Genomic DNA, 56604 nt, shown 5'->3' with positions numbered 1-56604 from the left:
AGACCTGCGCGCCCGGCCCGGTGATGCCCAGGCGCTCGGCGGTGACGTGCCCGAGGACGACGGACGGGTAGCGGCCCGTGGCGTCGTTGAGCCAGCTCCCGCTGCCCATCCGGGCGCGGAGCGTCTCGAGGAGGTCGCCCTTGGCCGCCTTGAGGGCGATGCCGCTGGTCTCCTCCTTCGGGATGTTCTCGCTGCGGCGGACGGACTCCTTCACGTCCCCCGTCGCGCCGACCGATTCGACCCCGTCGATACGGGCGATCATGCCCGGGGCGTCCTCGGGCAGGCTGGTGTCCTGTCCCGAGAACATCGGCGGGCTGGCGGTCGCGACCATCATGTTCGTGCCGAGCTTGTCGAGTTCCTGGAGCAGCTTGGCCTGGCTGGACGAGGAGATGCCCACCACCGCGATCATCGTCGCGATGCCGATCGCGATCCCGAGCGCGGACAGGAACACGCGCATGGGCCGGGAGCGCAGGCCGGCGGATCCGACGTGGAACACGTCGCGGGGGCCCAGGCGCGGCGGGGACAGCTTGCGGGCCCGGCCGCGGGCCTGCTTGCCGGCCGCGCGGGACTTCGTACGGGAACCCACTACGCCCCCACCCCCAGCGCGTCGGCGTTCCACACGTCCGCCACGATCTCGCCGTCGCGGATGCGGATCTGCCGGGGCAGGCTCGCCGCGATCTCGTTGTCGTGGGTGATCACGGCGATGGTGGCCCCGTCCTGGTTGAGCTCGTGCAGCAGTTCCAGCACCGACTCGCCGGACGCCGTGTCCAGCGCGCCGGTCGGCTCGTCGGCGAGGAGCAGGTCCGGTTCGCCCGCGACCGCGCGGGCGATCGCCACGCGCTGCTTCTGCCCGCCGGACAGTTCGTGCGGCCGGTGGTCCATGCGGTCGCCGAGGCCGACGCGCGCGAGGGCCCGCTCCGCCCGCCGCCCGCGTTCGGCCCGCGAGAGGCCGGAGTACAGCAGTCCCTCGGCGACGTTGGCCCGGGCGCTGATGCCCGGGACCAGGTGGAAGGACTGGAAGACGAAGCCGACGTGGCGCGAGCGCAGGGCGGAGAGGGCGCGGTCGGAGAGGCTCGCGATGTCGTACCCGGCGATGGCGACGCGGCCGGCGGTCGGCCGGTCCAGGGTCCCCACGATGTGCAGCAGGGTGGACTTGCCCGAGCCCGACGGGCCGACGATGGCGAGGAGTTCGCCGTTCAGGATGGTGAGGTCGACCCCGCGCAGGGCCGCGACCCCGCCGGGGTACTCCTTGGTGACGCCGGCCAGCTCGACGACCGCGTGGGCGTGCTTGTTCATGACTTCGGGACCCCTACCCGCATGCCCTCCTTGAGGGCGTCCCCCTTCACCTCGACCCGGCCCTTGCCGAACATGCCGAGCTCGACCTTGACCTCGCGCACCGTGCCGTTCTCGACGACCTGGACCCCGAAGCCGCCGTCGGCGAGGGCGAGGAGGGAGTTGACCGGTACGGAGAGCACGCCCTTGCGGGTCTCGCCCGTCAGGTTCACCGAGACGGGGGACTGGTCGGGGCCCTTGGCCTCGGCGGCGTTGTCGAGGGTGACCTCGACCTGGAGCTTCGGCTTCTTGTCGCCGACGCCCGGGCCTCCCGGGCCGCCCGCGCCGCCCGAGGCCGGGTCGTCGGGGTTGGCGGTGCTGCCCACGGACTCGATCTTGCCGGTGGCGGTGGCGCCGCCCGGCAGGGTCACGGTCACCGGGTCGCCGACCTTGGCGGCGCCCGCCTTGGCCACGTCCAGCTGGAAGCGGACCAGCCGCTCGGTGCCGGTCAGGGTCAGCACGGGCTTGCCGGCGGCCGCCTCGTCGCCGACCGCCATGTCGTTCTTCTGGACCCGCTGCGGTCCGGAGGCGAAGGCGATGTCGTCCTTGCCGATCTCGCCCGTCTCCTTCAGGGAGTGCGACTTCTGCCAGCGCTTGACGCCGGTGGCGGTGCCCGCGGTGAAGGTGCCGTCCGAGGGGTCCAGGCCGGTCCCGAAGCCGAGGGCCTGGAGGTTGCGCTTGAGCTGCTTGACGTCCTCGCCCTTGTCCCCGGTCTTCATGGTCCGGTACACGGGCGTGGTGCCGTACATCAGGCGCACCGGCTTGCCGTTGACCTCGTAGAGCTTGCCGTCGCGCTCGATGGAGGAGCCGGCGGGCGCCACCCAGGTCAGGGTCGCGGAGCCGGAGCCCCGTCGGCGGCCGCGGCCAGTACCAGGCCCCCCTCGGCATACCCCTGCGCCAGCTGCTCGACATGAGCGGCGGCAACCGCCCCGGGCTCCGGCTGAAGTTCTGGACCCCCGGCGGGTCCTCCACCCCCGGCGGCTCGGGCAACGGGGGCGGGGGCTCGGCCAACGGCGGGTCCACCCCGCCGCAGGGCTGCGGAGGGGCGAGCTGGGGCGCCATCACCAACGTCGGCAACGGCCTCAAGATCGGCCTGGGCACCAGCAGCCCCCAGGGCGGCGCCAAAGTGGTCACGGGCGGCACCACGGCCTTCGGCTGGGTGCACGAGGAGGGCAACTACGACAGCATCAAGGCGTGCAGCTCGTCCGGCGCCGCGATGAGCCGGGCGCTGACGCAGTTCGGCGACACGGTGCGCGTCGAGCTCGCCGGCCAGTTCTCCGGGGACGTGTGGTGGAACCTGGAGAAGGCCCCGACCTCGGGCGCCTACTTCATCAAGGACATCAGTTTCCAGGGCGGCTGCCTGACGTCCAACGGCGCCGGCGCCCAGCTGACGGTGGTCGCCTGCGACTCCGGCAAGGCCCAGCAGTGGCGGATGCCGTAGCCGCGGCGGATCCCGTAGCCGCGACGGACCCCGCGGGCGCCCTGCCCGGCGATCACCGCCGGGACGGGCACCGGGTGGCGGGGTCAGTGGGCCGATCCGCCGAATTCGGCGTGCTGCGTGAGCAGGGCGAGCTCCGGCTCCCCCGTCGGCTCCGGCGGCGGGAAGGAGGCGCGCCGCGCCTCCGCCCGTGCTTCCGCGAGGAGCCTTTCGAACGCTTCGTCCGTCACGATGGGTCACCTCCTCCCGCCGTCGCGGGTCCCTCACCAGTGGTTCGTGGCGGCGGCCCGCCGGGATTGGCGTCGCGGGCCGCGGCCGGTCAGCCGAAGCGGCCCTGGACGTAGTCCGAGGTGCGGGGGTCGGCCGGGGTGGAGAACATGGCCTGCGTGGGGCCGTGCTCCACGATCTGGCCGGGCGTGCCCTGGGCCGCGAGGAAGAAGGCGCACTGGTCGGACACCCGGGCCGCCTGCTGCATGTTGTGCGTCACGATGACGATGGTCACCTCGTCGGCCAGCTCGCGGATGGTCTCCTCGATGCGGCGCGTGGAGGTCGGGTCCAGGGCCGAGCAGGGTTCGTCCATCAGGAGGATCCGCGGGCGCACCGCCAGGGACCGGGCGATGCACAGGCGCTGCTGCTGGCCGCCCGAGAGGGCTCCGCCCGGCTGGCGCAAGCGGTCGCGGACCTCCTTCCACAGGCCCGCCTTGGTGAGGCACTCCTCGACCAGGACGTCCTTCTCGGCTCCCGAGGCGCGGGTGCCCGTCAGTTTGAGGCCCGCCGTGACGTTGTCGTAGACCGACATCGCCGGGAAGGGGTTCGGCTTCTGGAAGACCATGCCGATCCGGCGGCGCGCGTCGGTGAGCCGGCGGCCCCGGGCGTACACGTCCTCGCCGTCGAGCAGGACCTCGCCCGCCAGCTCCGCGCCCGGGATCAGCTCGTGCATGCGGTTCAGGATCCGCAGGAAGGTGGACTTCCCGCAGCCCGAGGGGCCGATCAGGGCCGTGACCTGGCCGCCGGGCATCGTCAGGGAGACCCGGTTGAGGACCTTGCGACCGCCGAACCACGCCGAGACGTCACGGGCGTCGAGGGTGGAGGCACCGGTGGCGGGGAGCGTGGGGAGGGAGAGCGTCTGCGTCATCGCGGCCTCGTTCACAGGAGGTTGGGCAGGAGGAGGGCGGCCTGGTCGGCGACCGCCAGACCGAGCGCGGCCAGGACCGGGAAGCCGACCAGCCAGGTGTGCGCGCGGCCCCAGCGGAGCCGGGCCCAGGCCAGGGCGGCAGCGGCGAGCAGTAGTCCCTGGGCCCACAGGACCAGCGGGAACCAGGCCGAGGTCTGGCTGCCCAGCGGGGCCTCGTCCGCGGCGAGGCGCCCCGGGGTGCGGCCGCCGGACTGCTGGGCGGGCGTGGTGAGTTCGGCGTCCACCTGGACCACTCCGTCGGGCATGTACGGGGTGCCGTCGGCGGTCATGAGCGTGAGCCGGCCCGCGTCCCCGGCCGGCCGGGAGGGCACCGGGTCGCCCGCGCGCCGCACGCCCAGCACCTTGTACGTGTGCTCGCCCTGGCCGGTGACGACGAGGAAGGTCTCCCCGCGCGCCAGGTCCGCGATGTGGGCGAACGGGCCGCCGTAGCCCGCCTGTCGGCCCATGATGATGCTGGTGCCGGGCTGGCCGGGCAGCACGGTGTCGCGGCGGTGCCCCGGCCCGGCGGTCAGCACCTCGGAGGTGGTCGCCTCGCGGACGACCTCGCGCAGGCCGATCTGCGGGATCTCCAGCAGCGCGACCGGTGTGCCCGGGCTCGTCGGACCCAGCGGGGCGGTGGCGTTGGCGAGCCCCTCCCGCAGCTGCGCGTACCCCACCCGGCGGTCCCGCTCGTGGCGGAGGTGGCCGAGCGGGCCGACCTCGGCGACGAAGCCGAGGAGCAGGGCGCCCAGGATGGACAGGGCCGCGCCGGTGGCCCACAGGCCCGGTGAACCCGGACGCCCCGCCGGAGCCGTGACGGCTCCGGCGGGGTCGGGGCGCACGTCCACCGGCGGGGTGGAGGTGGCTGTCATGGTGTCTTCTCCGGAGGGGGATGTGCGGGTCAGTTGCCCGAGAAGGTCAGCAGGCCGCGGCGGCGGGCCCACCAGACGGCCGCGCCGCCGGTGGCGACGAGGCCGGCGCCGAGCAGACCCACCGTGCCGGCGTCCGCGCCGGTGTTGGCGAGGCCGCCTCCGGAACCGCCCGCGGAGCCGCCCGAGACGTTGGTGGAGACGCCCACGCTGTCACCGCCGGCGGAGCCGCCCGTGGTCCCCGCCGAGGCCGACGCGGAGGGCGAGGGCGAGGCCGACTCGGAGGCGGACGCCGAGGGGGTGGGGGACGCCGACTCCGAGGGCCACAGCCACAGCCCCCACGCGAAGGGGGGGAGGGGGGCGGCGGCCGTGGGCGGGGCGGGGGGGGGCCGGGGACGGCCCAAAGGAAGGGCAGGGGGAGGAGGAGGGGGATGGAAGGGGCGTTAGAGGTCGGGGGGGCGGGGGGGGAGTGGTTGGGGAGCGGGGGGAGGAGGGTGAGGTAGGGCAGGGGGGCGGGGAGCCGCGGTCCGGGTGTCCTCGGGCGCGGGGCCGCCGGTCGGCTGGGTGTTCTTGGCGCGCAGCTGGTCGGGGGTGACGACGGGCTTGCCCTCCGTGCCCTCGATGTCGGTACCGCCGAAGATCCACAGGTCGACGCTGCCGGGCTTGGGCTTGTAGAGCATCGCGCCGAGCTGGCTGTACTCCCAGGTGTTCTGGCCGGGGCCCGCGTGCCAGTACGACCAGTAGGCGGAGGCCGGCGGGGTCAGGACGCAGTCGTCCTGCTGCGCGGTCGGGTACTGCTTGCCGCCCCGGTGGCCGCTGTAGCCGATGCGGCAGATGAAGGCCGGGCCGTCGTGGCCGGTGCCGGTGGTGGCCCAGCCGCCCTGGTTGAGGAGCTCGTGGCCGGTGGTGGGCGTCGACCCGCAGGAGCGGTAGACGGGGCCGCCCCAGTGACCGAAGTCGACGGCGAGGACCACGCCCGAGCTGGTGGTGCACTGGCCCATCGGCTGCGGGGCGGCGGCGGCCGGGGCCGCGGTGGCGGCGAACGCCGCCACCGTCAGGTCGAGCGCGGCGGCCGTACGGGCGAGGGCCCGCAGGACGCGGTTGCCGCTCATGCCCGGCTCCCGGTGTTCTCGCGGCGGCGCTTCGCCGCGCGGGTGAGGCCCCAGCCGCCCAGGGCCAGGACCAGGGCCGCGGCCGCGAGGCCGCCGACCCGGGGGCCGGTGGAGGCGAGCGCGCCCCCGCCGCCCGAACCGCTGCCGCCGGAGGAGCCCGCGGCGCCCGCGTCCTCGCCCGGGGTCACGATGACGGGTGCGGTCGGCGAGGCGGAGGGCGAGGCCGAAGGCAGGACCGAGGTGCTGGGCAGGGGCTCCGGAGCGGTGCCCTCGAGGCTGCGCGCCAGAGTGCCGAAGGAGATGCCGGTGGTTCCGCCGAGGGCCTGGGTGGAGGCGCGGACGTCGGAGCCGGGCTGGCCGCCCTTGGCGATGTCGAAGCCGCCGTCACCGTTCTGCCGGGAGGCCAGGAACGCGCGGGCCCTGGCGATCTGGACCGCGTACTTCGAGGAGTCCAGGGACAGGCCCTGGACGGCGAGGGCCGCCGAGTTGACGGAGTTGCCGGAGGCGCCGGGGAATCCGCCGTCCTCCTTCTGCCGGCCGGCGAGCCAGGCGAGGCCCTTGTCCACGGCAGCCTGCGAGCCGGCGTCGGGCAGCAGGTCCAGGGTCATGGCGGCCATCGCGGTGGAGTCGACCTCGGTGCCGCTGGGTTCACCGATCAGGCTGACCCACCCGCCGGACGGGTCCTGGAGGCTCTTGAGGTAGGCGATCGGCTCGGCCGCCGCGGCCGTCTCCCCGGCGCGGACCTGGGCCATGACACCGAGCGACTGGGAGAAGACCGAGGTCGCGTAGGTGTAGTTGCCCTTGGCCGCGCACTGCCCGGCCGTCTCGGTCCTGGCCGTGCAGGTTCCCTTGGCGAGGGCCGCGATCAGGTCCTGGCCGCCGAAGGCGCGCGGGTCGCGGCCCACGGCCTCGGCGAGGAGGGCCGTCTTGCCGATGGAGCCGCCCGCCGCGTACTTGGTGCCGATGAGGGTCCAGTCGTGGATGCCGCGGCCCTTGCCGTCCTTGCCGCCCTTGTCGAGGAAGTCGACGATGCCCCGCAGCGCGGTGTTGTCCTTGCCGGTGGCGGCCAGCGCGTAGGCGCCGTCGATGGTCAGGCCGTAGTCGGCGAAGCCGGTGCCCGGGCCGCTCTCGTAGTAGCGGCCCTGGACCAGGCGGCCGCGGTCGGTGAGGTAGGCGGTGCCCTTCACGAGGTCAGGCGCCGCTCCGGCCGGAGGCGTGGGCGGGTCCACCTTCTTGGTGGTCAGCGTGACGAGGTCGCTCTTGGCGCCCGCGAGGGCGACCGTGGAGGTGGGGAACAGCCGCGATTCGGTGTCGTCCTCCTCGAAGCCGAAGCCGGCCCCGAGGAACTGGTGCCGCGAGAGCCAGGAGAGGCCGGCGTCCGCGAAGGCGTCGTCGCCGAGGGCGCGCAGCGCCTGGACGGCCCAGGCGGTGGAGGCCGGGCTGCCGGTCGTCATGGAGGAGGCGGAGGGCCAAGCGGCCGTCGGGAGCTGCGACTTCTTGAGGTAGGCCCGTGCCTTCTGGACGGCGGCGTCGTGGCCGCCGGCCCGCTTGAGGGCCAGGGTGATCAGGCCGGTGGAGTTCGCGTCGCTGTCGCACCAGCCGCCGGAGCGGATCAGGACGCCGGTGAAGCCGCCGTCCTCGCACTGGAGGGCCGTCAGCCGGTTCACGGCGTCGGCGGGGGGCGTCACGCCGCCGCCCAGCAGGGCGATGACGGCCATGGCCTGCGCGTCGGACTGGCCGGTGGTGCGGAAGTCGCCCTTGGTGAGGCAGCCTTCGACCGGATCGCCGACCCCGATGTCCCGGGGGCAGACGTACTTCACGAGGTCGCCGAGCAGGTCGCGCCCGCCGAAGGCGCGCGGGTCCTTGCCGGTCGCCTCGGCGACGAGGGCCAGGCGCGCGGCGGCGGTGGCGTCGGGTATCCCGTCCTTGCCCGCCGGGTAGGCGTACGCGTCCGTCTGCGCGGGCGTGGCCAGGAAGTCGGCCGCCTTGCGCGCCGCCGGGCTCTTGGCGTCGGCCGCGGCCAGGGCGAAGACGACCTCGGTCGTGAAGAAGTGGTTCGGGGCGGTGGCACCCTCGTCGACGACCCGTTCGCCGTCGGTGAGCCTGCCGGTGAGCCAGCGGACGGCGGCCGGGACGTCGACCGACCCGGCGGGCACGTTCGGCGGGGCGGTGGGGACGGCCGGGGGTGCGGGGGCCGAGGGCTGCCCTGCCGATCCCCGGGTGGCGGCCGGACCCGAGCAGGCGGCCGCCAGCGCGGCGACCCCGGCCGATCCGGCGGCCAGCAGAACCGTGCGGCGGCTGGTCCGGGAGCTTGCGTTCTCGGTCCTGCGAACGTTCTCGGTCATGCGAACCCCTCGCGCGCTCTTGGGGCCGTCGTGCCGGACGGCCACCGACCGCGCCCACCGTGCCGGACCGCGGGGACTGCGACCAGCACCGACACGCCCCGAACCGGCGGCGGGGCCGGGCGCACGACGCCTCCCGTACCGGGTGGTGCTCCGGGTGCGGGAGGCGGTTCGTGCGGGCGGGCGACCGTCGGGAAACCTGTCGCCCCGCGGCGGAGCGGTACGGCCGCTCGTCCGGGTCCGTGCCCGCGGCCGGCTGCTCAAGCGCCGGGGGCGGGGGAACACCGGCCTGCCCCGGGCCCGGTCCCGGAAGACGGCGGGCCGCGGCGGCCGGTTGCCGTGCGGGTCCGGAAGGCGACCACGTCGTGCTCATCGTGCGGACGGAGCCCCGGCCGCGTGATGGCGGGGGGATGCCACCACGCGGCTCGGGCCCGCTCGGGATCCCGCGCCGCTCACCGCCGCGGACTCCCTGTCCACTCGTATGGCCGGTCTCCGGCCGTCCAAACCAGTCGGATCGCCTTCTCTCTCGAAGGAGTGCCCGAGCGCAGCGGTCAGCCGGCTGGTGGTGCCGGTGTCCGCGGTGCCTCGGGCGCGGGTTCGGTGAGTTCCGGTTCCAGGCCCTCGGTCACCGCCGTCCTGCGTCGGCCGGTGTCGGCGCGCCAGGCCTCGAAGGCCAGCGCCGTCGCGGTGACCACCGCGAGGCCGAGCAGCCAGCCGCCCACGACGTCGCTGACCCAGTGGACGCCCAGCGCGACGCGCGTGTAGCCGACGCCCGCCACCGTGACCAGCGCGAGCGCCCAGGGCAGTGGGCGCCACGCACGCGGTACCAGGGGCATCAGCACCAGCAGCAGGACGGCGCACGAGGTGGTCGCCGTCATCGCGTGGCCGGAGGGGAAGGAGAACCCGGGCGCGTGGGCGACGGGGTCCGGCAGATGGGGCCGCGCCCTTTCGACCACGCTCTTGGCGAGGAAGCCGATCAGACCGCCCGCGACGGCGGTGACGGCCGCCCAGGCCGCGAGCCGCCAGGCGCGACGGGTCAGGAGCCAGACCACGAGGACCGCCACCAGCAGGCGCATGGTCACGGGATCCCACACGAAGCCCGTGAGCACGTCGAGGAAGCGCACCCACCCCGGGTGTCCGAGGGCGTCGGCGTGCAGGCGCTCGGCCACGGCCCGGTCCACCCGGTGGAGCGGAGCCCACCGGGACTCCACCAGGACCAGGGCCAGCGCGAAGGGCACGGAAGCCACCGCCGTCGCGGCGGCGGCGAGTACGAGCCGTGCGCCGAAGGTGGCGTCGGATCCGAAGTGCCGTGAGGTCAGGCGCCGGAGCGTGCCGTGCGGTCCGGGCCCCTCCCGTCGTGAACGCTGCGTGTGCCGTGCCATGGTGGCGCTAGCCTCTCGTGTGCGGTGAAGGTGTGCGGGGCGGTGGCGGTGTGCGGGCCGGTCGGTCAGACCCCGGGATCGGCCGTGACCGGCTCTCTCGCCCCCGCCCGTACGGCTTCCAGCTGGGCGGCGAAGGACAGTCCCAGGAAGAGCGCGATCGAGGTGAGGTAGGACCAGATCAGCAGCGACACGATCGCGCTGAGGGGTCCGTAGACGCTGGTGAACGAGCCGCTCGCGCCCACGTACAGGCTCAGGCCCCACGTCGCCAGGTTCCACAGCACCAGGTACACGACGGCTCCGAACGCCAGCCAGGTGTAGCCGGGCTGGCGCCGGCGCGGGGAGAGCCGGAAGATCGCGCTGGCGGCCAGGACCGCGAGCAGGACGCCGACGGGCCAGCGCAAGAGGTCCCACGCCCGGACCGTGGCGGGAGCGAGCCCGTACACCTCGGCCAGCGCGTGGGTCAGGTGCGTGCCGAGGACGGTGAGGATGAAGCTGAGCCCCAGGGGGAAGCCCGCGAGGGCCGCCATCACCAGGCCCCGGGTGTACTTGGCGAGGAAGGGCCGGTCGCGTTCGTTGCCGTAGATGCGGTTGGCACCCCGTTCGACCTGGCACAGGCTCGTGGTGACATTCACGAGGGAGAAGAGCAGGCCCAGCCAGAGGGCTGCCTGGCCGCCGTCGCCCGCATGGCGTCTGCTCTCGCGGAGCGCGTCGTCGACCACCGCCTGGCCGGGGCCGCTGGTGAGCCCCCGGATGGTGAGCTCGGCCACGCGGCCCGCCTCCTCGCTGTGCATGACGCCGGACAGGCCGATGGCCGCGATGGCCAGCGGGACGATGGACAGGACGGTCTGCAGGGCGAGCGCGCGGGCGTGGCTGAATCCGTCGGCGTAGCGGAAGCGGACGAAGGAGTCGCGCGCCAGGCTCCAGCCTCCGTAGCGGCGCAGCGCGGTCCACGCCTCGTCGGCGGACAGTTCCTCGCCGCGCACGTCGTGTTGTTGCGGTACCCGTCGTGCGGTGCCCATCGTCGTGCCGCCTTCCCGTGGAGCGTACGGAGCTTGCGGTCGGTCGGTGCGGCTGCCGGGGAGCCGTGGGCGCGGGGAGCGGCACGGGCCCCAGCCTCAGCGCGGCGCACCGGGGGAAGCCGGGGAGGCGGTGGGAACGTGGTCGGCACGGTCGGCATGGTCCGTGTGCTCCTCGTCGTGTGGTGCGGCGGCGGGAACGCCGAAGGCTCGGGGCAGGTAAACGCGCAGAGCGCCCGGTTCGATCTCGGCGGTGAGGCGGACCCCGTCGCGCACGGCATCGCCGTCGAGCTCGCGCGGCTGCGGGACGGCGCAGCGGATGTCGATCCGGGTGGCGCTGAAGTACTCCAGCGCTCCCCCGGCTTCCCTGTGCCCGGAGTCGGGGCCGGAGTCGGGGCCGGAGTCGGGGCACTCGCCCGGCTGCTTGTAGGCGTAGGAGGAGAAGCGGCCGTCGGTGCTGTGCGCGGTGGTGCCGTCACCGAAGTCCACGTCCGCGCTCGTCACCGGCCACGGCGCCGTGGTGCCCGCGGTGTCGACCGAGACGCTCAGCGGCAGGACACCGCTGAGGGGGCTCTGGTTGGTGGGCAGTTCCGGCTTGACCGTGAAGGCCGTGGCCAGCGAACCGGCCGGGGTCACCTTGGTCAGGATGTCGAAGGAGGAGACCTCCGCTCCGACGCCGTTGACGGCCTTCACCTTGGCCGCGTAGTCGCCCGGCACGGCGTAGGCGTGCTCGGCGGTGGTCTGCTCGGTGACCACCGGAGCCGTGCCGTCACCGAAGTCGAAGTGGTACGTCACGCCGGCGGGCCACTTGCTGTCCACGGAGGCCGTCGCCTTCACGCGCGTACCGACCGGCGCCCAGCTCTCGCTCAGCGAGAGGTTCACGCTCCGCAGGTCGTCCTGCGCCTCGTAGGCGCCGCGGTCGATGTACCCGCCGTCCTTGCCCGTGTTGGGCACCCTCGGGTCGTCCGCGACCGGCTTCCCGTAGAGGTCCAGGGGAATCACCCCCGGGGCCGTGGAATCGCCCGAATCGATGGTGGGGGATCCGTCCCACGTGCCGACGCCTTCGGGGGACACGTTCACGATGTCGTGCGCACCCTGGCCGCTGGCTGCCAGGAACGCCACCACCGTCTGGTGGTCCGTGCCGGCCCAGTTGTAAGGGGATGCCACGCCCGCGGACTGGGCCGCGATGAGGTTGTAGTCGACGCGGGTACCGGACGTGGCGCTCTGCGCCACCGCGATGCCGACGCGCGGCTCGGCGACCGCGCACGTCTTGGGGGTGCTCCTGGTGAAGATCGCGTTGTTGAACAGCGCCGAGCCGGTCGAGGTCCCGCCGACCGAGACGGCCGCCCCGCAGTCGCCGCCGATGCTGTTGTTGGTGAGGACGGTGCCGGGCGCGTCCAGCACCGTCGCCCCCGGCCGCCGGTTGTCCTCGATCACGTTGCGGCTGAGGACGGTGCGCTGCGCCCCGCCCTCGATCCGGACGGCGCCGAGCGTGCTCCGCACGACGCGTACGTCCGTGCTCGCCTCGCCGACCACGACGGCGGCGGCTTGGGGTCCGTAGGCGTAGAGCTTCTCCAGCGTGACGTCGCGGGAACCGCCGACGCGCACCCCGCCCCTGACCTGGAGTCCGCGGACCACGACGTGGGAGGCCCCGCTGACGGTCAGGCCCTTGTCGAGGTAGGACCGGAAGACGCCGCCGCCGTCCTCGCCGACGGCGAAGGTGATCGGCTTGCCCGGCTCTCCCGAGCGGTCGATCGTGACCGCGTCGGGGTAGCTGGTGTCCGGGGCGATCCGCACGGTCTGGCCCGGCTTGACCACCTTGGCCGCGGCGCCGATCGAGCAGAACGGGACGGACTTCGAGCCGGTCCCGGCGTCGGAACAGGCGTCCGAAGCGCTGTTCACGGACAGGTCGGCCGGGGTCTCGGCAGCGGCGACAGCCGGTATCCCGAGAAGGGTGACGAGGCCCGCGGTGAGCAGGACCGTCGCACGGGTAGGACGCACAGGCAGGGTTCCTTCGGTGGTAAGGGCGGCGGGGATCGACCAAGGACAGGAAGCGGCGCCGCACGACGGTGCCCGGCCGTTCCCCCCAGCAACGGTCGGGCGCACGCGAACCCTGAAGTCTCGGATCATCATCCCCTGCCGGGAACTGCCTGTCACCCCGGGATAATTCACCTGCATTGTTGCGAACAGCTGATCGGAGAGGGGAACGCCCTCCTCCGCCACCGGCTGTCAGAGCACCGTCACCCGAGCCTGCGCCCACGAGGTGTGATCGAAGGCCGAGTTCGCATTGGCATCCGCCACGACGAGGTGGAGCAGCTTGACCCCCCGTACGTCCACGTCGAGCGCGGTCGGCCCCGAGGCGCCGGTCAGCACCCCGGTGGTCGCCAGCACGCGCCCGTCGCCGCGGACGGTCGCGCGGGTGGCTCCGGCCGCGGACTGCTTCTTCGAGAAGTCGTCGATGCCGACCAGGGCCGTGAAGCGGTTCCCGCGTCCGCCCAGGTGGTAGACGATCTCCGACGGGGCGTGCACGCCGAGCCCCTTCGCGTACGTGACCCCGCCGAAGGCGATCGGGGTGCCGTCGCCCGCCGGCTGCTTGCCGTTGGAGCGGTCGAGCTCGACCGGGCCCCAGCCGTTGGCGGCCGAGACCCACGTCAGGTCGCTGAGGTAGCTGTCCTTGGCGGGCGGGGCCGGCAGCGGGGCGTGGCGGGTGGGCGCCGTGAAGTGCAGGCCGGACGAGGTGGCGGCCTGTGGGACGAGCAGCGCGGGCGCGGTCCCGGGCGCGGTCACCCGCCAGGTCGTGGTCAGGGCCGCGCCCGGGGCCAGGGAGGGCGCGGTGGTCGCGCCCACCGGGGCGGCGGTCCAGCCCGCGGGGACGGGGAGGGTGACGCGCACGTCCGGCCAGGGGCGGCTGGTGCCGTTCGAGACGGTCGTGGTGAGGGTGGCGGCCGAAGCGTCGGCGACCGCCGTGAGGCCCCACGGGCGGCGGGTGTACGTATCGGCCCAGGAGGAGCGGAGCAGGGCCGTCAGGGAGGTGACCACGGAGGGGTTCGCCGCCGCCACGTCGTACTTCTCGGCGAGGTCCGTGGTCAGGTTGTAGAGCTCGAACCGCCACTGCGCGTCCGGTACGGTCCGGTCGCGCGCCGGGGCGAACCGTACGGCCTTCCACTGGTCCTTGCGGACGGCCTCCGCCACCTGCTTCGCCCGGCCGCCGTCCTGGGTGTTGGCCCGGCTGGTGACGCCCTGCTCGTCGCGGTACCAGTACAGGTGGCCGTGGACCGGGGCGAGGGCGGGTGCGCCGTTCAGCACCGGGGCCGCCGAGAGCCCGTCGATGTCCGAGGGGGCCGGGGCGCCGCCCGCCAGTTCGGCGAGGGTGGGCAGGAGGTCGTACAGGGCCGGGGGCGGGGCTCTCCGACGGCCTGCCGGGTCAGGCCGCGCGGTAGGCCCGCAGGAACGCGGCGACCCCTCCCGTGACCAGGCGGTCCACCTGCTCCTGGGGCAGCGGGAGGACTCCGTAGTGGGTGAGTTGCACGAGCGAGTGGGAGACCAGCGCCATGAAGTGGGCGCCCGCCATGGCCGGGTCTCCGTGCACGTCGAGCAGGCCGGCGGCGGCCAGGCCCGCCATCGCGTCGCCGAGCGCGCGCCCGACCGGGCCCGGGCCGGCGTTCGTCCACGCCTCCAGCAGCTCGGGCGGTACGTGGTCGGCTTCGGCGTGGATGTGGCGGACGAGCGCGAAGTGGTCCGGGTAGTCGGACATGAGGCCGACGAAGGCGTGGGCCAGGGCGCCCAGATCGCGTTCCAGGTCGTCGGGGTGGGGCGGGCGCTCCGGGTCGAGGAGGGCGTCGATGCGGGCGATCTGCGCGTCGCGGACGCGGGTCGAGGTCCAGGTGACGACGGTGCGGAAGAGCTCCGCCTTGCCGCCCGGGAAGTGGTTGTAGAGCGTGCGGGTCGACACGCCGGCCGCGGCGGCCAGGGTGTCGACGGAGGCGCGCGCGTAGCCCTCGCGGCCGAAGACGCCACAGGAGGCGCTCGCCATGGCGATCTGCTTCTCCAGCTTCCTGCTGCTGCCGCCGCCGCTGGCACTGGCGCTGCTGGCGCTGGCGCTGGCACTGGTGCTGCTGGCACTGCTGGCGCTGCCGGTCATCTCGACTCCTCGCCCACATAAGTACAACGGTCGTTGCAATTCTTACAACGCACGTTGTACTTTACCGGAGGAGCGGCCGCACCGAGCGACCGCCCCGCCAACGAGGGGACACCGCCATGCCTGCCACCGCCTCCACTCCCACCTCCCCCACCTCCCCCGTCTCCGATGAGGACGCACCGCTGCGCGTCACGGTGATCGTCGCCAGCGTCCGCGAGGGCCGCCAGGGCCCCGCCGTCACCGAGTGGTTCCTCGGCGCCGCCCGGGCACACGGCGGCCTGGAGCTCGACGTCATCGACCTCGCCGACGTCGATCTGCCGCTGGCCATGCCCGCCTGGGGCAGCTCCCCGAGCCCCCGGGCGGCGGCCGCCCTGGCGGAGGTGACCCCGCGGCTGGCCGCCGCCGACGCCTTCGTCATCGTCACCCCCGAGTACAACCACAGCTTCCCGGCCGCCCTGAAGAACCTCATCGACTGGCACCACGGGCAGTGGCACGCGAAGCCCGCCGGCTTCGTCTCCTACGGCGGCCTCGGCGGCGGCCTGCGCGCCGTCGAGCAGCTGCGGCTGGTCTTCGCCGAGCTGCACGCCATGACCGTCCGCGACTCCGTGAGCCTGCACGGGCCGTGGTCGGGGCTCGGCGAGGACGGGGTGCCGCGCGACACCGCCGTGTCCGAGGGCGCCGTCAAGGGAATGCTCGGCCAGCTGACCTGGTGGGGCCGGGCGCTGCGCGCCGCCCGCACGAGCCGTCCGTACCAGGGCTGAGGGGGGCGGAAGGAGATGAGCACACGGCACAAGACCCGCCCGATACCGGAATCCACGGAACCCACGCCCGCCTCCCCTCTCACGACACGCCAACTCCGCCGCACCGCGGGCGTCGTGATCGTCGGCTCGGTCATGTCCGTACTCGACATGACGATCGTCAACGTCGCCCTGCACCGCCTCTCCGACGCCTTCCACTCACCGCTGGCGACGATCCAGTGGACGGCCGGCGCGTACACGCTCGCGCTCGCCGCCGTCATCCCGGTCGCGCCCTGGGCCATCGGGCGGATCGGCGCCAAGCGCACCTACCTGACCGCCCTCGCCCTGTTCACGCTCGGGTCACTGCTCGCCGCGTGCGCCTGGGACGCCGGCAGCCTCATCGCCTTCCGGGCGGTACAGGGCCTCGGCGGCGGGCTGCTCATGCCCGTCGGGATGGCCATGGTGATGCGCGGCGCGGACCCGGCCCGGCTCGGGCGGGTGATGGCGCTGCTCGGGCTCCCGATCATCGTCGGGCCCGTGATCGGCCCGGTCCTGGGCGGCTGGCTGATCGACGTGGCGTCCTGGCAGTGGATCTTCCTGGTCAACCTGCCCGTCGGGGCGGTGGCGCTGGCGCTCGCCGCGAAGCTGCTGCGCCCCGACGCCCCGCGCGGCGGGTCTTCGGCCCAGGACCCGGCCGAGGCCGAGGCCGCGGCCCGGGCCCCCGGGCTGGACGTGCCCGGCCTGCTGATGCTCTCGCCGGGCCTCGCCCTCCTCCTCTTCGGCCTCGCCCGAGGCGCCGAGCAGGGCACCCTCACCGCCCCCGGCGCGTTCCTGCCCGCCCTCATCGGCGCCACGCTCGTGGCCGCCTTCGGCCGCCGCGCGCTGACGGCCCGCGAGCCGCTGCTCGACCTGAGGCTGCTGCGCGACCCCACCTTCGGCGTCGGGGTCGCCACCCTCGCCCTGTTCACCTGCGGCTACTTCGGCTCGATGCTGCTCGGCCCGATGTACTGGCAGCAGGCGCGCGGCACGACCGCGACGGCGGCGGGGATGCTGGGTGCGCCGGTCGGCCTCGTCGTCGGCCTGACCATGCAGATCGCCTCGCGGCGCATCGACAAGGTCTCGCCGCGCCGGCTGATCCGGGCCGGGATCGCGACGGGCGCGCTGGGCATGGCCCTGACCGCGCTCCAGACGGGTACCGCCGACGTGGCGGCCTGGCGGGTCGTCGCCGCCTCGATGGTCATGGGCGTCGGCGCCGGCATGGTCCTGATGCCGACGATGGCCACCGCGAGCCGCGACCTCCCGAAGGACCGCATGACCGCGGCGAGCACGATCCTGAGCATCAACGCGCAGATCTGGGCCTCGGTGGGAACCGCGCTCACCTCCGTGACCCTGAGCTCGGTGGGCACGACCCCGGCCGGCTTCCGGACCACGTACGCGATCGCCGCCGTCCTGCTGGCCCTCGCCCTCCTGCCGGCGACCCGCCTCCCCACCCGCCACCCCGCAGCGGGACACGGCACCCGCGTGCAGCGATCACCGGGACTGCCCCCGCCCCCGCCCGAGTGACGCGGCCACCATCGCCAGGAATGGCGTCGGGTCCTCGGCGGCGAACACGGCCGCCGCCACCCGCCCGCGCTCCACCCGCGGCGCCGTCCGCACGGGCCCCGCCTGCCCGGCCCGCTCGGCGGCCGGTCCCGTCCCCGCCTTGCGGCCCCCGGGCACCACCGGCCGCTGCGCACCGGCCGGCCCGCGTCCCGCCGGCAGCACCGGCCGGCGGGCGCCCTTCCGCGGCGCCGGGGGCGCCGGGGTCGCGGCCTGCGCGGGCTGCACGGCCTGCCCGGTCTGCGCGGGCTGCCCGGTCTGCGCGGGCTGCCCGGTCTGCGCGGGCTGCCCTGTCGGCCCGGCCCGCCCGGCCCGCGCGGCCCGCCGCGGCCGCCATCCGCCGCGCACCGCCGCCAGCAGCGCGTAGTTCTCCGCCACGAAGACCCGGCCCGGACCGCCGGACGGCTCCGGGACCCGTTGCCCCGTCAGGTCCAGGTACATCGCCCGGACCACGTCCAGGCCGCCCGCGTCCGTGAAGAGCCGGAACTGCGCCCCCGGCCGGGGGTTGAAGTCCACCAGCCGGAAGACGCCCCGCTCGTCCCGGCGGAAGTCGAGGTCCAGGATCCCCTGGTAGCCGAGCCGTTCGGCGAGGCGCAGCCCGGCCTCCTCCACCGCCGGATCCGGCAGCCACCGCCCGACCGCCGTCAGTCCCGTCCGTACCGGCCAGGACAGCTCCTTGCGCCCCGACCCGGTGATCAGCGGGCGCCCGCCCCGGGCGAAGGCGCCGTGGAAGAACCAGTCGGTGTCCGGCCCGGCCGGCAGGAACCGCTGGAGCAGCAGCCGGCTCCCCGCCTCCTCCGAACGCTCGTACAGCCGCCGCGCCTCGGCGGCCGTGTGGATCAGGGTGGTGCTGCGCAGGCCCGTGCCCGAGGGCAGCAGCCACGGCCGGCTCCATTTGGCGATCACCGGCAGGCCCAGCCGCCACGCGGCCTCCGCCGCCTCGGCCCCGCCCGCCGGGATCACGGTCTCCGGGTGCGGGACGTCCCACCGGGCGCACAGCCGCGACAGCTCGGCCTTGTCCGCCACCCGGGCGGGCAGGTTGTCGGGCTGATGCGGGATCCGGAAGCGGTCCGTCAGCATCGGCGCCACCCGGGACACCGCGATCGCGCTCAGATCGTCCATCGCGATGAGCACCGCCGGGCGCCCGATCCGCTCGGAGACTCCGGTCAGGCACTCCAGCAGCGCTTCGGGCGCCTCGGGGTCGAGTCCGCCGGACGGCCCGGGGTGGACGGCCCGCAAATAGCGCGAACGCCCCATGGGACCTCCCCCGGCATCGACGACGGCATGGACCTCCACGCCCTCCCGCCCAAGGGATCTGACGGCGCCGAGGGTTCCGTGGTGGAACGGATTCCGATCGAGTCTGAGCAGAACTGCGGGCACTTGGCTGGGATGCGCGTACATGGAAACGGTGTCTTTCACCTAGTCGGACCAAGCAAGGAGGGTGCGCACCTGCGAATGGCCTATGTGGAGATCCCCGGACAGGCCATTCGTCAGATCTGATGTCTAACGTCTTTGGTAAGCACACCGATTCAGGAAAGCTCGGGAGACGCCATGCCCAGACCACGCCGCCGACTGGCGAGCACCTGCATCGGTACGGTCACGGCCGGACTGCTCGCCACCGGGGCCGCCCTCGCGGCCCCCGAGGAACAGGGCGCGGGCTCCGACATCGCCATGGGCGCCTATCTCGACTACGGGCCGCCGGGGGTGGCCCGGATCCCGTTCCTGTCGCACTGGCTGGGCGGCAAGGAGATCCGGGTCGGGCACACCTATCTGCCCGGTGACCAGTGGGCCGGCATCGAAGGCAACGTCAGCTTCCTGGAGGACTGGGCCGAATGGCGCCAGGCCCGGGACGACCGGATGTTCGTCCTCAACGTGCCCATGCAGGAGCGCAACGAGGCCCGCGTCCCCGACTACCAGGTGGCCCAGCTCATCCGGGCGGGCGCGGACGGCCAGTACGACCGGCACTTCAAGAGGCTCGCCGAGCGGCTGGTCGCGCTGGGCGTCCCGGACACGGTGATCGTGCTCGGCTGGGAGATGAACGGCACCACCTACACCCACCGCTGCGGGCCGGACCCGGAGAACTGGAAGGCGTACTGGAAGCGCGTCGTCAACACGATGCGCGCCGTGCCCGGCCAGAAGTTCAAGTTCGATTTCACCCCGAACCGCGGCACGGACGCGATCGGCTGGACCAAGTGCTACCCGGGTGACGACGTGGTCGACATCGTCGGGATGGACTCGTACGACCAGGGCCCCGGCCGGACGTTCGACGACCAGATCTCCCAGCCGTACGGGCTCCAGCAGCACGTCGACTTCGCGAAGGCACACGGCAAGGAGATCTCGTACCCGGAGTGGGGGCTGTTCCGCAACGGGGACAACCCGGAGTACATGCGGCGCATGCTGAAGTGGATCGAGCAGCAGAAGCCGCTCTACCACACCATCACCGACTACTGCCCGCACGGCGTGTGGCAGTGCAAGCAGAACCCGGAGTCGTCCAAGGCCTTCCGCGACGCGCTGACGCCGCAGAAGCCCGGCCCGGTGATCCCGACGCCGGTGATCCCGACGCCCGTGGTCCCGACGCCGGTGGTGCCGACCCCGCAGATCCCCACGCCGCAGATCCCGACGCCGGTGGTCACGCCGCCGCCGCTCGTCACGCCGAGCCCGCTGGTGCCGAGCCCGGAGGTCCCCGGCCCGGTGGCCCCCAGCCTGAGGGCCCTGCGCGAGGAGGTGGAGAGCGAGAGGGCGGGAGAGATAGCCAAGCCCCTTCGCGGGATCGGGCCGACCGCCGTCCGCGTACAGGACTTCGCGATGCAGTGCACCCAGCAGGCCCTCACGCTGTCGACCAGCCAGTACGCCGCCATGAAGGACGGCCACGAGAACCTCGCCGAACTCGTCGAACGCTGATCCTCTACACCTCCGGGACCACCGGGCCGCCCAAGGGCGTCGTCCTCACCGCCGAGGCCGTCGCCGCCGACCTCGACGCCCTCGCCGAGGCCTGGCAGTGGAGCGCCGAGGACACCCTCGTACACGGGCTGCCGCTGTTCCACGTGCACGGGCTCGTCCTCGGGGTGCTCGGCGCCCTGCGCACCGGCAGCCGCCTGGTGCACACCGGCCGGCCCACTCCCGAGGCGTACGCGGGGGCCGGAGGGAGCCTGTACTTCGGGGTGCCGACCGTGTGGTCCCGTATCGCGGGCGCACCGAAGGCCGCCGCCGCGCTGGGCGGGGCGCGGCTGCTCGTGTCCGGCAGCGCCGCCCTGCCCGCGCCCGTCGTCCGGGACCTGGAGCGGCTGACCGGGCTGCGGCCCGTGGAGCGGTACGGGATGACCGAGACGCTGATCACCGTCAGCGGGCGCGCGGGGGCTGACGTGCGGCCCGGTACGGTCGGCACCCCGTTGCCCGGCATCCGTACGCGCATCGTGGCGGAGGCGGGCGCGGAGATCGGCGAACTCCAGCTCACCGGGCCGACGCTGTTCTCCGGGTACCTGGGCCGGCCCGAGGCGACGGCCGCCGCGTACACGCAGGACGGGTGGTTCCGCACCGGAGACATCGCGGCCGTCGACGCCGACGGCGTCCACCGGATCGTGGGCCGGGCCTCCATCGACATGATCAAGTCGGGGGGCTACCGGATCGGCGCGGGCGAGATCGAGAACGCGCTGCTGGACCACCCGCGCGTGAGCGAGGCGGCCGTGGTCGGGCTGCCGGACGTGGATCTGGGGCAGCGGATCGTGGCCTTCGTGGTGGCCGAGGGGGTCACGGGGGCCGAGCTCACCGACTTCGTCGCCGCGAACCTGTCGGTGCACAAGCGGCCGCGCGAGGTGCGGTTCGTGGCGGAGATCCCGCGCAACGCGATGGGCAAGCCGCAGAAGAAGCTGTTGCTGACGGACGGTTGACCGCTGCGGAATTTACTCACGGCGGCATTCCGTCCGTGAGAGGTAGCTTGCGCGCATGGACATCACGGCTGAGGAGAACAGAACCGATCGGCGTGCCTTGGTCGCGGCCGGGGTGACCGTCTTGTTGTGGGCCTCCGCGTTCGTCTCCATCCGGTCCGCGGCCGCCCACTTCGGGCCTGGGGCGCTCGCGTTCGGGCGGTTGCTCACGGCTTCGGTCGCGCTCGGGCTGGTCCTGCTCGTCAAGCGGGTCCCGCCGCCGCCGAAGCAGGCGTGGCCCGGGATCCTGGGGTCCGGGGTGCTGTGGTTCGGGCTGTACATGGTGACGCTCAACTGGGGCGAGCAGCTCGTGGACGCCGGCACCGCGGCCATGGTCGTCAACATCGGCCCGATCGTGATCGCCCTGCTCAGCGGCTGGCTGCTGAAGGAGGGGTTCCCGTCGATGCTGCTGGCGGGGATGGCCGTGTCCTTCGCCGGGGCCGTGGTCGTCGGGCTGTCCACCTCCCACGGCGGATCCGCCTCGCTGGGCGGGGTCCTGCTCTGCCTGGTCGCCGCGCTGACGTACGGAGCCGGGGTGGTCTTGCAGAAGCCGGCGCTGCAGTACGCGAGTCCGCTCCAGGTGACCACGTACGGCTGCTTCATCGGGACGGCCGTCACGCTGCCGTTCGCCTGGCAGCTCGTCGACCAGCTTCCGCGGGCGCCGATGTCCGCCGTGCTCAACATGCTCTACCTGGGGCTCTTCCCGACCGCGCTGGCCTTCACGACCTGGTCGTTCGCCCTGTCGCGGACCACCGCCGGGAAGATGGGAGCGACGACCTACGCGGTGCCGGCCGTGGTCGTGCTCATCGCGTGGATCGCCCTCGACGAGATCCCGGCCGGGCTGACCCTGCTCGGCGGTGCGATCTGCCTGGCCGGTGTCGCCGTCTCCCGCATGCGGCGCCGCGGGGTCAGGTGAGGCGCAGGTCGACGTAGGGCACCGTGTCGCCGGGCAGGACGTAGCGGTCGAACTCGACGAAGCCGAGGGATCGGGCGAAGCGCAGCCCCTCCGGGTTGGACGCGAGCACGACCGTCTCGATGACCTGGGCCCCGAGCTCCCGGGCGTGCGCGAGCCCGTACGCGTACAGCTCGCCGCCCAGTCCCCGGCCGCGGTGCTCGGGCAGGACCCGGGCGATCACGGTGGCGGTCGCGGTGGTGGCGGGCGGGGAGTCCGCCGCCGGTGGCCGGACCGTCGTGCAGCCGACGAGGGTGTCGCCGAGGTAGGCCACGTGCAGGGAGTTCCGGCCGGAGCGCTCCCGTACGTCGGCGAGCGACAGTTCGTGGGTCGGGATGATCAGGTTGTGGACGTACCGCCAGTCGGCCGCCACCACTCCGGCGGAGTCGCCGTGCACGCGCTCCATACGAAGATCAGTCACGCGGCCCAGGAAACCCCGCGCCGGCGGGCTCCGTCAACCGGCTTGTCCGGTGAACCTTCCCGGTCACAGCACTAGCTAGCGCTGTGGCCGAACCGTATGACAGCGGAGACGGGCAGATGATCGCTGTGCGTGGCGGGGAGCGTACGGATGCGGGTGACGGTCCCGGCGCGGGCCAGGATCTGGTCGATCCGGGCCAGGGGGAAGGTCGCGGGCCAGCTGAACGCGAACCCGCCGGAGGAGGGGGCGTTCATCCGCGCCGCGAGGATCGGGGCGAGACCGCGGTCGTCGGTGGTGCTGTTGAGGTCACCGAGCAGGACGACGCGGTCCGCGGGCTCCGCGGCGAGCACGGCGCCGAGGAGGCGCGCGCTCTCGTCGCGGCGGGCGGAGCCGAAGCCGGTCACGCCCAGGCGGAGGGAGGGGAGATGGACGACGTAGACGGCGACGGGGCCGTGCGGGGTGGCGGCGGTCGCGCGCAGGGCACGGTTCCAGTCCGCGCCGAGGCCGGCCGGGCGGATGTCGACCGGGCGGACGTCCGTGAGCGGGTACTTCGACCAGAGGCCGACCGTGCCGTGGGTGGCGTGGTGGGGGTAGTCGGGGGCGAGCCATGAGGTCGGGGAAGACTCTGTGAAAGCGCAACTACCCATACTTACAAGGTGATATACGACCCGGACAGCGGTATCACATCGACATGAGCCTGGTCGTTTTCGAGTCGATGAAGCAGACCCACTGCGCGGAGTGCAGGCAGGGACCGCTACGGCACCTCGTCCGCGCGGCCGGAGTGCCCCGCTGCCTGGACCGCGCCGACCCCGGACACCTCGTCTACCGGCCGCGCGGCGACACGTCCCTACCGCCCCGCCCCCACGAACCCCGTTGCCCCCGCATGCACTTCACCCGCAAGGGTGGCCGCGGGCACACCGCGCGGGCACACCGCGCGGCCGTCACGCGCTCAGCGGCGGCGGCAGCGCCCGCTCACCCGCACGTCACGCTGTCCCTCGGTGTGTAGCGGGTCTTCATGGTCTCCCGCTTGACCTCTTGCCCGCCCCGCACGAACACGCGGTCCACGGCGACGTCGAAGCCCTCCAGCGGGGACTGCGGTTCGCACTTCGCGCCGTCGTCCGTCCGCGTGGCCGGCGGTTTGACGTTCGTGCGCGGGCCCTTGACCGCGCGCACCTCGTCGAACTTCTTCGTTCCCAGGAAGGTGATGGTGATCGAGGTGTCGGTCGCCTCGGCCTGGATGTAGAGGGCCTTGCCCGAGTCGTTGGCGAAGCGCAGGTCCAGGCTGCCCCAGGCGACGGTGGCCTCGCGGCCCTCCGGGTAGCGCTCGATGTAGAAGGAGTGCGCCCCGTACTCGACCGGTTTGACGCCCGCGAAGAACATTGCGTTGAACACGGTGGTGGCGACCGCCGACACCCCGCCGCCCGAAGCCTTCTCGTACTGGCCGTTGTTGATGATGAGGCCGTCGACGAAGCCGTTCTCCTTCGTGCGCTCGCCGACGCGGCGGTTGAAGCTCCACGTCTCGTCGGGCAGCACGACCGAGCCGTTGATCAGCTCGGCGGCCCGCCCGATGTTCGTGGTCCGGTACGGGGCCTTCTCGAAGTCGACCTTGAAGGAGGACACCTTCTCCTTGATGCCCAGCTGCTCGACCGTGTTCGCGGCCAGCGTCGGCCGGACCTCCTCGGTGGCGACCTCACCCGTACGCGCGGCCGCGCCCGACCCGGTCAGCAGCGGCAGCACCGCCGTGCCGAGGCCCTGCTCGCTCACCCGGCGCCCGGGGCGGCCCTCCTCGGCCACGGACACCCGCCCGGCCGCGTCGGTGCGCAATCGGGCCTCCACCGGTCCGGGCGTCGCCTGGCGCAGCGGACCGGCCAGCTCCGGGTCGGCGAGCAGCGCCTTGCCGTCGAGCACGGGGGCGAGGCGGCCCGCGCCGTCGTCCTTGACGGTGAGGTGCTTGGACAGGACGGCGGGGCCGACGGGTATGCGCTTGCCGTCGACGGTGAGGGTGACCGGGGCGGACATCGCGGGCTCGGCGAACTCCTTGAGCGCCCGCTCCGTCTCCTGCCCGCCGATGCGGGGTTCCGTGCGCCGCACGGGCAGCGTGACGGGCTCGGCCGCCGCGGCCCGGGCCCGGGGGTAGCCGGAGCGCAGCGCTCCGAGGGAGCCGTCGACGTCGAGGGCGGTGCCGGTGACCGGGGCCACCTGCTTGGCCTTGCCCTTCTCGAAGGCGACCGAGCCCTCCCGGACCTCCTGCGCGGCCTTGGCTCCGATCCCGTCGAGGGCGGCGCGGGCGGTCTTCTCGTCGAGCCGGACCACCGGCTCCACATCGGGATCGCCGGAGGAGAACAGCCGGCCGATCACGCGCACGGGGCTCGATCCGGAGCGCGCGGCCCGCTCGGCGGTGGCGCCGGTGTCCAGGGACAGCCCGAGCGTGCCGGGCTGGGCCCGCTCGGCGTGTTCCCCGATCCGCAGCTCCAGCGGGGCCGCGGCGGCCGGGCCCAGCTCCCGGTCCAGGGCCTGGCGGGCCTCGGTGCGGCTCATCCCGCCTATGTCGACACCGCGGACCTTGGTGCCGACGGCGACGTCCTCGCCGGCCAGCAGCAGGCCGGCGGCGTACAGCCCACCGAATCCGAGGACCGCCGCGCCGCCGGCCACGCCCGCGACGCCCGGCACGGTCCACCGCTTGCCGGTGGCCGCCCGGGTGCCCGTACGTGGTGCGCGTCGCATGTCGGGGTCTCTCCTCGTTCCGGTGACGTGGTCGGACCGGCGGTTTTCATGCCGCCAGTCCGCACCCCGGAACGTAGCAAGATCCGTGTAACCAGGTAATAAGGAGGTATAGGGGTGGCAAAGTCGGTGGGCGTGGTCTCCGTAACCCGGGAGGAGTCCCGGCTGTTGCACAGGCGGCGGGTCCCCACGGTGAACGCCCCCCTACGGTGAATGGAGTCCGATGCCGCAGCTGACCGACGAGGCCGTGACCGAGGACGCGGGCGGCGGGCCCGCGGGGCCGGGCACGTGGATGACCCCGGAGGAGTACGGGGCCTCGCGCGCCGCGCTGTGGACCGGGGCGGTCGTCCTGGTCACCGACGCCGACGGGCGCGTCCTCGTGCAGAGCGTGGACTACCGCCGCGACCGGCTGCTGCCGGGCGGCGCGGTGGACGCGGGCGAGTCGCCGGCCGCGGCGGCCGCCCGCGAGATGTACGAGGAGCTCGGCATCGAGGGCCGCTACCCGCGCGGCCTCGCCGTCGACTGGATCCCCGCCGACACCCCCGGGATGCCGCCCGGGATGGGGTTCCCCGGCGAGATCCTGCACGTCTTCGACGGCGGCACCTGGTCCCGCGGGCGGATCGAGTCCATCCGCCTCCCCGCCCAGGAGATCACCGGCATCCACTTCGCCGAGCCGGCCGAGCTGACCGACCTGATGGACCCGGGCGACGCCCGCCGGGCCCTCTCCGCCCTGCGGGCCCGGATCAACGGCGGCGGCGCCGCCCTGCTGGAGGACGGCCGCCCCACCAGCCCCACGGCCCTGGACCGGCTCGGCGCCCTGCGCGGCCGGCGCGTCAGGCAGCACGGCACCTGGCACCGCGGCCCCGTCCCCGCCGAGCTGCCCCCGAGGGACCCCGCCGGCTGTGTTCGTGGTGGGGTCGAAGACCGGCGGGTTGGGGTCCGGGGCCGCGTCAGGGCCCTGGTCCGGGTCCGGGCGCCGGCCGGACATCCGCTCCACGTCCCGGGCCGACGCGAGGACCCGGCGGTGCTGCCGGCCCCGGCTGAGCTGGCCCGGGGCCTTGCCTCCGATGACGCGGGCGACCACGAACAGCAGCAGCACCAGCGCCATCAGCAGGGCGGCGCAGCCGAAGCCCCGGGCGATCATGGACTTCTCGGGGGACACGACCAGGCTGAAGGTGGCGAGCGGCAGCGACAGTTGCGGCCCGTCGGTGGGGTCGAGGTTGATCCCCGTGGCGATGCCGGAGGTGAGCAGGACCGGCGAGGTCTCGCCGATGCCGCGGGCGGTGCCCAGGATGACGGCGGTGGTCAGTCCGGAGCGCGACGTGGGCAGGACCACCGTCCACACGGTGCGCCACTGGCCGGCCCCCAGCGCGTAGGAGGCCTCCTTCAGCGAGCCCGGCACCAGGCGGATCACCACGTCCGAGGCCCTGATGACGATCGGCAGCATCATCACGGACAGGGCGAGGGCGGCGGCGAAGCCCGACTTGTCGAAGTGGAGCAGCAGGATCCAGGTGGCGTAGACGAACAGGCCGGCCACGATGGAGGGCAGCGCGGTCATGGCTTCGACGATGGTGCGGACGAACCGCGCGTAGCGGCCCGGGACTTCGCTGAGGAACACCGCGCACGCCAGCCCCAGCGGCACCGTCACCGCCAGCGCGATGCCGATCTGCTCCAGGGTGCCGATGATGGCGTGCAGCGCCCCGCCCTGGGTCAGCGGTTCGAGCGGACCGGTGGCCGACATGTCCTCGGTGAAGAAGTTGAGGTGGGCGAGCGCGGACCAGCCGCGCATCAGCACGTAGCCGACGACGAACACCAGGGCCACCAGCAGCAGGGCGGCGACGCTGTGCACGAGCACCTGGGCGAGGCGGGCCCGCACGGTGGCGCCCGGTTCGTCGAGGGAGACGAGGACGGCGTAGAGCGCCATGAAGGCCAGGTAGAGGACGACGGTGAAGCCGAGGGGCGCGTTGAAGGGCAGCACCCGCCCGAAGAGCAGGGCGGTGACGGCGAGCGCGGCGAGGGCCGCGCCCACCATGGCGAGGACGTCGCGGACGTGCAGGGTCGCGGTGTCGCGCCGGTGCTCGGGGGGAACGCCTGCGCCGTCGTGGCGGACGGGCGGGCGGACAGTGGCGGCACAGGCTCCGGCGGCCGCGCCCGCTGGCTCCGACACACGGGTCGCGTCCGTCGCGTCCGTCGTGTGCGTCGTGTGCGTCGTGTGCGTCGTGGCGCTCACGCGTCGGCCCCCGCTCCGGAGCGGCTGCGGGCCACGACCGAGGAGGCGATGAAGTTGACCACCAGGGTCATCAGGAAGAGGGTGAGGCCGGCCGCCATCAGGGCGGACATCCCGAGGGGGCTGGCCGAGCCGTAGCGCAGGGCGATCAGGGCGGACACGGAGATGGCGCCGTTCTGGAGGATGTGCGGCTGGATGACGAAGACCGGGGAGATGATCAGGAAGACGGCGATGGTCTCCCCCAGCGCGCGGCCGAGCCCGAGCATGGTGCCGCCGATGATCCCGCCCCTGCCGAAGGGCAGGACGACGGCGCGGATGACGCCCCACTGGGTGGCCCCGAGCGCGAACGCGCCCTCGCGCTCGCCGGACGGCGCCTGGGCGAAGGCCTCGCGCATCACCGAGCAGGCGATCGGCGTGACCATCAGCGCGACGACCATGCCGGCGATGAAGGTGGAGGAGGTGTAGTAGGTGTTCGGGCTGAGCGGGTCGCGCGGGTCGTCCCCGTCGACCGCGAAGAGCGGGAACCAGCCCAGGTAGGTGGTGAGCCAGCGGGACAGGCCGACCACGTGCGGCTGGAAGAAGAACAGCCCCCACAGGCCGTAGACCACGCTGGGCACCGCCGCCATCAGGTCGACGAGGGTGATCAGGGTCTGCTTGAGGCGGCGCGGCGCGTACTCGGTGATGTAGAGGGCCGTGCCCGTCGCGAGCGGCAGCGCGAAGACGATCGCGACGGCTCCGATGAGCAGGGTCCCGGTCAGGATGGCCGCGACACCGAAGTTGTGGGAGTCCGGCTCCCAGGCGGAGGTGGTGAAGAAGCCCCAGCCCGCGTCCTCCAGGGCCGCCGCGGCGTTGCCTGCGAGGAAGACGCCGACCAGGGTCATGACGAGCAGGACGACGGCGCCGGCGGTGCGGGCCGAGCCGCGGAAGATCCGGTCGGCCGGGTCCGCGTTCTTGGCGAGCGCGCGCGGGGTGACGTGGTCGTCCTCCGGGGCGGCGGGCGGGATCACCGTGGTCGCGGTCATCTCAGGCCTCCCCCGCGCAGGGCCAGCCCCGGCGCGTCGTCGGCGCCGGGCAGCCGCAGTCCGCGCAGCCGCCGGGTGTAGGTGACTCCGGAGGCCACCTGCGCCTCGGCGGCGGCGGACAGGAACAGTTGGAGGCTGTGGCGGCATTCGCGCTGGCGGCGGAAGGTCCGGACGGCGACCGCGACGCAGCTCTCGTCGAGGGCGAGCTGCCAGGTCCAGGCGCCGATGCCGGGGCCGGAGCCCGCGGCCGAGCCGGAGCCCGCGGCCGAGCCGGAGCCGGCGGCCTTGGCGGAGCCGGCGGCCGAGCCGGAGCCCGCGGCCGAGCCGGAGCCGGCGGCCGGGGCCGCGGACGGGCTCGTTCCCGTGGACATGGCCACGAGCGTGGTGACCTCCTCGAGCCGGCCCTGGCGCTCGTCCACGGCGGCGCCGCCCCCGGTGGCCCCCGGTGGGGCGGGCGCCGCGGAGCTCACATGCCGCGGGCAGCGCCGCGGGTCGGCCGAGGCGGGGGCCCCGGCCCGGCGCCGGCGACGGCTTCGTCCGGCACGGCCCCGGCGCGCCGCGGGGCGACACCCGCCCGACCCGCGGCCCCGTGCACGCGCGCCGCCACCCGCCACGGTCCGCTGGTCAGCTGCTCCCCGGCGGCCCCCGCCGACCCACTCCGCGGCGCGCGCCCCCCCCCGTCCACCAGAACCTGAACGGCGGCGGTCGTCGGCAGCGTCAAATGTGTATAAGCGACAGGGACGGGGCGGGCGTGCCAGACGTAGCCATTGCGATCCTTGGCCGCCCGGGAGCGCTACGCCACATGCTCTGGTGTGGGCGTCCACGCTCGCCGTTCGCCCGGTGGCGGAGCCCGGGGTGCAGCATGTCGTCGGTGACCACGGGCTGCCGTGGTCGCTCTTGCCGGCCGCGGAGTTCCTGCGGATCGCAGGACGGTCTAGGTGTACCGACCCGTGGTGTCGTTCACCCGGTCGGCACACGGCCGCCCAGGAGCAGCGTGTGGATGTGCGGCCGCCCGGCCTGCGCGCCCGCGGTGGACAGGGAGGCGGTCACCACCGTCATCGGGCGGTCGCAGGGCAGTGCCTCCGCGATCAGCTGGGGAGTGAAGCCCCCGTCGATGAACACGGTCTCCGCCTCACCCAGGAGCCCCGCCGCGGCCGCCGCGATCCGGGTCTTCTGCGGCAGATGGCGCGTGGAGCGCTGGGCCAGCGTCGTCTCGCACCCGGCGCTCTCCACAGGATGGGCCCCGCCATGGGTGCGGCGTATCAGGCCGTGCTCCTCGAGCGCCCGTAAGTCACGCCTTACGGTTTCCAATGAGACGTTCAACTCCACGGAGAGCGAGGGGACTTCGACGGAGCCGCTGCCGCGGGTCATCGCGAGGATCACGCGGCGGCGTTCATCGGTGTCCACGGGGCAGCCTCCTCGTCAGCGGCGGACGGGCGGGTCCCGGTTGCGTCCGGTCGGGATTCTCCCGGGTGTCCACCTGCATGAACAGCCCAGCATCAGACAGGTTCATGATGGGAGGCCCGTCGCTTGCTGTGAACAAGAGACCTGGTCAGGGCTGCCGGATCGCGGAGACCTCGAACTCCAGCACCACTTTGTCGCCCACCAGGACGCCGCCGCCCTCCAGCGCGGCGTTCCAGGTGATGCCGTACTCCTTGCGGCTGATGGGCGCCGAGCCTTCGAACCCGACGCGCAGGTTCCCGTACGGGTCCGTGGCGCTGCCCTGGAACTCGAAGTCAATGCTGAGCGGCCGGGTGGCGTCCTTGATGGTGAGGTCGCCGGTCAGCCGGAAGTTGCTGCCGTCGAGCTGCTGCACGCCGGTGGAGGCGAAGGTGATGTCGGGGTAGTTCGGTGCGTCGAGGAAGTCGTTGGTGCGCAGGTGGCCGTCGCGCTGCTCGTTGCGGGTGTCGATGCTCGCGGCCTTGATGGTGACGGACACGGTGGACTTGGCGGGGTCCTCGCCGTCGAAGTACCCGGTGCCTTCGAACTCGTTGAACGCGCCGCGGACCTTGGTGACCATGGCGTGCCGGGCCACGAACCCGATCTGGGTGTGCGCCGGGTCGATGGTGTAGTTCCCGGTCAGGGAGGTGAGGGGGGTGGTGGTCATGGACCTGCTCCGCGGGGGCTCGGGGACGGGAAGGGGAGGTGCTCGTCCACGCTAGCCAGGCCCGCCGTGGCGGGTGTTCGGCCGCGCCCGTACGTCACCCGATCGGCTAAGCGGACCCGCGGATCCGTGACATTGCCCAGCGGGCCGGGGTCAGCCTCTCGGCCCTGTACTCCTACTACAAGGGCAAGCAGGAGCTGCTCGTCGCCATCCTCGACGAGGGGCTGGACGCCTACTTCGATGCGTGTGGCGCAGCCTTGGCGGAGGTCGGGGATGACCCGGCGGAACGTCTGGAGGCTCTCGTCTCCGCGACCGTGCGGTTCCGTACGAACCACCCCGTCCAGAGCACCATCGTCCTGAACGAGGGGCGCAGCCTGGAGCCCGAGCACATCGAGCGCTCCGCACCGCCACCCCCGCACGAGGCGAAGGCAGTGGACTCGGCCTCACCATCGCCGCGGGGCACGCCCGGCTCAGCTTCACCAACCCGCTCGAGAGGGGCGCCCAGGCCACTCTCACCCTCCCGCTGGACTCGGGTACCACGGGCTGAGCCTCTCACGACCACTCGCGGAGGCATGAGCAGCCCCACGTCCTGGACGAACGGGCCGACCCGGTACGCCGGCGAGCGGAGTCCGCGTGGAGTGCCGGCCTCCTACCACGTACGGGGCCATGGGTCAGGCGCGGGCCCCGTCCAGGACCAGGGCGACCAGACGCGGGGCCAAGGTCTCCTCCACCGGTTCGCCGGTGAGGAGTACCCGTGCGAGCAAGGGGCCGGTGATGGCCTCCACCAGCAGGTGCGGGTCGGTGCCGGGAGCCAGTTCTTGCAGGCGGGCGAGGTCCGCGACGGCGTCCTCCTGACCCGCGGGGTCGACTACGACGGCGGTTGGGCCGAGTACGCACTGGCCGCCGTGGAGACCCTCTTCGTGCTGCCCGACTCGATACCGTTCGAGCAGGGCGCGATCATCCCGGACGCGGTCTCCACCCCCTGGGGAGCCGTCACTACCACCGCGGACGTCCGCCCCGCCCAGGCCATAGGCGTCTGGGGCATCGGTGGGCGCGGAGTCCACGCCGTCCAGCTGCTGCGCGCCGTGGGCGCCTACCCGGTCATCGCCGTCGACCCCGTCCCGGCCGCCCGCCGGCGAGCCCTGGACTTCGGCGCGGACCTGGCGCTGGACCCGGCCGACCCCCGGCTGCGCGAGCGGGTCCTGGCCGCCACTGGGGGCCGGGCCCTGGAGGTCGGGTTCGACTTCGCTGGCGTCGCCGCCGTCCGCGAACAAGCCCTGAGCGTCCTCGCACCCAGGGGACGGCTGGTCCTGGTCGGACTGACCGACAAACCCCTGACCGTCACCAACGGCACGCTGTTCAGCTATCACCAGCACCAGATCCTCGGCCACTACGGCTCCGAGGAGAACGCCGTCCCGCAGCTGATCGGCCTGGCCGAAGGCGGCCGACTGGACTTCTCGCGCTCGATCACCGACGTGCTGCCCCTCGCCGACGCCGCGAAGGCCGTCGCGCGCCTCTACACCAAGGGCGGCGACCCGATCCGGCTGATCCTGCGCCCCTGAGCCCGTATCCCGCCCGCGTGGGCACAGGCGGCTCGGACACCGCCGGTTCGGGTTCGGGGGCCCCGGGCCAGGGGTCCCGTCCACCGGCAGGCCAGGCCATATCGCTCACGACGCTCGCTCCACTGGTCCGTCCGGCTGCTTCGGGCACGGCACCCTAGCCGAGCCGTCGTCACAGGACAAAGCCGGACGGTCACGGAACGTGGCGAACGGGTGAGGCGGCGGGACCGGTAAGCGGAGCGGGGCGGACAGGGCGGGCAGGGCGGAGCGGCCGCTCAGTAGTCGAAGGCGCGGGCCGTGTTGGCGGCCAGCGCCGTCGCCATCGCGTCCTCGTCGAGGCCGCGGACGGCGGCCATCGCCCGGACGGTCAGCGGGATGAGGTAGGGCGCGTTGGGCCGCCCGCGGTAGGGGGCCGGGGTCAGGTACGGGGCGTCGGTCTCCACGAGGACCAGCTCCAGCGGGGCCACCGCCAGCGCGTCGCGCAGCGGCTGGGCGTTCTTGAAGGTCACGGTTCCGGCGAAGGACATGTAGTACCCGGCGGCAGCGCATTCGCGGGCCATCTCCGCGTCGCCGGAGTAGCAGTGGAAGACGGTCCGCTCGGGCGCGCCCTCCTCGCGCAGCACGCGCAGGACGTCCGCGTGCGCCTCGCGGTCGTGGATGACCAGGGCCTTGCCCTGCCGCTTGGCGATCTCGATGTGGGCGCGGAAGGAGCGCTCCTGCGCGGCCATCCCCTCCGGCCCGGTGCGGAAGAAGTCGAGCCCGGTCTCGCCCACCGCCTTCACGTGGGCGAGCGCCGCCAGGGCCTCGATCTCGGCGAGCGCGTCGTCGAGGGCGGCCTCGCCGCCGCCCGTCCGGGCGCCCTGCCGCGACCAACCTCCCCCAGCCCCAGGGGGCTGGGAGGTGCCCCCTGGGTCCCCGTGCACGATGCGGGGGGCTTCGTTGGGGTGCAGGGCCACGGCCGCGTGGACGTTCTCGTACGCGGCGGCGGTCTCGGCCGCCCAGCGGGATCCCTTGACGTCGCAGCCGACCTGGACGACGGTGCTGACGCCGACGGAGGCCGCCTTCGCCAGGCCTTCCTCCACGGTGCCGGACTGCATGTCCAGGTGGGTGTGGGAGTCGGCGACCGCCACCCGGAGCGGTTCGGGCAGCGGGGGCGGCGCGTCGTTCGACGTACTACGGCTCATACGGCCGATCTTATGACCGGCGGAAGAGCGCCATCAGCCGGGCGAGCAGTCCGGGGGGTTCCACGGCGACCGGTCCGGGGGCGTCGTGCAGGGGGGCGGCCTTGCGGGGCTTGGGCGCCCGCGCGGTGTATCCGGCCGGCACCGGTCCGGCGATCCCGGGGGCCGCGCGGTGGTGGTAGAGCTGGTCGAGCATGCCCACGACCGACTTGACCTGGCCCTCGCGCATGATCCGCACCACGTGGCCGCCGCAGTTCATGCAGGTCGGGTTGGACAGGGGTGAGGGGACCCGCTCGCCGTCCGCCGTGTAGATGATGAAGGGGTGGCCCTGGCCGTCGGCGTGGTGCTCTATCTCGTACCCCTGCTCCCAGCCGTATCCGCACTTCATGCAGGCGAAGGAGTACGCCTCGTGCACGGTCGGCACGGTCGGCCCGGCGGGGGCCGGGGTGGCGGGGGCGGCGACGACGGGTCCTGCGGCCGGTGCTGCGACCGGACGGGGTTCAGCGATCTCACTCATGCCAGCTCCTCTTGTTCCACTGGTGCCATTGCCAGTGGACGCCTCTTCGGGCGGGAGCGCATCAGGCCCTGTCTAGTGTTGGACGGACTTTGGGCGAGTCATGCCCAAAGCGCCCGGTGCGCGGTCTGAGCTTTGCCTTTCAGGTTAGCTCTTTACCGACTCGCGGCACCTTTTGTGCCGCATTCTTTGCCGCGACGACCGCGTCGAAGACCTCGCGCTTGGGTACCCCGACCTCCAGCGCGACCGCGGCGATGGCCTCCTTGCGCCGCTCCCCCGCCTCCTCGCGCACCCGTACCCGGTTGACGAGCTCCTCGGCGTCCACGTCTCCGGGGGTCGCCGCCGGGGCTCCCTCGACGACCACGGTGATCTCGCCGCGCACGCCCTCGGCGGCCCAGGCGGCCAGCTCGCCGAGCCCGCCGCGCTTGATCTCCTCGTAGGTCTTGGTCAGCTCGCGGCAGACGGCGGCACGGCGGTCCGCGCCGAAGACCTCGGCCATCGCGGCCAGGGTGTCGTCGAGCCGGTGCGGGGCCTCGAAGTAGACGAGGGTGCGGCGCTCGCCCTCGACCTCGCGGAGCTTGCCGAGGCGCTCGCCGGCCTTGCGCGGCAGGAAGCCCTCGAAGCAGAAGCGGTCGACGGGCAGCCCGGAGAGGGCGAGCGCGGTCAGCACGGCGGAGGGCCCGGGCACGGCCGTGACCTTGATGTCCTTCTCCACGGCGGCGGCGACCAGCCGGTATCCGGGGTCGGAGACCGAGGGCATGCCGGCGTCGGTCACCAGCAGGACGCGCTTGCCGGCCGCCAGGGCCTCGACCAGCTCGGGGGTGCGCGCGGACTCGTTGCCCTCGAAGTACGACAGGACGCGCCCGGTGGTGTGGACGCCGAGCCCCTGGGTCAGCCGGCGCAGCCGCCGGGTGTCCTCGGCGGCGATCACGTCGGCCCGTTCCAGCTCGGACGCGAGGCGCGGCGGGGCGTCCGAGAGGTCGCCGATGGGCGTCCCGGCGAGGACGAGGACGCCTGCCGCATGTGCGTCGGAGGCGGCCGGGGAGGGGGCTTCGGCGGAGCGGGGCTGGTCAGTGGTCACCGCCCCATCCTCTCAGCCGTCCCACCCGGCACGCCCCAACGCTCCCGTCCCCCTGGGTTTGGCACAGCCTCGTTCCCTACGATGTGCCGGTGACCAGTACCGCGACGCCGCCGCCCAGCCCCGCGGGGGCCCCGCCCGCCCCCTCGGCCAGGGCCCCCGCCACCGCCTCGGGGCTGCCCTGGCCGCCGGCGAGCCAGAACGGCAGCCCGAGCGCCGCCATTTTGGCGAGATCCGGGGTGTCGCGCGGCCCGTAGACCGGCTCGCCTTCCTCGTCGAGCTTCATCGGGCCGCGCGGCGGGGCGCTTCAAGACGACATAAGATATTGCTGCCGCTCTCGTGGACACGGAGGTATGTATAAGAGACAGGCTGGCCGAGGTCCAGTCGACCCGCATCCGGTCCATGCTGGCGGCGACGGCCCGCACCCTGGTCCCGCACCAGCGCTCGCCGCGCGTGGGCGCGTTCCTGACGCGCCACGCCTCGGCCTGAGCGCGGCCCGGTCCGGCCAACCCCGGTATGAGGTACGGCAGTTCGCGCCGCGGAGCGGGCTGCCCGACCGCGACGGCTACCCGTCCAGGTGGCCCGTGTCGTTCCAGCGCTCCAGCGCGGGGGCGCCGTACGCCCAGCCCAGGACCGACAGGGAGGTCGGATCGAGGCGGATGCGGGCCCCGAAGGAGGCCTCGAAGCCGAGCCAGCGGGCGGCCAGGGTGCGCAGGACGTGGCCGTGGGCGAAGACGAGGACGTCGCGCTCGGCCGAACGGGCCCAGGTGACGACCTCGTCCGCGCGGGCCGAGACGTCCGCGACGGACTCGCCGCCCGGGACCCCGTCGCGCCAGATCAGCCAGCCGGGCCGGACCGCCTGGATCTCGGCCGGGGTCATGCCCTCGTAGTCGCCGTAGTCCCACTCCATCAGCGCGTCCCACGGCTCCGCCTGGATGCCGAAGCCGGCCAGTTCGCAGCTCTCGCTCGCGCGCACCAGCGGGCTGGTGCGCACCTCGAGGCCGCGCAGGCTCGCCCACGGATCGCGGGCGAGGCGCTCGCCGAGCAGCTTCGCGCCGCGCCTGCCCTCCTCCAGCAGCGGCACGTCGGTGCGGCCGGTGTGCTTGCCGAGCTGGGACCACGCCGTCTGGCCGTGACGGGCCAAGAGGATGCGGGGGGCCATATGAGTTCTCCCGGTCGAGAGGGCGGAGCAACGGAACGAGGGACGGAACAGGGGACGGAACGAGGGGCGGAGCGGAGGACGGAACGAGGGGCGGAGCGGAGGACGGAACGAGGGGCGGAGCGGAGGACGGAACAGGGGACGGCACCGGCGGAACCATTCGCACGGCTTTGCGGGGATTCCGTCATCTGACCATCATCCATCACGTGAACGGCGCGCAACCTCCGTCCCTCCCCACACGTCATACGCCGTATGACTAATAGGCGGCAGCCCCCTCGATGGTGGGCAGAACTGCTGCTCCTGGGACTCGTCTACGGCGCGTACTCCGGCGGCAGGCTCCTCGCTCGGGGCGACGTACGGCTCGCCGTCGACCACGGGCTCGCGATCCTGCGGCTGGAAGAACTGCTGGGGATGGACTTCGAGCGGCCGCTCAACCGGATCTTCACCCACCACGCGGCGCTCGGCATACCCGCCGACTTCGTCTACGCCTCCCTGCACTACCTCGTCACCCCGGCCGTGCTGGTGTGGCTCTACCGGCGGCGCCCCCAGCAGTATCGATTCGCCCGGTCCTGGCTGATGATCTCCACCCTGCTCGGGCTGATCGGCTTCGCCCTGGTGCCCACCTGCCCGCCCCGGCTGCTCGAAGGCTCGTACGGGTTCGTCGACACGATGGCCCGGTACAGCGGCTACGGCTGGTGGGGCGGCGAGGCGAGCGCCCCGCGCGGTCTGGGCTCCTTCACCAACCAGTTCGCCGCCATGCCCAGTCTGCACGTGGGGTGGGCCCTGTGGTGCGGGATCCTGCTGTGGCGGCTCGGGCGCGGGCCGCTGGTGCGGGCGCTGGGCGCCGCGTACCCCGCCGTGACCACCGTCGTGGTCATGGGCACGGCCAACCACTACTTCCTCGACGCCGTCGCCGGGGCCGCGGTCATGGGCATCGGCTTCCTCGCGGCCCGGTCCCTGCCCGGCGGATCCGCCGCGGACACCGACCTGGACTCCGGTTTCCGCCGTAAGTCCACGATTGTCAGTGGCGGATGGGACACTTCCGCGGGTGAGCTCCTACCCGTCCAGCGCCTCGCCGCCACAGACCTCGCAGCCGACGACCCGGCCCCCGAGGACACTGCGGCAGCGGCTCGCTGACCTGCGCGGCCCCGCTGTCCCGCCCCGCCCGCTCGACGCCCGCGCGCTGGCGGCGCCCGCCGCCAACCCGGGCTGTGGCAGACGCGCCCTGCTCGACGGCGCCGGTGTGGACAAGACCGCCCTCGCGGCGGCCCTCGGCTCGCCCGCCGCGTTCGGGCAGTCGCAGTTCGCCATCGTGCGCGGCAACTCCTTCGAGGCCAAGGTCAAGCGCGACGGCGGGGCCGAGCTCCTGCGCCTGGTGTACGAGCACATCGGCGCGGGCCGGGGCGCCGCGCCCGAGCCTCCCCAGCCGCCCGGGCCGGACGCCCTCGTGCCCGACCTCACCGCCGCCGGGCCCCAGGGCCGCGCCGCCCGCACCGCGCTCGCGCTGCGGGACGCCACCGCCGCCGGGGCCTGGACCCTGCTCGACCATCCGATGCTCGCCCTGGAGGTGGCCGGCTCCCCCGCCTACCTGGAGCCGGACGCCGTCGTCGTGCACCCCGACGGCCGCTGGACCGTCGTGGAGATCAAGTCCTTCCCGATGATCGACGGGGCCGCCGACGCCGCCAAGGTGGGCGCCGCCGCCCGCCAGGCCGCCGTCTACGTGCTGGCCCTGGAGACGACCGCCGCGAAGCTGGCCGGCGCCGAGGTCGGGCACACCGTGCTGCTCGTCTGCCCGAAGGACTTCTCGAACCTGCCGACCGCCGCCGCCGTCGACGTCCGCCGCGAGCGCTCCGTGACCCGGCGCCAGCTCGAGCGCCTCACCCGGGTCGAGGAGCTGGCCGCAGCCCTGCCCGAGGGGCTCAGCTTCGATCCGGCGCGCTCCGCCGAGGAACTGACCGAGGCCGTCTCGGCCGTGTCCGCGGCCTACGCCCCCGAGTGCCTGGCCGCCTGCGAGCTGGCCTTCCACTGCCGGGAGCGGGCGCGCGGGGCCGATGAGGTGACCGCCCTGGGCCGTTCGGTACGGGGCGAGCTGGGTGCGCTGACCACCGTCGAGGCGGCCCTCGCGGCGGCCGCCGGCCGCACGTGCCCAGGCGCCACCGCCACCGCCACCACCTCCGGCGCGGATGTCCGAGTGGAACTCCATGTGCTCCGGGCTCAGGTTGTTGAAGACGGCGACGTCGAAGACGCATCCGTCGACCCGGCCGAGCACCAGGGCGTGGCTGGAGACCTCCATGGCGACGTCCTCGACGCCGCGTTCGCGCATGACCGCGAAGAGCGCCTGCAGGTCGGTGGCCGCGGGGGTGGTGCGCTCGGACTTGAAGCGCTCGTCCCCGATGCCCGTCTCGGCGGTGCCGATGAGCCCCGACGTACCTCCGACCCCCCCCCAGCCCCCTTCCACCAGGGAAGCCGCCCAAGCCTTCCCCGACGTGCCGGGTGACCGTAACCGGCGAAGCGGCTCGGGCAGCGGCCCGTCGGGCAGGGGCACGTACTTGCCGATGACCTCGCGGAACGCGTGGAACTTCGGGGTCAGTTCGCCGGCCTCGCCGATGGGGGCGTCGTAGTCGTAGCTGGTGACGGTGGGCTGGTAGCCGGGGTCGCCGGGGCGGGAGCCGGAGTGGTTGGCCCCGGCCCAGAAGCCGAAGTTGGTGCCGCCGTGGGCCATGTACAAGTTGACGGAGGCGCCGGAGGCGAGGAGTTCGTCGAGCGACTGCGCCGCCTCCTCGGCGACGCGGATGTGGTGCTCCTCGCCCCAGTGGTCGAACCAGCCGATCCAGAACTCCATCGCGGTGAGCGGGCCGGTCCGCTGGTAGCGGCGCAGGACGGCGAGGCGTTCGTCGGGCTTGGCCCCGAAGGTGGCGGTGGCGAGACGGCCCGGGACCGTACCGCCCTGCAGCATGGCGTCCTCGGGGCCGTCCGCGGTGAACAGCAGGCAGTCGACGCCGCGTTCGAGGAGGCCGCGCTCCACGTGGGCGCGGTAGGCGGTGTCATTTCCGTACGAGCCGTACTCGTTCTCGATCTGGACGGCGACGACGGGGCCGCCGCGGCTCGCGAGGTGGGGCAGCAGTTCGGGGACGACCAGGTCGAACCAGCCGTCCACCTCCGCCTCGAAGCGGGGATCGGAGCAGCGCAGCCGCAGGCCGTCGACGGCGAGGAGGCGGGCGGGCAGGCCGCCGAAGTCCCATTCGGCGCAGATGTAGGGGCCGGGGCGGACGATGACGTCGAGGTCGAGGTCCTGGGCGATGCGCAGGAACCGGCCGAGGTCGCGCCAGCCGGTGAAATCGGCCTTGCCCGGGGCGGTCTCGTGGAAGTTCCAGGGGACGTAGGTGTCCACGGTGTTTGCGCCCATGGCCCGCAGCCGGGTGAGGCGGTCCTCCCACAGGTCGGGATGGACCCGGAAGTAGTGCAGGGCCCCCGAAACGATCCGGTGGGGGCGGTCTGCGCGCCGGAAGCCGTCCTGGTCGTGCGTGAGCATGCGCTGACTCCCGGGAGAGGTCGAGATGCTGCGGTGAGGTGCGGGACGTGGCCGAATATATGAACGCGCGGTCTGTGCCGTCAATGACCGGTTGATCGGAATCGATCGAATCGATCGTTTCGGCTCACTATGATGGATCCGAGCACCTCACGCACACGCACCTCACTCACACGCACCGCGCAGACCGCACTACTCAGACCGCAGACCGCAGACCGCAGGGGGAACCTTGAGACCGCATGTAGACCAGCGCCGGGCCCGGGTACGCGCACTCGTCCAGGCCCGGGGCAGTGTGCGCGTGGCGGACCTGGCCCGGGAGCTCGGCGTCTCCCCGGTGACCCTGCGGCGGGACATCGAGGCGATGGCGGCGCGGGGCGAGATCCAGCGGATGCACGGGGTGGTCAGCCGGCCGCAGGCGGGCCCGGCCGGTCCGGACCACGCGGGTGGTGGCGGGTGCGGCCGCGACGGCAGCGGGCTGGTGATCGGGATGGTGGTGCCGACCACCGAGTACTACTACGGCGACGTCGTACGGGGAGCGCGCGAGGCGGTCGAAGCGCGGGGGGCGCGCCTCACCGTCGGGCTGACCCGGTACCTGCCGGGCGAGGACCGGACCCAGGCGGACCGGCTGCTGTCCACGGGTGCGCACGGACTGCTGCTGACCCCGAACTGGGACGCCGGGTCGCCGGGTCCCGGCGAGGGGGCGTGGACGGCGGAGCTCCCCGTGCCGACGGTCCTCGTGGAACGGTGGGCGCCGCCGGGACATCCGGCCGCCTCGCTGGACCGGGTGGCGTCCGACCACGCGCACGGCGCGGCGCGGGCGGTGCAGCACCTGGCCGGGATGGGGCACCGGCGGATCGCGCTGGCCAGCCGCCGGACGCCGACGTCGGCGCGGCTGCGCGCCGGGTTCGAGGCGGCCGTGGCCGTGCTCGGGCTGGAGCCGGCGCCGCCGTGGCCCGGTCCGGAGGCGCTTTCGGAGGCGGAGGCGTTCGCGCGCACGCTGGACTACCTGTGCGCGGCGGTGGCGGAGGGCGGGGTGAGCGCCGCCCTGATCCACAGCGACACGGACGCGATCATGCTGATCCCCCGGCTCCAGGCCCGGGGCGTGCGGGTGCCGGAGGACCTTGCGGTGATCACCTACGACGACGAGGTGGCCGGGCTGGCCGACGTCCCGCTGTCGGCGGTGGCCCCGGCCAAGCGCGAGGTCGGGGCGCGGGCGGCCGGACTGCTGCTGGACCTGGTGGAGGGCGGTGCGGCGGCCGCCGAGGGGCGCGCGCGTCAGCACCTGGAACTGCTTCCCCGGCTGACGATTCGCCCGTAGGGGGGCGGTGGGCAGGTCCCGGCCGACTGTTTCGATCGAATCGCGCATTCGCCCTTGACCTCGTGGTCTTCCGCGCAAAAGGATGGGGCCCTCGCGACCGGCCGCGCGTCCCCCGCCCCCCCGGACCCCCCCCCCCCCCCGTCTTCGCCTTTGTTTGTTGCCCCCCCCCCCCGGTCCCCCTCCCTCGCCGCCCGGACGGCCAGGCCCCCGCTGCGGCGCCGCAGGGCCGGGGTGCGCTCCGGCCCATGGCCGTGGCGGGCGAAGGCGGCGTAGCCCACCTGGTAGCTCGCGGTGATCAGCACCTGCGCGCCCGCCCGCGCGTACGCGGCGTGCGCGGCCGCCACCTGCTCGGGCCGCTCGGCGAGCACGCGGCCCAGGCCGGCGGGGCCGGGCGGGCCGGGGACGAGGTCGCCGCGGCGATGGCCGGGGTGAGCGCCGAGCAGCGCGAGGTCATGCGCAAGCTGGGCGGCGTACTGCCCCTGCTGTCCTTCGGGACGCTGGTCACCGCCGCCCTGGTGCCGCTGGCCGCCGGGCTGTACCTGGTCACCACCACCGCCTGGTCGGTGGCCGAGCGGATCTGGCTCCAGCACCGCAAGGACCGGGCCGCCGAGCGGGAGGTGGAGCGGGCCGCACAGCGGGACGCGGAGCGGGCCGAGCAGGAGATCGCCGGAGCGGGGCGTTCCAGTCTGTGAACTGGGTCTTGCGGATTGGGCCGACTTCTTGGAGGATCGACCAATCCTCCGATGGCCGCAACCCATCGGCCGGCCCGGGGCACGCCCATGGGCCGACCACCCACGACCACGGGAGAATGCCCATGAAGCTGCTGCGTGTAGGACCCGTCGGGTCGGAGCGCCCCGCGCTGCTCGATCAGGACGGGACCCTGCGGGACCTGTCCGGCCTGATCACGGATGTGGACGGCGCGCTGCTCGCCGACGACTCCGTGCTGTCCCGGGTACGGGACGCGGCCGAGTCCGGTGAGCTCCCGGTGCTGGACGCCGAGGGTCTGCGGATCGGGTCCGCCGTCGGCCGCATAGGCAAGGTCGTGGGCATCGGCCTGAACTACCACGGGCACGCGGCCGAGGTCGGCGCCGAGGCGCCGGCCGAGCCGATCCTCTTCCTCAAGGCCTCCGACACCGTGGTCGGCCCCGACGACACCGTGCTGGTGCCGCGCGGCAGCGTCAAGACCGACTGGGAGGCCGAGCTCGGCGTCGTCATCGGCAGCACCGCCCGCTACCTGGCCTCCGCCGAGGAGGGCCTCGCGCACGTCGGCGGGTACGTGCTGGTCAACGACGTGACCGAGCGAGCCTTCCAGAACGAGCGCGGCGGCACCTGGGACAAGGGCAAGAACTGCGAGACCTTCACGCCGCTCGGCCCCTGGCTGGTCACCGCCGACGAGGTCCCGGACCCGCAGGTCCTCGACGTCAAGCTGTGGGTCAACGGCGAGCTCAAGCAGGACGGCCACACCTCGGACCAGATCTTCCCGGTCGGCGAGGTCGTGCGGTACGTGAGCCAGTTCATGACCCTGTACCCGGGCGACGTCCTGATCACCGGCACCCCGGCCGGCGTGGCCGCGGGCCAGCCGGAGCCGAAGCCGTTCCTGCGGGCCGGCGACGTGGTGGAGCTGGAGATCGACGGCCTCGGCCGTCAGCGCCAGGAGTTCAAGAGCGCTTAGGGCGCTTAGGGCGCGTAGGGCGCGTTGCGGAAGGGGCGGTGCCGTCGTCGACGGCGCCGCCCCTTTCCCGTCGGATCCCGGCCGGCAGACTGCGGGCCCCGGCGGGGTCAGAGCTCCACCGTCACTCCGTCCCTCGACGACTTGCGCGCCGCCTCCAGCACGTCCAGGCACTGCGCCGCCTCCAGCGCCGTGACCGGGGCCGGCCCGCCGCCGCGCAGCGCGGCGGCCACGGCCGCGTAGTACGCCGGGTAGTCGCCCGGCACCGTCGGCACCGGCAGGCCGCCGCCGGTCAGCGGGGACTCCCCGGAGCCCAGCCGGCCCCACAGGTGCTCGGGCTCCTCGCCCCACGTGCGGTCGGGGTCGCCCGGTCGCAGCCCGTCGCGCAGTGCGCCCTCCTGGGGGTCGAGCCCGTACTTGACGTAGCCCGCGCGGGAGCCGAGCACCCGGAACCGCGGCCCCAGCTGGGCCGTGGTGGCGCTGACGTACAGGTGCGAGCGGACCCCGCTCGCGTGCGTGACGGCGATGAAGGTGTCGTCGTCGGCCTCCGCGCCCGGGCGGCGCACGTCGGCCTCGGCGTAGACCCGTACGGCCGGGCCGAACAGCACCAGCGCCTGGTCGACGACGTGGCTGCCGAGGTCGTACAGCAGCCCGCCGATCTCCTCCGGCGCGCCCGATTCCCGCCAGCCGCCCTTGAGCTGCGGGCGCCAGCGCTCGAAGCGGGACTCGAAGCGCTGGACGTCGCCCAGCTCGCCGTCGGCGAGGAGGCGGCGCAGCGTGAGGAAGTCGTTGTCCCAGCGGCGGTTCTGGAAGACGGACAGGAAGGTCCCGGTCCGGTCGGAGAGCCAGGCCAGTTCGCGCGCCTCGGCGGCGGTGGCGGCGAGCGGCTTGTCCACGACCACCGGGACGCCGGCGGTGAGGGCGGCGGTGGCGAGCGGGACGTGCGTCTTGTTGGGGGAGGCGATGACGACCAGGTCGAGGGCGGGGGACCGGCCCCGGTCCCACAGCTCGGCGGCGCTGCCGGTGATCCGGACGTCCGGGTGGGCCTCGCGCACCTGGGCGGCGCGGCCCGGGTCCGAGGTGACGACGGTGTCGAGGACGAGGCCTTCGGTCGCGGACACGAGCGGGGCGTGGAAGACGGAACCGGCGAGTCCGTAGCCGATGAGTCCGACGCGGAGGGGGGTGGCGGGGGCGGTGTCGTTCATGGCGACCACTTTGGCAACAGTGTTGCCTAAGTGCAAGGAGGGTGGACAATGGGCAGGTGGACAGGGGTAGCGGTAGCGGTGGCGGGGACAAGGGCGGCGGCGTGAACCTGCCGCTGCTGCGCGGGCACAACGACGCGCGGGTGCTGGACCTGCTGCGCGCCGCCGGCCCCGGGGGCCTGGGCCGCGCGGACCTCGCGGACCGTACGGGGCTCACCCCGCAGGCCGTCAGCAAGATCACGGCACGGCTCCGGGGCGACGGGCTGGTGGCCGACGCCGGGCGCGAGGCGTCCACGGGCGGCAAGCCGCGCACGCTGCTGAAACTGGTGCGGGAGGCGCGGTACGCGGTCGGGGTGCATCTGGACCGCGACGAGCTCACGGCGGTACGGGTGGACCTCGCCGGTCGCGTCGTCGCCGACTGGCGGGGTCCGCTGGACTTCGGGGCCGGTCCGGACGTGGCGGTGGAGGAGGCGGTACGGGCGGTCCATCGGGTGTGCGGTGGGTCGGGTGGTGTGGGTGGTGGTGGTGTCGGTGGGCCGGTGCTCGGGGTCGGTGTGACCGGGCTCTTCCGGAGCGCGGCGGCGGGGCCGTCGCGGTGCGGCACGGAGTATTGCGGAAGCGTGACCACCGCCACAAGTGCAAGAGCCTTTTCGGACGGCTCGGACCCGGCCCGTGGCCCCATCCAGTTGGTTACACGTGATCCACCTGGCCTTCGTCCGTGGGTCACGATCTGTACGGAGACCCGCGTCAACCCTTGGCTAGAGCCGGGATCGAGTGCTACACAGTGTCCAAGCACCGCAAGTGACACGTGTAACAACCTCGCGTAAACCGCACCGCACCGCACCCGCATTGCCTCCGCACCGCAACACCACCGCACCGCACCGGCACTGCACCCGCACCGCATCGCAGCGCATCCGCATTGCGCCACCACCGCACCGCACCCGCACTGCACCCGCACCCGCACCGCACCCGCTTCCGACCGCAGGCACCGCACGCACCGCGCCCAGCACCCGCACCGCGTCAGCCGCACCGCGCTCGGCACGGCCCTCCCCGGCGACGCCCCCGTGCGCGACAGCACCCCCGGCGTCTCCGTCCTCCCCGCGCACCGCATTCCGGCGGTCCCCCCACGCCACCTCCCCGCTCCGTCCCCCGAGGAGTCGTCATGGCCACGAACGAGATCATCGACCCGCCCGTTCCGGCGGATCCCGAACCTTCCCGCGGACGCGGGCTCCTGCTCCTCCTGCTGGTCGCGAACTCCGCGATGATGGCCGTCTACATGGGTGTCGGCTCCGTCCTGCTGCCCACCCAGATCGAGGCCATCGCCGGCGATGACAAGGTCGCCGTCCTGGGCCTGATCGGCGGCATCAGCGCGATCTTCGCGACCGCCTTCAACCCGATCGCCGGCGCCCTCTCCGACCGCAGCGGCCGGCGCAACCCCTGGGTGCTGGGGGGCGCCCTCGCCTCGCTCGCCGGCCTCGCCCTCGTCGGCAGCGTCAGCACCGCGCTGCTCGTCGGGATCGGCTGGTGCCTGGTCCAGGCGACCATGAACGTCTACCAGGCCGCCGTCACCGCGATCGTGCCCGACCGCGTCCCCGCCGCCCGGCGCGGCACCGCGTCCGCACTGGTCGGACTGGGCCTGCCCATCGGCGGCACGGTCGGCGTGCTGATCGCCTCCCAGACCGCGGACCACCTGCGCACCGGCTACCTCATCTTCGGCGGGGTCATCGCCGGGGCCGCGCTGCTGCTCACCACCTTCTGCCGGGACGTACCGCGCCCCGAGGTCGCCGCGGACGCGCCCGCCGCCCCCAAGGGGGCCCAGCTCAAGGCCTTCCTCTCGGCGCTCGCCAACCACGACTTCCGGTGGGCCTTCATCGGGCGGGCCCTGATGGTCCTCGGCTACTTCTCGGTCGTCGGCTACCAGCTCTACATCCTGGGCGACCACATCAGCCTCCCCGACGGGCTGACCCCGCCCGCCGCGATGGCCGTGCTCACCCCCGTCTCGATGGTCGCGATGGCCGTCTCCACGGTGGTCGGCGGACTGCTGTCCGACCGCTGGAACCGCCGCAAGGTGTTCGTCGGCGTCTCCGCGGCCCTCGCCGGGCTGGTCATGGTGGTCCCCGTCATCAGCCCGACGTGGACGGGCATGATCGTCTTCAGCGCGCTCAACGGCCTCGCCTTCGGATGCTTCATGGCCGTCGACACCGCGCTCGTCACCCTGGTGCTGCCCCGGGCCGAGGACGCCGCCCGCGACATGGGCGTCCTGAACATCGCGAACGCCGGGCCGCAGATCATCGCCCCGTTCGTGGCCTCCGCGGTCGTCACGACCCTGGGCGGATACACCCCGCTGTTCCTGGTCGGCGGCGCCCTCTCGCTGATCGGCGCGCTGGCGATCCTCCCGATCCGCAGCGTGCGCTGATCCGCTGGCGCCCCAAAGTCTCCGGGCCGTCTTTCCTGCCCCTGGGCGGCGGCCCGGTCCGCGCTCCGGCGGGCTCGCGCCGAGGGTCGCGCGCCCGCCGGTCCCCACCCCTTCCCGGCCCTCACTCCTTTCCGACTCCATCCCCTCTCCCAAGGAGCGTTCCGTGCAACGCAAGCGAGTTCTGCCGTTGGCCGCCCTGCTGCTGTGCGCCCCCGCCCTCGCCGGTACGGTGCCCGCCGCCGCGGCCGTGCCGCAGGCCGGCCCGGTGCCCGCCCCCGTACCCGCGCGCCAGCTGCGGATCCTGCTCACCAACGACGACGGCTACAACGCGCCCGGCATCCGCCTGGCCTTCGAGCGGCTCACCGCCGCCGGGCACGACGTCACCATCGTCGCCCCGCTCACCAACCAGAGCGGCGCGGGCACGAAGACCTCGAACGCCCCGTCCATCGCCGTGCGCCACCCCGAGCCGAAGGTGTGGGCCGTCGACGGATCCCCCGGCGACTCGGTGGGCTTCGGACTCTCCGAGGTGTTCGAGGGGAACGCGCCCGATCTCGTCGTGTCGGGCACCAACTTCGGCCCGAACGTCGCCGCCCTCGCCTCCCACTCCGGCACGGTCGGCGGCGCCGTCGCCGCACTGGACGCCGGGATCCCCGCCATCGCGCTGAGCACCGGCGGTGTCGCGGCTCCCGATCCCGTGACCACCGTCAACGCGATGGGGCCGACGCTCGACTTCGCCGTCAAGCTGATCGACCGGCTGCGCTCGCGGGCCCGCTCCGGCCCCCTGCTGCCCATGGGTGTCGGCCTCAACGTCAACCACCCCGTCATCGGCGCCGACGGCAAGGGCACCCCGGCCGGGGTGGCGACCACCTTCCAGGACGCGCAGGCGCTGCTGAAGGCCGACTTCACCGATGCCGGCGACGGCACCTGGAAGGTCGGCGTGAAGGTGGACCTGCGGACCCCGGCCCGGGGCAGCGACGTGGAAGCCGTGAGCGCCGGGAAGATCGCGGTCAGCCCGATGAACGCCGACTGGAACACCGGACCGGTCGACTTCGCCGTCACCGCCGCCCTGCTCGCGGGCCTGCGCCCGTAGGCCGTCGGGCCGTCCCTCACGCGACGCCCCTCCGGGGGCGGGGCGCGCCGCCACGGCGCGCTCCGCCTCCTCCCGCTCCGCCTCCTCCCGCTCCGCCTCCTCCCGCTCCGCCCGCCCTTCGCCGGGCTTCAGCCCTCGCCGGCCCGTCGCTCCAGCGGAGTTGCTACTGCCGAGTTGTTCACACTGAAGGTGACACTGCCCGCCCGGTAGCGGTCGTCGGACCACTCGATCGGGCGACCCGTGCGGGTCGCGGAGACGTGCCGCTGGCGCAAAAGCGGGCTGCCGCGCCGGATTTCCAGCAGCCGGGCGTCCTCGCTGCCGGCGGGCAGCGCGTCGATGAGGTGCTCGCCGTAGTGGGCGACGATTCCGGAGCCGTCCGCCAGGCCGTCCATCACCGAGCGGCAGTCCTCGGGCATCGCCTCGACCGCCGCCGCGACCCAGTCGGCGTAGGCCGTCCGCTCGACCATCGTCGGCTCCCCGTCGAGCAGCCGCAGCCGCAGCACGGCCAGGACCTCCGTACCGGGTGCCAGTGCGAGGCGCTCCGCCTCCTCGGCCGTGGCGGGGCGGCGGGCGCGCGACAGGAACCGGCTCTGCGCCCGGTGGCCGACCCCTTCGGCCCACTGGGCGAAGCTGTTGAGCTCCCCGAAGCTGTGCTTGCGCTCGTGGCGCAGGACGATCCTGCGGGCCCCCTGCCGGGAGCCGATGAGCCCCTCGGCGGCGAGCGTGGCCACGGCCTGGCGGACGGTCCCGCGCGAGGCCGACCAGCGGGCGGCCAGGTCGCTCTCCGAGGGCAGTTGGGCGCCCACGGGGTACTCGCCGGAGAGGATCGCCCGGCGCAGCGCCTCGGCGATCTCCAGATACCGCACCGTTCCCATGCCGTCCCCGTCCCCGTGCCGTCCGTCGTCGTGGTGCCCGCCAGCCTAGGCGCCGCACCGGGCTCCGAAGATCATCATGCGGGTGGTCCGTCACGGTCGGATCCGGCCATTCACGGTCTTCGTCGAGACGTGGACCGCGCGACAGCCGCCGTTCACCGTCCGTACAGGGCCCCAGGGCGAACTGGAGCCAACTTGTTCAGACAAGTGAACCCCCTGCCATGGATCCAGTCTCCGGGAGAGACCGTGCTCAGTTCCTCCGCCCGTCGCGGTGCGGCCGTTCTGCTCAGCGCCGCCGTGCTCACCACGCTCAGCGCCTGCGGCGCCGCACCCGACCCGAAGGCCGGCGCCGCCGCCGACGGCAAGAACAAGACCCAGCCCGGCGCCGCCACCTCGGTCGCCGACTTCGGCGGCCTGGAGGGCCTCGTCGCGGCCGCTGAGAAGGAGGGCGAGCTCAACGTCATCGCGCTGCCCGCGGACTGGGCGAACTACGGCGAGATCCAGAAGGCGTTCCAGGCCAAGTACCCCAAGGTCAAGATCAACGCCGAGAACCCGGACGCCTCCAGCGCCGACGAGATCGCGGCCGTCAAGTCCCGCAAGGGCCAGACCCGCGCCCCCGACGTCCTGGACCTCGGCATCGCCTTCGCCCGCAGCGGCGCCGCCGAGAACCTCTTCGCCCCGTACAAGGTCACCGCCTGGGACAAGATCCCCGCCTCCCAGAAGGACGCGGACGCCCGCTGGTACAACGACTACGGCGGCTACGTCTCCATCGGCTGCGACGCCGCCCGCATCCCGAACTGCCCGAAGTCCTTCGCCGACCTGGCCAAGCCCGAGTACAAGGGCAAGGTCGCCCTCAACGGCAACCCGACCAAGTCCGGCTCCGCCTTCGGCGGCGTCTACGCGGCCGCCCTCGCCAACAAGGGCTCCTTCGGCGACATCCAGCCCGGCATCGACTTCTTCGGACAGCTGAAGAAGAGCGGCAACTTCATCCCCGTCGAGTCCACCCCGGCCACCGTCGAGAAGGGCGAGACGCCCATCTCGATCGACTGGGACTACCTGAACGCCGGCTACGCCGATCAGTTCAAGGGCAAGGGCGTCGACTGGAAGGTCGCCATCCCCACCGACGGCGTCTACGCCCAGTACTACTCGCAGGCCATCAACAAGGATGCCCCGCACCCGGCGGCCTCCCGCCTGTGGATGGAGTTCCTGTACAGCGCCGAGGGCCAGAACCTGTGGCTGAAGGGCTACGCCCGCCCCGTGCTGCTGCCCGCCATGACCCAGGACGGCACCGTCGACAAGGACGCCGTCACCAAGCTCCCGCAGGTCCAGGGCGCCCCTGCCTTCCCGGCTTCCACCGAGCTGGACAAGGCCAAGGCGACCCTCTCCGAGAAGTGGGACAAGGCCCTCAGCTGATGTCCGCCTCCACCTCCACCCCCCACACGAAGGGGACCGCCGGCGGCACCACCAGCCGCCGCCGGCGGCGCGGCCCGCGCACCTGGCTCGCCGCCCTCCCCCTCCTCGCCTTCACCGGGCTCTGCTTCGGCATCCCGCTGGGCGCCATCGCCTTCGGCGCCGTCACCCGCACCGACCCGGTCGGCGGCGCCACCGAACTGACGGGAGAGCACCTCGCGCGCTCCCTCCAGGGCCCCTACCTCGGCTCGCTCGTCGGCAGCGTGCAGCTCTCCTCGCTCACCGCGCTCGTGGCCGGCGTGCTCGGCGTCCTCATCGCGCAGGCCGTCGTCACCTCCCGCTCGCGGACCCTGCGCGGCGCGGCACTGACCGCCTCGGGAGTCCTCGCCAACTTCGGCGGGGTCCCGCTCGCCTTCGCGTTCATCGCCACCGTCGGCATCTCCGGAGTCGTCACCCAGCTCGCCGACCTGACCGGTCTCGGCTGGAACCTCTACTCCTTCACCGGCCTCACCGTGGTCTACCTCTACTTCCTGACCCCGCTCATGGTGCTGGTCATCGTCCCCGCGCTCGACGGCCTGCGCCCCCAGTGGCGCGAGGCCGCCCAGAACAACGGGGCGAGCGGATGGCAGTTCTGGCGCCACGTCGGCCTGCCCGTCCTCGCGCCCTCCCTGCTCGGCGGATTCGTGCTGCTCTTCGGCACCGCCTTCGCCGCGCACGCCACCGCCGCCGCGCTCGTGGGCGGCTCCGTCCCCCTGGTCACGCTCAAGATCGCGGACGCCCTGTCCGGGAACGTGCTGACCGGCCAGGAGAACGTGGCCCTGGCCCTCGGCCTCGACATGATCGTGATCGCCGGCCTGGTCATGGCGGTCTACCTGCCCCTCCAGCGACGGAGCGCCCGATGGCTGCGATCATGGCCGTGCTGAAGGGTTGGCGCCTCCTACGGAAGCTCCGCTGCAGCACCAACCGGATCACCGACATCGTGAAGGCCGTCCTCGTCCTCCACCACGCCTCAACATGAGGTTGGAAAAGGCTCAGTGGCACGGCGGAGGCCCAGCAGGGAACTGTTCCGAATGCCCGGTGGATATCGTGACTGCCAACGAACACAGCACTGGCCGGAACGGTGGACATCGTCGGGGACGGCGGCGCATGAGGAACGTAGGGGACCCGAGTTTGCCAACTCGGGCGGGCATCGCGACGCCCGGCAGGGACAAGTCCCTGCCGGGCGTCGCGATGGGCGCACCAGCTACAGCGTGGGGTTGTGGCCTGTCCAACTTGCGGTCAGCACCATCAGGTTGGAAGGGGCTTAATGACGCTTACCCTGAGCCCTTGTTGTAAATGGGAATTGAGTCCGCAGGAAAGAACCCGAACCTACTCGCAAGCCCTCGAGGATTAATCAGATCTCACGAAGAAGTAGCTACGCCTTCCAAGGCGGCTGCTCGAACCTGCAGTAGCCGGTTTCCAGATCGACCAGGATTGGAACATTTCCACCAATTCGGTATGGCTTCCCGTTCGGGGATACTCCTCTCGCTGGATAGGAGAAGACGATATTTCCTGGAGATGCGAACTTTTCAGAGATCTCGATCTCGCAGCCCCACTCGTCCCATTTTTCGATGTTGGATCTCCCAAACTGCTCCGCAATTTCCCTCGCTTGGTGCTCCTCAATCGTCAATTCTTGCCGCCTCCCGTATACATGAAGTCCATGTAGCCCATGTGCTGCCATGACAGGTCTGCGTACCCGCCAGCCTGCCCGTCCAGGAACTTAATGTTACCTCCATCGTTCACCGCGTTGAAGAAGTGGCCCCAGTCAACGCCCCCCTTGCTATCGACTGTGAAGCCGTAGACTATGCCGCGTGCCCCATTCCCGCGTTCGAGCAATTCGCGCGAAATGTCATCTCGTCCTTTAGTCGAACGAAATAGGGAACCAAAGTGGGCTTCCAGGTCACTGGCGTCGGTCAGGGGGCCGGGACCGGCAGTTGCGTTCTTGCCCTGTAGGCGAAGGTCGGTCGCAATCGAACATTTTGCGCAATTTGTATTTGATCCAGTCGGATTGACTGACCTGAGGGTTCCGCCTGGCCTCGGAAGACTGCCGCCTGCTGCACCTCCGGTTGCCAGTTCGGTGAAGGTCTCCGCGCATCCTGCTGGGTTGAACAGGCAGGCGGCCAAGATTTCTGGTCCTATTGCGAAAACGACTGGTGCCACTGCTACGCCGCCGGCGACAACTGCGGCGCCGTAGACGATGGTGCAGGTAGTTGTGGTCTGGCAGCCCTGTGAGGGGACTGATTCATTGACCCAGGTGCCGGCTACATAGTGCGGCCCTACAGGGGTACCCGCGGCGCCCTTGCCACTCCCGCGTCCCGGCGGTCCACCTTGCCCGCCGCAGTTGATGCCTGTGGAGTAGTTGCAAACGGGGGATTTGGTCTTCGTTTTAGTCGGGGTGGTTGAGCGGCTTGAGCCGCTACCTCCGCGGCGACAGTCGGGGTCGTTCCCGCACTCGTTGGTTCCGTTACCGGTGCTGCGGTCCCCATCCTTGTTGTTGGTGCCGTCGTTGTTGTAGTCGTTTTCGTAGCAGGAGTTTCCTGAGGCGCCGCACATTTCACGCAGGCCGGTGGGGTCGGAGTATGTTGCCGGGTTGTTGTTGGCGTAGCTGTAGCCGTTGAGTGACTGGTGGAGGTCTGTGCTCAGGAGCGGGTCGATGCTGATGAACTGACCGAGGGCGGGGTCGTATTCACGTGCGCCGATGTGGGTGAGGCCGGTGCTGGTGTCCTGGGGTTTGTCGAGGAAGCGTTTGTCGTCGGGCCAGGTTGTGGTGGCGGGTCCGCGTGGGGCGCCGAAGGGGGTGGTGTACCGCTTGGACACCGTCTGGGTGTCGTCCGCGGACACGGCGAGCGAGGAGGTGCCGTGTCCGTCGCCGGCGACGAAGGACAGCTTGGCGGTGCCGGATTCGTTGGTTAGGACGGCGATTTTGGCGCCGACGATGCCGTAGGAGCGGGTGGCCCACTTCTTGGTGCCCTTGAGGTGGACTTCGTTCGCACCGGCGTAGAGGACGGTTTCGCCGGCCGGGTCGCGCCGGATGAGGAGCTGGCCGTCGGCGTCGTAGACGTAGTCGGTGGCCGTGGTGCCTTCGGTGGTCTTGGCCAACTTGCCCTCCGGACTCCAGGCGAGGGTCTGCGAGGTGGGACTGCCGGGGGTCTCGGCGCGCTTGGTGGTGTTGCCGGTCTTGTCGTAGGTGTACTGGGCGGTGAGGCCGGTGCAGGTGGCGCCGGTGGTAGTGGCCGCGAGGGCGTGCGGGCGGGCCGGGTCGTAACAGTAGGTGCGGGTCTGCGGGGTTCCGGTGTTGGTTTTCTCGGTGGCTCGCTGGCCCGACGCGGTGTACGTGTAGCTGTTCCAGTAGGGGGCGGCGCCGTCGAGGTTGGCGGCGGTGCGCCCGGCGGTCGAGCAGTCGGCGGTCTTCGGGGTCCAGGCTTCGGTCATGCGGCGCTGGGCGTCGTAGGTGAAGCACTGGTTGTCGGCCTTGGTGAATCCGCTGAGCGGGGCCGAGTCGAAGATCGACAGGACGTTGCCGGCCTGGTCGTAGTTGTAGGTCAGCTCCTGCAGCATGCCGTTGTGCGTCTGGTCGTTGACCGTCGAGCGCAGCAGGCGGCGGGTGCCCTCCTCGTAGGTGTTGCCGATGAACGTCTTGCGGACACCGGCCGCGCCGGAGCGGGCCAGGGTGACTTGGTCGACGTCGCCCAGCGGGGAGTACGCCACGTTCTGCACGTAGCCGGTCAGCCCTGTCAGCCCTGTGGGCAGGCCGAAGTCGTTGTAGTGGGTCGTGAGGATTTCGGAGGGCAGGCCGCCTGCAGCGGCGGCGGAGGTGCTTCCGAGGGTGTTGTCGAGCCGGTAGTCGGCTGTGGATTCGGTGGTGGCGGTGATGGCGCCGGGGGGGACGGGCGGGTCGTCGGCGGGGCGGGGGAGGGGGGGCGGGGTGCTGGCTCGTCTACGGCGCTGCCGGCCACAGCGAAGGGCAGGAGGGCCTTGAAGGGGAGACCCCTCCCCCGCCCGGGGGAGGAACCGGAGCCTCCGCCGCGTCACATGCGCCCCGTCACATCGGCCGCGTCACATCCACCCCGTCACATCCGCCGCGTCACCACCGACAGCCGGTCCCGTGCCTCGAACAGCGCCGCCTTGATGGCCCGTTCGTGTCCCGGCGTCAGCCGCGCCACCGGCACCGAGCAGCTCACCGCGTCCCGGGCCGGCGTCCGGTACGGCACCGCCACGCCGAAGCACCGCAGTCCGAGCGTGTTCTCCTCTCGGTCCACCGCGTACCCCTGCTCCCGCACCAGCGCCAGCTCGTCCATGAGGCGGTCCCGGTCGGTGATGGTGTGCTCGGTGACGGCCTCCAGCCGCCGCGGGAGCAGCCGCCGCACCTCCTCGTCCGTGTGCGTGGCCAGCAGCGCCTTGCCGAGAGCCGTCGAGTGCACGGGCAGCCGCCGCCCGACGCGGGTGAAGGGCCGCAGGTAGTGCTGGGACTGCCGGGTGGCCAGGTAGACCACGCTCGTCCCGTCCATGCGGGCCAGGTGGATCGTCTCCGTCGTGCCGTCGGAGAGCCGGTCCAGCGTCGGCCGCGCCGCCGCGACGACCTCGTCGCCGTCGATGTACGAGCTGCCGACGAGCAGCGCCCGCACCCCGATGCCGTACCGCGTCCCCGTCGCGTCCGTCTCCACCCAGCCCAGGTTCACCAGCGTGCGCAGCAGCATGTAGAGGCTGGACTTGGGCAGGGAGAGGTCGCTTTGGATGTCGGCGAGGCTGTGCAGCCCCGGCCGCGCCGCGAAGTGCTCCAGCAACAGGACCGTGCGCACGGCCGACTTGACGGCCGCCGGCGCACCCGAGCCCCCCGACTCAGCTGTCGTCATTCGCCTTCGTGCCCCTTTGTCTCTTGTCAACCCGGAAGATCCGGAAATAGAGTCCGCGATGGATGTGATCATTCATCCACCGGAACGGCGTTCACCATACTGAACGCATCCGCGCGGGGCAGCACAGACGGCAGCACAGATCCAGGAGGCAGTTCGCCATGGCAGCAACACCAGTCTGGAGTGTGGACCCCCGCACCGGGAAGCAGCGCGAGCAGGTTGCGGTGGAGGCCACACCCCAGGAGGTGGACGGAGCCGTGCGCGCGGCCCACGCCGCCCGCGGCGCGCTCGCGGACGCGGTCACCCGCGCCGCCTTCCTGCGCGCCGCCGCCGACCTGCTCGACGGGGCCGCCGCCCACGTCGTCGAGGCCGCCGACGCCGAGACCGCGCTGGGCCCCGGCCGGCTCACCGGCGAGCTCGCCCGCACCACCGGCCAGCTGCGCGCCTTCGCCGACGCCGTCGACGAGGGCTCCTACCTCGACATCCGCATCGACCGCGCAGACCCCCTGGCCGCCCCGCCCCGCCCCGAACTGCGCCGCTACAAGGTGCCGCTGGGCGTGGTCGCGGTCTACGCCGCCTCCAACTTCCCCCTCGCCTTCTCCGTGCCCGGCGGCGACACCGCCAGCGCGCTGGCCGCCGGCTGCCCCGTCGTGGTCAAGGCACACCTCGACCACCCGGCCACCTCCGAACTGTGCGCTTCGCTGCTGCGCCGCGCGGCCGTGGCCACCGGACTGCCGGCGGACGTCGTCTCCGTGGTGCACGGGTTCGACTCGGGACTCGAGCTGATCCGCCACCCGCTGGTCACCGCGGCCGGGTTCACCGGTTCCATCCGCGGCGGGCGGGCCCTGTTCGACGCCGCCTCCACCCGGCCCGTCCCGATCCCCTTCCACGGGGAGCTGGGTTCCCTGAACCCGGTCGTGGTCACGCCGGCGGCAGCCGTCGAGCGCGCCGAGGAGATCGGCGGCGGCCTCGCGGGCTCGGTCACGCTCGGCGTCGGCCAGTTCTGCGTCAAGCCGGGCCTGGTCCTCGTACCCGAGGGCGCGGCCGGCGACCGGCTCGCCGGGGCGCTGACCAAGGCGCTCGGGGAGACCGAGCCGGGCGTGCTGCTCGACCACCGGATGCGGGAGAACTTCGTCGCCGGCGTCCGCGAACGCGCCGCGCTGCCCGGGGTCGAGGCACCCGTCACACCCGGCTCCGGCGGCGAGCACACCGTCGGCGCGGGCTACCTCAGCGTCCCGGCGCGGACCCTGCTGGAGGGCGGCCCCTACGAGCTGCTCCTGGAGGAGTGCTTCGGCCCCGTCACCGTGCTCGCGCGGTACGCCGGCCAGGACGAGGCCGCCGCCGTGCTCGGCCTGCTCCCCGGGAACCTCACCGCGACCCTGCAGCTGTCGGCCGCCGAGGCCGACGGCGGCGAGGGGCCCGCGGCGGAGCTGGTCTCCCAGGTGACGGCGCTGGCCGGGCGGGTCGTGGTGAACGGCTGGCCGACCGGTGTGGCCGTGGCCCCGGCCCAGCACCACGGCGGCCCCTACCCGGCGGCGACCTCCCACTCCACCTCGGTCGGCGGCACCGCGATCGAGCGCTGGCTGCGTCCGGTGGCCTACCAGTCGGTGCCGGACGCCCTGCTCCCGCCGGAGCTGCGCGAGGCCAACCCGCTGGGCCTCCCGCGCCGGGTCACCGGAGCCTGAGGACCACCGTCCGTCCGCCCGACCGGGCGGACGGTCACGCGTTCACCCGGACGGGCGGGCGGCTGCCGGACAGACGGCCGCCCGCCCGCCCGTTTCAGGCCGTCACGCGTTCAGGACCCGGGCCTACTCCGCTCTCCTGCGGCTCCCGCAGGGCCGGGGCGACATGAGACCGCACCCCGGGCCTCTCGACGCCCCCGTTAATGCGTTGCCGCCCCCGCCCCGGGGGCGGCAGGCTGCGCGCATGCCGAAACCACACGGATTCTCGTACGAACAGCTGGGCGACCACACGGTCGCCATCACCCACCGGGGCCGGTCCGCGACCACCCTGCGGGGCAGCCGCGCCGACAAGTTCCTGGCCGAGGTCGAGGCCGGCGACGCGCAGCTGGTGATGGCCCGGTGGACGGGCGCCTACAAGTTCGGCAACGAGCGGATGGCCAAGAACCACCCCCGAAACCGGGGCTGAGCGGCCCGGATCCCACCCGCGCCCCGCCCGGATCGAGCCCTGTCCCTTATACACCTCTGACGCC

At 73.1% G+C, this 56604-nt stretch carries 46 protein-coding genes and 11 pseudogenes (1 of these 57 only partly in view); 23 read left to right on the top strand and 34 right to left on the bottom strand.

The features are described from left to right. The 3 genes in view from DRB89_RS41175 to DRB89_RS41165 are tightly spaced (at most 59 nt apart) and all read right to left on the bottom strand, a layout consistent with a single transcriptional unit that may run on beyond the window. A protein-coding gene (locus tag DRB89_RS41175) for an ABC transporter permease (protein ID WP_112454427.1) crosses the window boundary here: on the bottom strand, positions 1-526 show its beginning. The gene continues 659 nt to the left of window position 1, outside the view; only the first 526 of its 1185 coding nucleotides appear in the window; the start codon lies at positions 524-526; its stop codon lies off the left edge, out of view. A gap of 59 nt (positions 527-585) precedes the next feature. Beyond that, positions 586-1296 (bottom strand): ABC transporter ATP-binding protein, encoded by a 711-nt coding sequence (locus DRB89_RS41170; RefSeq protein WP_112452950.1) that lies wholly within the window; start codon positions 1294-1296, stop codon positions 586-588. Next, positions 1293-2153, bottom strand: a complete 861-nt coding sequence (locus DRB89_RS41165; protein ID WP_239516652.1) for a peptidoglycan-binding protein — start codon at positions 2151-2153, stop codon at positions 1293-1295. Before DRB89_RS41165 ends, DRB89_RS41170 begins: the two co-directional genes overlap by 4 nt. 89 nt (positions 2154-2242) lie before the next feature. On the opposite strand from DRB89_RS41165, the gene DRB89_RS41160 reads away from it, so the two are divergent. Continuing rightward, positions 2243-2773, top strand: coding sequence for a hypothetical protein (locus tag DRB89_RS41160; protein ID WP_112463749.1), 531 nt, complete (start codon positions 2243-2245; stop codon positions 2771-2773). 83 nt (positions 2774-2856) lie between these two features. Here DRB89_RS41160 and DRB89_RS43505 read toward each other — a convergent pair whose 3' ends face one another. The 10 genes and pseudogenes from DRB89_RS43505 to DRB89_RS41115 all read right to left on the bottom strand — a co-directional run bounded on the left by DRB89_RS43505 (position 2857) and on the right by DRB89_RS41115 (position 14806). Further along, positions 2857-3000 carry a hypothetical protein gene (locus tag DRB89_RS43505; RefSeq protein WP_162688947.1) on the bottom strand — a complete coding sequence of 48 codons (144 nt, stop codon included), beginning with the start codon at positions 2998-3000 and terminating at the stop codon, positions 2857-2859. An 89-nt stretch (positions 3001-3089) separates the two neighbouring features. Then, complete coding sequence (locus tag DRB89_RS41155) at positions 3090-3905, bottom strand: phosphate ABC transporter ATP-binding protein (RefSeq protein ID WP_112452945.1); 816 nt, start codon at positions 3903-3905, stop codon at positions 3090-3092. Between the two features lie 11 nt (positions 3906-3916). After that, positions 3917-4816: a class E sortase gene (locus DRB89_RS41150; RefSeq protein WP_112452944.1), complete on the bottom strand. Its 900-nt coding sequence runs from the start codon at positions 4814-4816 to the stop codon at positions 3917-3919. Between the two features lie 29 nt (positions 4817-4845). After that, positions 4846-5925 (bottom strand): annotated as a pseudogene (locus tag DRB89_RS41145) (LPXTG cell wall anchor domain-containing protein). After that, the gene (locus DRB89_RS41140; protein ID WP_112463748.1) at positions 5922-8270 is read right to left on the bottom strand and encodes a prenyltransferase/squalene oxidase repeat-containing protein; all 2349 of its coding nucleotides are present in this window, start codon (positions 8268-8270) and stop codon (positions 5922-5924) included. The pseudogene DRB89_RS41145 and the gene DRB89_RS41140 overlap by 4 nt, the downstream one beginning before the upstream one ends. A gap of 548 nt (positions 8271-8818) precedes the next feature. Further along, entirely contained in the window at positions 8819-9649 is an 831-nt protein-coding gene (locus tag DRB89_RS41135) for a phosphatase PAP2 family protein (RefSeq protein WP_112451642.1), read from the bottom strand. A gap of 65 nt (positions 9650-9714) precedes the next feature. Continuing rightward, the gene (locus DRB89_RS41130; protein WP_112451643.1) at positions 9715-10668 is read right to left on the bottom strand and encodes a YihY/virulence factor BrkB family protein; all 954 of its coding nucleotides are present in this window, start codon (positions 10666-10668) and stop codon (positions 9715-9717) included. Positions 10669-10764: 96 nt separating this feature from the next. Continuing rightward, positions 10765-12666, bottom strand: coding sequence for a right-handed parallel beta-helix repeat-containing protein (locus DRB89_RS41125; protein WP_162688946.1), 1902 nt, complete (start codon positions 12664-12666; stop codon positions 10765-10767). Positions 12667-12894: 228 nt separating this feature from the next. Further along, positions 12895-13971 (bottom strand): NPCBM/NEW2 domain-containing protein, encoded by a 1077-nt coding sequence (locus DRB89_RS41120; RefSeq protein ID WP_239516650.1) that lies wholly within the window; start codon positions 13969-13971, stop codon positions 12895-12897. A gap of 118 nt (positions 13972-14089) precedes the next feature. After that, positions 14090-14806, bottom strand: a complete 717-nt coding sequence (locus tag DRB89_RS41115; protein WP_112452947.1) for a TetR/AcrR family transcriptional regulator — start codon at positions 14804-14806, stop codon at positions 14090-14092. 116 nt (positions 14807-14922) lie between these two features. On the opposite strand from DRB89_RS41115, the gene DRB89_RS41110 reads away from it, so the two are divergent. After that, complete coding sequence (locus tag DRB89_RS41110) at positions 14923-15564, top strand: NAD(P)H-dependent oxidoreductase (RefSeq protein WP_112452948.1); 642 nt, start codon at positions 14923-14925, stop codon at positions 15562-15564. A 15-nt stretch (positions 15565-15579) separates the two neighbouring features. Next, on the top strand, positions 15580-17103 hold the full coding sequence (locus tag DRB89_RS41105; protein WP_112463746.1) for a DHA2 family efflux MFS transporter permease subunit: 1524 nt from the start codon (positions 15580-15582) through the stop codon (positions 17101-17103). Here DRB89_RS41105 and DRB89_RS41100 read toward each other — a convergent pair. Then, complete coding sequence (locus DRB89_RS41100; RefSeq protein ID WP_239516648.1) at positions 17071-18540, bottom strand: ATP-grasp domain-containing protein; 1470 nt, start codon at positions 18538-18540, stop codon at positions 17071-17073. The two genes, DRB89_RS41105 and DRB89_RS41100, sit on opposite strands and share 33 nt — an antisense overlap. A gap of 150 nt (positions 18541-18690) precedes the next feature. On the opposite strand from DRB89_RS41100, the gene DRB89_RS46490 reads away from it, so the two are divergent. Genes DRB89_RS46490 through DRB89_RS41085 form a run of 3 tightly spaced genes read left to right on the top strand, consistent with a single transcriptional unit; the run spans position 18691 to position 21978 of the window. After that, a complete protein-coding gene (locus tag DRB89_RS46490; protein ID WP_112463745.1) occupies positions 18691-20040 on the top strand; it encodes a glycosyl hydrolase in 1350 nt (449 codons plus the stop codon). After that, a complete protein-coding gene (locus DRB89_RS45645) occupies positions 19950-21026 on the top strand; it encodes an AMP-binding protein (RefSeq protein WP_343234839.1) in 1077 nt (358 codons plus the stop codon). The genes DRB89_RS46490 and DRB89_RS45645 overlap by 91 nt, the downstream gene beginning before the upstream one ends. 55 nt (positions 21027-21081) lie before the next feature. After that, the gene (locus DRB89_RS41085) at positions 21082-21978 is read left to right on the top strand and encodes a DMT family transporter (protein WP_204357955.1); all 897 of its coding nucleotides are present in this window, start codon (positions 21082-21084) and stop codon (positions 21976-21978) included. On the opposite strand, the gene DRB89_RS41080 is transcribed toward DRB89_RS41085, so the two are convergent. Continuing rightward, the gene (locus DRB89_RS41080; RefSeq protein WP_112452942.1) at positions 21971-22420 is read right to left on the bottom strand and encodes a GNAT family N-acetyltransferase; all 450 of its coding nucleotides are present in this window, start codon (positions 22418-22420) and stop codon (positions 21971-21973) included. The two genes, DRB89_RS41085 and DRB89_RS41080, sit on opposite strands and share 8 nt — an antisense overlap. An 86-nt stretch (positions 22421-22506) precedes the next feature. Beyond that, positions 22507-23037 (bottom strand): annotated as a pseudogene (locus tag DRB89_RS41075) (endonuclease/exonuclease/phosphatase family protein); the annotation flags it as partial. Positions 23038-23123: 86 nt separating this feature from the next. On the opposite strand from DRB89_RS41075, the gene DRB89_RS44010 reads away from it, so the two are divergent. Further along, on the top strand, positions 23124-23438 hold the full coding sequence (locus DRB89_RS44010; protein ID WP_204358183.1) for a hypothetical protein: 315 nt from the start codon (positions 23124-23126) through the stop codon (positions 23436-23438). Here the strand turns inward: DRB89_RS44010 and DRB89_RS41065 are convergent. After that, positions 23405-25156, bottom strand: coding sequence for a VanW family protein (locus tag DRB89_RS41065; RefSeq protein WP_112452953.1), 1752 nt, complete (start codon positions 25154-25156; stop codon positions 23405-23407). The two genes, DRB89_RS44010 and DRB89_RS41065, sit on opposite strands and share 34 nt — an antisense overlap. Positions 25157-25376: 220 nt before the next feature. On the opposite strand from DRB89_RS41065, the pseudogene DRB89_RS41060 reads away from it, so the two are divergent. Further along, positions 25377-25793, top strand: a pseudogene (locus tag DRB89_RS41060) (NUDIX domain-containing protein); the annotation flags it as partial. 438 nt (positions 25794-26231) lie between these two features. Here the strand turns inward: DRB89_RS41060 and pstA are convergent. The 5 genes and pseudogenes from pstA to DRB89_RS41035 form a co-directional block, all read right to left on the bottom strand. Next, positions 26232-27077 (bottom strand): annotated as a pseudogene (pstA, locus tag DRB89_RS45640) (phosphate ABC transporter permease PstA); the annotation flags it as partial. 302 nt (positions 27078-27379) lie between these two features. Then, positions 27380-28402 (bottom strand): phosphate ABC transporter permease subunit PstC, encoded by a 1023-nt coding sequence (gene pstC / locus DRB89_RS41050; protein ID WP_112452213.1) that lies wholly within the window; start codon positions 28400-28402, stop codon positions 27380-27382. Further along, a complete protein-coding gene (locus tag DRB89_RS43500) occupies positions 28399-28821 on the bottom strand; it encodes a hypothetical protein (RefSeq protein WP_162688945.1) in 423 nt (140 codons plus the stop codon). The genes pstC and DRB89_RS43500 overlap by 4 nt, the downstream gene beginning before the upstream one ends. Positions 28822-29374: 553 nt before the next feature. Continuing rightward, positions 29375-29809, bottom strand: a pseudogene (locus DRB89_RS41040) (DeoR/GlpR family DNA-binding transcription regulator); the annotation flags it as partial. Positions 29810-29954: 145 nt separating this feature from the next. Beyond that, positions 29955-30509, bottom strand: coding sequence for a YceI family protein (locus DRB89_RS41035; RefSeq protein WP_112452904.1), 555 nt, complete (start codon positions 30507-30509; stop codon positions 29955-29957). 815 nt (positions 30510-31324) lie between these two features. Between DRB89_RS41035 and DRB89_RS41025 the strand changes: the two are divergent. Then, positions 31325-32068: pseudogene (locus tag DRB89_RS41025) on the top strand (zinc-binding dehydrogenase); the annotation flags it as partial. Between the two features lie 272 nt (positions 32069-32340). Here the strand turns inward: DRB89_RS41025 and DRB89_RS41020 are convergent. The 4 genes from DRB89_RS41020 to DRB89_RS41005 all read right to left on the bottom strand — a co-directional run bounded on the left by DRB89_RS41020 (position 32341) and on the right by DRB89_RS41005 (position 35124). Further along, on the bottom strand, positions 32341-33249 hold the full coding sequence (locus DRB89_RS41020; protein ID WP_112452939.1) for a TatD family hydrolase: 909 nt from the start codon (positions 33247-33249) through the stop codon (positions 32341-32343). Positions 33250-33259: 10 nt separating this feature from the next. Then, a complete protein-coding gene (locus DRB89_RS41015) occupies positions 33260-33634 on the bottom strand; it encodes a hypothetical protein (protein ID WP_112454421.1) in 375 nt (124 codons plus the stop codon). Between the two features lie 268 nt (positions 33635-33902). Beyond that, positions 33903-34841, bottom strand: a complete 939-nt coding sequence (rsmI, locus tag DRB89_RS41010; protein WP_112452940.1) for a 16S rRNA (cytidine(1402)-2'-O)-methyltransferase — start codon at positions 34839-34841, stop codon at positions 33903-33905. Between the two features lie 76 nt (positions 34842-34917). Next, on the bottom strand, positions 34918-35124 hold the full coding sequence (locus tag DRB89_RS41005; protein ID WP_112463743.1) for a hypothetical protein: 207 nt from the start codon (positions 35122-35124) through the stop codon (positions 34918-34920). 53 nt (positions 35125-35177) lie between these two features. Between DRB89_RS41005 and DRB89_RS43495 the strand changes: the two genes are divergently transcribed. Further along, complete coding sequence (locus DRB89_RS43495; RefSeq protein WP_162688415.1) at positions 35178-35327, top strand: hypothetical protein; 150 nt, start codon at positions 35178-35180, stop codon at positions 35325-35327. Between the two features lie 76 nt (positions 35328-35403). Here the strand turns inward: DRB89_RS43495 and DRB89_RS41000 are convergent, their stop codons facing one another. Further along, positions 35404-36000, bottom strand: coding sequence for a histidine phosphatase family protein (locus DRB89_RS41000; RefSeq protein ID WP_112451584.1), 597 nt, complete (start codon positions 35998-36000; stop codon positions 35404-35406). A 249-nt stretch (positions 36001-36249) separates the two neighbouring features. Between DRB89_RS41000 and DRB89_RS40995 the strand changes: the two genes are divergently transcribed. Then, positions 36250-37134 (top strand): phosphatase PAP2 family protein, encoded by an 885-nt coding sequence (locus DRB89_RS40995; RefSeq protein WP_112451585.1) that lies wholly within the window; start codon positions 36250-36252, stop codon positions 37132-37134. Then, a pseudogene (locus DRB89_RS45630) lies at positions 37046-38137 on the top strand (hypothetical protein); the annotation flags it as partial. The gene DRB89_RS40995 and the pseudogene DRB89_RS45630, both read left to right, overlap by 89 nt. Positions 38138-38239: 102 nt before the next feature. Here DRB89_RS45630 and DRB89_RS45620 read toward each other — a convergent pair. Continuing rightward, a pseudogene (locus DRB89_RS45620) lies at positions 38240-39529 on the bottom strand (beta-galactosidase); the annotation flags it as partial. 226 nt (positions 39530-39755) lie between these two features. Here DRB89_RS45620 and DRB89_RS40980 point away from each other — a divergent pair. Next, entirely contained in the window at positions 39756-40844 is a 1089-nt protein-coding gene (locus tag DRB89_RS40980; RefSeq protein WP_112449407.1) for a substrate-binding domain-containing protein, read from the top strand. 236 nt (positions 40845-41080) lie between these two features. Here the strand turns inward: DRB89_RS40980 and DRB89_RS45615 are convergent. Beyond that, positions 41081-41215, bottom strand: a pseudogene (locus DRB89_RS45615) (homocysteine S-methyltransferase family protein); the annotation flags it as partial. Between the two features lie 192 nt (positions 41216-41407). Between DRB89_RS45615 and DRB89_RS46190 the strand changes: the two are divergent. Both DRB89_RS46190 and DRB89_RS40970 read left to right on the top strand, forming a co-directional pair. Further along, positions 41408-41536, top strand: a complete 129-nt coding sequence (locus DRB89_RS46190; RefSeq protein ID WP_275435589.1) for a hypothetical protein — start codon at positions 41408-41410, stop codon at positions 41534-41536. A 122-nt stretch (positions 41537-41658) separates the two neighbouring features. Continuing rightward, positions 41659-42516 carry a fumarylacetoacetate hydrolase family protein gene (locus DRB89_RS40970; RefSeq protein ID WP_112452922.1) on the top strand — a complete coding sequence of 286 codons (858 nt, stop codon included), beginning with the start codon at positions 41659-41661 and terminating at the stop codon, positions 42514-42516. 107 nt (positions 42517-42623) lie between these two features. On the opposite strand, the gene DRB89_RS40965 is transcribed toward DRB89_RS40970, so the two are convergent. Further along, entirely contained in the window at positions 42624-43718 is a 1095-nt protein-coding gene (locus tag DRB89_RS40965) for a Gfo/Idh/MocA family oxidoreductase (protein WP_112454411.1), read from the bottom strand. Positions 43719-43774: 56 nt separating this feature from the next. Between DRB89_RS40965 and DRB89_RS45610 the strand changes: the two are divergent. The 3 genes and pseudogenes from DRB89_RS45610 to DRB89_RS40950 all read left to right on the top strand — a co-directional run. Then, positions 43775-44173: pseudogene (locus DRB89_RS45610) on the top strand (MarR family transcriptional regulator); the annotation flags it as partial. 704 nt (positions 44174-44877) lie between these two features. Then, on the top strand, positions 44878-46131 hold the full coding sequence (locus DRB89_RS40955; RefSeq protein ID WP_112452907.1) for an MFS transporter: 1254 nt from the start codon (positions 44878-44880) through the stop codon (positions 46129-46131). Positions 46132-46294: 163 nt separating this feature from the next. Next, on the top strand, positions 46295-47221 hold the full coding sequence (locus DRB89_RS40950; protein ID WP_112452906.1) for a 5'/3'-nucleotidase SurE: 927 nt from the start codon (positions 46295-46297) through the stop codon (positions 47219-47221). Between the two features lie 128 nt (positions 47222-47349). Here DRB89_RS40950 and DRB89_RS40945 read toward each other — a convergent pair whose 3' ends face one another. Then, positions 47350-48096, bottom strand: coding sequence for a GntR family transcriptional regulator (locus DRB89_RS40945; RefSeq protein WP_112452931.1), 747 nt, complete (start codon positions 48094-48096; stop codon positions 47350-47352). A gap of 279 nt (positions 48097-48375) precedes the next feature. Here DRB89_RS40945 and DRB89_RS40940 point away from each other — a divergent pair, with 279 nt between their 5' ends. The 3 genes and pseudogenes from DRB89_RS40940 to DRB89_RS40930 form a co-directional block, all read left to right on the top strand. Then, the gene (locus DRB89_RS40940; RefSeq protein WP_204358120.1) at positions 48376-49506 is read left to right on the top strand and encodes an extracellular solute-binding protein; all 1131 of its coding nucleotides are present in this window, start codon (positions 48376-48378) and stop codon (positions 49504-49506) included. Beyond that, positions 49506-50426, top strand: a complete 921-nt coding sequence (locus tag DRB89_RS40935; protein WP_112463741.1) for an ABC transporter permease subunit — start codon at positions 49506-49508, stop codon at positions 50424-50426. Before DRB89_RS40940 ends, DRB89_RS40935 begins: the two co-directional genes overlap by 1 nt. Further along, a pseudogene (locus DRB89_RS40930) lies at positions 50414-50521 on the top strand (IS5/IS1182 family transposase); the annotation flags it as partial. The gene DRB89_RS40935 and the pseudogene DRB89_RS40930, both read left to right, overlap by 13 nt. Positions 50522-50917: 396 nt before the next feature. Here DRB89_RS40930 and DRB89_RS43485 read toward each other — a convergent pair. The 3 genes from DRB89_RS43485 to DRB89_RS40920 form a co-directional block, all read right to left on the bottom strand. Then, positions 50918-51172, bottom strand: coding sequence for a hypothetical protein (locus tag DRB89_RS43485; protein WP_162688943.1), 255 nt, complete (start codon positions 51170-51172; stop codon positions 50918-50920). After that, entirely contained in the window at positions 51169-53259 is a 2091-nt protein-coding gene (locus DRB89_RS40925; RefSeq protein WP_239516645.1) for an RHS repeat-associated core domain-containing protein, read from the bottom strand. Before DRB89_RS40925 ends, DRB89_RS43485 begins: the two co-directional genes overlap by 4 nt. 353 nt (positions 53260-53612) lie before the next feature. Then, the gene (locus DRB89_RS40920) at positions 53613-54395 is read right to left on the bottom strand and encodes an IclR family transcriptional regulator (RefSeq protein WP_112452850.1); all 783 of its coding nucleotides are present in this window, start codon (positions 54393-54395) and stop codon (positions 53613-53615) included. A 158-nt stretch (positions 54396-54553) separates the two neighbouring features. Between DRB89_RS40920 and DRB89_RS40915 the strand changes: the two genes are divergently transcribed. Both DRB89_RS40915 and DRB89_RS40910 read left to right on the top strand, forming a co-directional pair. Continuing rightward, positions 54554-56077: an aldehyde dehydrogenase (NADP(+)) gene (locus DRB89_RS40915; protein WP_112463739.1), complete on the top strand. Its 1524-nt coding sequence runs from the start codon at positions 54554-54556 to the stop codon at positions 56075-56077. 241 nt (positions 56078-56318) lie between these two features. Continuing rightward, positions 56319-56540, top strand: coding sequence for a hypothetical protein (locus tag DRB89_RS40910; protein ID WP_112452852.1), 222 nt, complete (start codon positions 56319-56321; stop codon positions 56538-56540). The last annotated feature ends 64 nt before the right edge of the window (positions 56541-56604 follow it).

It is taken from the genome of Streptomyces sp. ICC4, from assembly GCF_003287915.1.
Lineage (GTDB): Bacteria > Actinomycetota > Actinomycetes > Streptomycetales > Streptomycetaceae > Streptomyces > Streptomyces tritrimontium.
The sequence above is the reverse complement of the archived record's forward strand: the minus strand, read 5'-3'. Positions and strand labels throughout refer to the sequence as shown.

Bases quoted from the DNA above. Each gene is read 5' to 3' on its own strand.
- DRB89_RS41170 (WP_112452950.1), bottom strand. From the start codon at position 1,296: ATGAACAAGCACGCCCACGCGGTCGTCGAGCTGGCCGGCGTCACCAAG.
- DRB89_RS41160 (WP_112463749.1), top strand. From the start codon at position 2,243: ATGAGCGGCGGCAACCGCCCCGGGCTCCGGCTGAAGTTCTGGACCCCC.
- DRB89_RS41155 (WP_112452945.1), bottom strand. From the start codon at position 3,905: ATGACGCAGACGCTCTCCCTCCCCACGCTCCCCGCCACCGGTGCCTCC.
- DRB89_RS41150 (WP_112452944.1), bottom strand. From the start codon at position 4,816: ATGACAGCCACCTCCACCCCGCCGGTGGACGTGCGCCCCGACCCCGCC.
- DRB89_RS41140 (WP_112463748.1), bottom strand. From the start codon at position 8,270: ATGACCGAGAACGTTCGCAGGACCGAGAACGCAAGCTCCCGGACCAGC.
- DRB89_RS41135 (WP_112451642.1), bottom strand. From the start codon at position 9,649: ATGGCACGGCACACGCAGCGTTCACGACGGGAGGGGCCCGGACCGCAC.
- DRB89_RS41130 (WP_112451643.1), bottom strand. From the start codon at position 10,668: ATGGGCACCGCACGACGGGTACCGCAACAACACGACGTGCGCGGCGAG.
- DRB89_RS41115 (WP_112452947.1), bottom strand. From the start codon at position 14,806: ATGACCGGCAGCGCCAGCAGTGCCAGCAGCACCAGTGCCAGCGCCAGC.
- DRB89_RS41110 (WP_112452948.1), top strand. From the start codon at position 14,923: ATGCCTGCCACCGCCTCCACTCCCACCTCCCCCACCTCCCCCGTCTCC.
- DRB89_RS41105 (WP_112463746.1), top strand. From the start codon at position 15,580: ATGAGCACACGGCACAAGACCCGCCCGATACCGGAATCCACGGAACCC.
- DRB89_RS41100 (WP_239516648.1), bottom strand. From the start codon at position 18,540: ATGTACGCGCATCCCAGCCAAGTGCCCGCAGTTCTGCTCAGACTCGAT.
- DRB89_RS46490 (WP_112463745.1), top strand. From the start codon at position 18,691: ATGCCCAGACCACGCCGCCGACTGGCGAGCACCTGCATCGGTACGGTC.
- DRB89_RS41085 (WP_204357955.1), top strand. From the start codon at position 21,082: ATGGACATCACGGCTGAGGAGAACAGAACCGATCGGCGTGCCTTGGTC.
- DRB89_RS41080 (WP_112452942.1), bottom strand. From the start codon at position 22,420: ATGGAGCGCGTGCACGGCGACTCCGCCGGAGTGGTGGCGGCCGACTGG.
- DRB89_RS44010 (WP_204358183.1), top strand. From the start codon at position 23,124: ATGAGCCTGGTCGTTTTCGAGTCGATGAAGCAGACCCACTGCGCGGAG.
- DRB89_RS41065 (WP_112452953.1), bottom strand. From the start codon at position 25,156: ATGCGACGCGCACCACGTACGGGCACCCGGGCGGCCACCGGCAAGCGG.
- pstC (WP_112452213.1), bottom strand. From the start codon at position 28,402: ATGACCGCGACCACGGTGATCCCGCCCGCCGCCCCGGAGGACGACCAC.
- DRB89_RS41035 (WP_112452904.1), bottom strand. From the start codon at position 30,509: ATGACCACCACCCCCCTCACCTCCCTGACCGGGAACTACACCATCGAC.
- DRB89_RS41020 (WP_112452939.1), bottom strand. From the start codon at position 33,249: ATGAGCCGTAGTACGTCGAACGACGCGCCGCCCCCGCTGCCCGAACCG.
- DRB89_RS41015 (WP_112454421.1), bottom strand. From the start codon at position 33,634: ATGAAGTGCGGATACGGCTGGGAGCAGGGGTACGAGATAGAGCACCAC.
- DRB89_RS41005 (WP_112463743.1), bottom strand. From the start codon at position 35,124: ATGAAGCTCGACGAGGAAGGCGAGCCGGTCTACGGGCCGCGCGACACC.
- DRB89_RS41000 (WP_112451584.1), bottom strand. From the start codon at position 36,000: ATGGCCCCCCGCATCCTCTTGGCCCGTCACGGCCAGACGGCGTGGTCC.
- DRB89_RS40995 (WP_112451585.1), top strand. From the start codon at position 36,250: ATGACTAATAGGCGGCAGCCCCCTCGATGGTGGGCAGAACTGCTGCTC.
- DRB89_RS40970 (WP_112452922.1), top strand. From the start codon at position 41,659: ATGAAGCTGCTGCGTGTAGGACCCGTCGGGTCGGAGCGCCCCGCGCTG.
- DRB89_RS40965 (WP_112454411.1), bottom strand. From the start codon at position 43,718: ATGAACGACACCGCCCCCGCCACCCCCCTCCGCGTCGGACTCATCGGC.
- DRB89_RS40955 (WP_112452907.1), top strand. From the start codon at position 44,878: ATGGCCACGAACGAGATCATCGACCCGCCCGTTCCGGCGGATCCCGAA.
- DRB89_RS40945 (WP_112452931.1), bottom strand. From the start codon at position 48,096: ATGGGAACGGTGCGGTATCTGGAGATCGCCGAGGCGCTGCGCCGGGCG.
- DRB89_RS40935 (WP_112463741.1), top strand. From the start codon at position 49,506: ATGTCCGCCTCCACCTCCACCCCCCACACGAAGGGGACCGCCGGCGGC.
- DRB89_RS40920 (WP_112452850.1), bottom strand. From the start codon at position 54,395: ATGACGACAGCTGAGTCGGGGGGCTCGGGTGCGCCGGCGGCCGTCAAG.
- DRB89_RS40915 (WP_112463739.1), top strand. From the start codon at position 54,554: ATGGCAGCAACACCAGTCTGGAGTGTGGACCCCCGCACCGGGAAGCAG.
- DRB89_RS40910 (WP_112452852.1), top strand. From the start codon at position 56,319: ATGCCGAAACCACACGGATTCTCGTACGAACAGCTGGGCGACCACACG.